Origin of the sequence: Pseudomonas sp. ICMP 3272 (assembly GCF_001466905.1) — a bacterium.
Taxonomy (GTDB): domain Bacteria; phylum Pseudomonadota; class Gammaproteobacteria; order Pseudomonadales; family Pseudomonadaceae; genus Aquipseudomonas; species Aquipseudomonas amygdali.
Genome location: NZ_LKEK01000086.1, coordinates 115,343 through 173,013, shown reverse-complemented (window position 1 = coordinate 173,013; position 57,671 = coordinate 115,343). Strand labels below are relative to the sequence as shown.

The window sequence follows — 57,671 nt, the reverse complement described above, 5'->3', positions numbered from 1 at the left end:
GACCGAGTGCGGTGCGTTTGACCGGTGTGGACTTGGGATCGAACGGATCGATCTCGACCACCCAGCCATGACGGTTGACCTCATTGGGGTTTTTCGCAACATCGAAGCGTGGGTCGTGCGGGTGCCAGTTGATCTCCTTGCTGGCGGCAACCACGCCATAGCGCTTCATGCCGGCGTCGAACTTCTGCTCGGCGTTGCTGCTGCCGAAGCAATCAGTGAAGTTCTCTTCGCAGGTCAGGTAAGTGCCCCACGGCGTCTGGCCGCTGGAGCAGTTCTGAAATGTGCCGAGCGCCTGGGTGCCGGTCTTGTCGGCGTCCGTTTTGAGCCAGTCGTGCCCGGCTGCCGGACCACTCAGGCTGATCGGCGTGTTGCCGTGAATGCGACGGTTGTAGCGCGAGTCCTGAACGAACTGCCATTTACCATTGTGCTGCTGCACTTCGATCACGGAAACGCCTTCTGCAGCCAGTGCCTTTTGCACTTCTTCAACTGATTGCGGCTCTTTACCGTGATCGAAAAGGTAACGGTAGTTGGTGTATTCGTTGTTGATCGCCATCAGTGCGCGATCCTTGTGGCCTGGCATCGGGAACAGGCACATGCCGTCGTTGTTGTCGCCGAACTGCACTTCCTGAGCCTGGGCTGTGCCCTTGCCGCTCGGGTCGAAAGCCGGGCCGCCTGCCTGCAAAGGGTGGCCCCAACTGATCAGAACCGATGAGGTGTAGCCTTGCGGCAGGCTGATGCTGTCGGCGGTGGCGGCAGGGATGCTCTGGAAGCCCAGCAATGTGCCGGACGCTGCACTGATGCTGTTCGCGAGAACCGTGCGGCTCAACAGGTTGCCACCCAGAAACATCGCTGCGCCGCACAGGGAACCTGCGCTGATGAAGCCGCGGCGGGTGAGGCCGACCTTGTCTGTGCCGACCAGGTTTTCCAGATCGGTGGTTTGATTTTCTTCTAATAGTTTCATCATCACGGCTCCCTCGAATATGGCAGCCACCTTAGTGCGCGCATATGACGGAATTGTGTCGCGGTAATGACTTGCCGACGCTTACATCGGTATACCCAGCAACACCAGTGAAGCGGCAAATCTTGCCTGCACCGTGGCACCGGTTTTCAGCTGCTGTGCATGCAGGTGCTCAGGTGTCGCCAGGGCGCACAGCGTCTGGCCGCCGGGGAGTAAGATGCGTACTTCGCTTGGGCCATCTTCGGCGTCGGTCACGCTGTCGATTCGGCCGATCAGGCAATTGTTTCCATTTGTTTCTTCGCTGTTGTCTGCATGCAGTTCCAGCCAACCGGCCTTGATCAGTGCAACCACCTCCGTGCCGTTTTCCAGCTCCAGACGCAGGGTGCTGTCATGGGTAACCTGTGCTTCGATGAACACCTCGCCAGCCAATTGCAGGCGAACCTGATCGTTGTGTCCCTGACGGGTGATGCTGACGATCCGCCCCAGCAACTGATTGCGTGCGCTGGTACGCAAGGTCAGGCGATTGAGCAGGTCAAGGTCGCTGCTGTCTTCGGCCGCTTCCAGCACCTGCGCCTGCAATGCCTGCACCCGCTGATAAAGACGCAGCACTCGCTCGCCCTCTACCGACAGCTTTGCGCCGCCACCGCCACGTCCGCCGACACTGCGTTCTACCAGCGGCTTTTGCGCCAGATTGTTCAGCTCATCAATGGCATCCCAGGCCGCCTTGTAGCTCAAGCCTGCGCTTTTCGCGGCACGGGTGATCGAGCCCTGTTCGGCAATGTGCTGCAACAGCGCGATACGTTGCGGGCGGTGAACCATGTGTTGCGTCAGCAGGGTGGGTAGCGACATGGCGATCTGCGATGGTCGAGTAGGAGAGGGCAGTATGATCGCTCTCGTGCATGGCGTCGAAACCGGACGCGGAGCGTCCCGAAAGGCATTACCACGCTGGAGCGTGGGAACGATATTAAACCAGACGCGCAGGGGCCATTAGTCACCCGGCTTGGGCGTGCGCGCCAGGCAATACACGTCCACCCGCCGCGCACCGGCCTTGTTCAGCAGTCGCGCAATGACCTCTGCCGTCGAACCGGTGGTCAGAACATCATCGACCAGTGCCAGGTGCTTGCCCTGCACCCAGTCGGGATCAAGCAGGGTGAAGGCGTCGCGCAGGTTGCGTTTGCGTGCCTTGGCGTCCAGCCCCTGTTGCGCTGCTGTCTCCCGGCTGCGCAACACATGGTGTTCGTCAACGGGCAGTTGCAACTGTTTACCCAGCCACCCGGCCAGCATCGCCGCCTGGTTATAGCCGCGCTGGCGTAGGCGTTTGTTGGCGAGAGGAACAGGAATCAGGTAATCGGGACGTGGCAGGTCTTCCTCGAAACGGTGTTGTAGAAACTGCCCGCACAGTTCGGCCAGCAGGCGCCCCATCGGCCATTTACCGTTATGTTTGAATCGGGTAATCAGGCTGTCCACCGGGAAGTCGTACAGCCACGGCGCGATGACCTGCGCAAATCCGGGAGGGCGCTTGCAACATTGCGCGCAGCTCATGCCGGAGAGGGGTAACGGCAGCGCACAGCAGTCGCACTGGCTGCCCAGCCATGGCAGCTCGGCTTCGCACGGCACGCAGACAGGCATGGGCACCTCGCTGCGCTCATCGCATAACAAACAGTTTTGTTTGTTTTTTAACCAGATGTAAACCTCGTATTGGCGGTTGGGTTGACAGCGCATGGCTCTTCCTTAAATATGCCCGACATCCGTGTAGCGCATGGTGCCTTTACGCCCTCGCGCATTGCCCAGAAACACCAAGGAGCCGCCCGATGAGCGCCAGCACCACCGCCACTTTGCGTCACGACTGGACTTTAGCCGAGGTCAGGGCGCTGTTCGTACAGCCATTCAATGACCTGCTGTTTCAGGCGCAAACGGTGCACCGCGCTCATTTCGACGCCAACCGTGTGCAGGTTTCCACGCTGCTGTCGATCAAGACAGGTGCTTGCCCGGAAGACTGCAAGTACTGTCCGCAGTCCGGTCACTACAACACCGGTCTTGAGAAAGAAAAACTGCTGGAAGTGCAGAAGGTGCTTGAGGAAGCAGCGCGTGCCAAAGCCATTGGTTCGACCCGTTTCTGCATGGGCGCGGCCTGGAAGCATCCCTCCGCCAAGGACATGCCTTACGTGCTGGAGATGGTCAAAGGCGTGAAAGCCATGGGCATGGAAACCTGCATGACCCTGGGCCGTCTCGATCAGGAGCAGACCGAAGCGCTGGCCACTGCGGGCCTGGATTACTACAACCATAACCTCGACACCTCGCCGGAGTTCTACGGCAGCATCATCACCACACGTACGTACAGCGAGCGCCTGCAAACCCTGGCCTACGTGCGAGATGCCGGGATGAAGATCTGCTCGGGCGGCATTCTGGGCATGGGCGAGTCCCTCGATGACCGCGCCGGGCTGCTGATCCAGCTGGCAAACCTGCCGGAGCACCCGGAGTCGGTGCCGATCAACATGCTGGTCAAGGTTGCCGGTACGCCGCTGGAAAACGCCGAAGACGTCGACCCGTTCGACTTCATCCGCATGCTCGCGGTGGCACGGATTCTCATGCCGCAGTCCCACGTGCGGTTGTCTGCCGGGCGCGAAGCGATGAACGAGCAAATGCAGGCGCTGGCCTTCTTCGCCGGTGCCAACTCGATTTTCTATGGCGACAAGCTGCTGACCACCGCCAACCCGCAAGCCGACAAGGACATGCTGTTGTTCTCCCGTCTGGGCATCAAGCCCGAAGCGGGCGAAGGCCATGCTGATGAAGTGCATCAGGCCGCCATCGAACAGGCGCTGGTCGAACAGCAAAGCAGTTCGATGTTCTACGACGCTGCTTCTGCCTGACCCCTTGAACGGGCCGGCCTGCTCCGGCCCGTTTTGAATTGCCATCTTTCGGACCGGGGCCTGCATGTCTTTCGATCTCCGCACGCGCCTCGACGCCCGTCGCGCCGAACATCTCTACCGTCAGCGCCCATTGCTGCAAAGCCCGCAAGGTCCGCAGGTGGTTGTCGATGGTCAGCCATTGCTGGCGTTCTGCAACAACGATTACATGGGCCTGGCCAACCATCCGGAAGTGATCGCCGCCTGGCAGGCAGGTGCCGAGCGTTGGGGCGTGGGCGGCGGGGCGTCGCATCTGGTGATCGGCCACAGTACGCCGCACCACGAACTGGAAGAAGCGCTGGCCGAGCTGACCGGTCGTCCTCGTGTGTTGTTGTTCTCCAATGGCTATATGGCCAACCTCGGCGCGGTGACAGCCTTGGTCGGGCAGGGCGATACGGTGCTGGAAGACCGCCTCAATCATGCCTCGCTGCTGGATGCCGGTCTGCTCAGCGGCGCACGGTTCTCGCGCTATCTGCACAACGATGTGACCAGCCTGACAAGCCGCCTGGAGAAATCCGTGGGCGATACGCTGGTGGTCACTGACGGTGTGTTCAGCATGGATGGTGACATCGCTGACTTGCCTGCGCTGGCGCAGGCTGCGAAGGCCAAGGGTGCCTGGCTGATGGTGGATGACGCCCACGGCTTCGGGCCGCTGGGTGCAAACGGTGCCGGAATCGTCGAGCACTTCGGCCTGAGCATGGAGGATGTGCCGGTACTGGTCGGCACCCTCGGTAAATCGTTCGGCACTTCTGGAGCATTCGTGGCCGGCAGTGAAGAGTTGATCGAAACCTTGATCCAGTTCGCCCGACCCTACATTTACACCACCAGCCAGCCACCTGCGCTGGCCTGCGCGACCTTGAAAAGCCTGCAATTGCTGCGTAACGAACATTGGCGTCGCGAGCATCTGGCGAGCCTGATCCAGCAGTTTCGTCAGGGTGCCGAGCAGATCGGCCTGCAATTGATGGACAGCTTTACGCCGATCCAGCCAATCATGATCGGCGATGCCGGACGGGCTCTGCGTCTGTCGCAGTTGCTACGTGAGCGTGGCTTGCTGGTGACGGCGATTCGTCCGCCGACCGTGCCTGCGGGCAGTGCCCGATTGCGCGTAACGTTGTCTGCCGCGCACAGCGAGGCCGACGTACAGCTATTATTAGAGGCTCTGGAGCAGTGCTACCCGCTGCTGGATGCAAGTGAATCCACGGAGCCCGTCCATGCGTGATCGTTTGATTCTACTGCCGGGCTGGGGGCTGGGCGTTTCGCCGCTGGAGCCGCTTGCCGCCGCGTTGCGCGGGCTTGACGAGCACTTGCGGGTCGAAATCGAGCCGTTGCCGGATATCGACAGCTGCGACCTGCCTGACTGGCTCGACGAACTGGATGCCAACCTGCCGGATAACGCCTGGCTGGGCGGCTGGTCGCTGGGCGGCATGCTTGCCGCCGAGCTTGCAGCACGGCGTGGCGAAGGTTGCTGCGGGCTGCTGACCCTGGCCAGTAATGCCTGTTTCGTCAACCAGGGCGCGTGGCCGAATGCGATGCCCGCGCAGGATTTCGATGCGTTTCTGGCTGGCTGTTCCGCTGACCCTGACGCGACCCTCAAGCGTTTCAGCCTGTTATGTACGCAAGGCGCAGAAGACTCACGCGGTCTCGCCCGGTTGCTCAAGGCTGGCGCGCCGCACAGCTCCAAAACCGCTTTGGTCGATGGCCTGAAGATACTCCAGCAACTCGATACACGTGGCGCGCTGCAAACCTATCGCGGCCCGCAACTGCACCTGTTTGCCGGACTCGATGCATTCGTGCCGGCTGAAGCAGCAAGTGATCTGCTGGCCTTGTTGCCGGATGTCGAGGTCGGTCTGATCGAACAGGCCAGCCATGCATTCCTTGTGGAAAATCCCCATGGAGTAGCCGCTGCGATCCACGCCTTTCTGCACGAGTTGGACGATGACTGATCTTTCTATGCCCAAGCCGCCCTCTGTCCTGCCTGACAAACGGCAGGTCGCCGCGTCCTTTTCCCGGGCCGCGGGCAGCTATGACAGCGTGGCCGAACTACAGCGCAGCGTCGGCAGCGAGCTGCTGTCGCGTCTGCCTGCGCAGTTCAGTCCGACTCGCTGGCTGGATCTGGGGAGCGGCACTGGCTATTTCAGCCGGTCACTGGATCAGGTTTTCAGTGGCAGCGAAGGTATAGCGCTGGATATCGCCGAAGGCATGTTGCGGCATGCGCAGCCATTGGGTGGTGCACAGCACTTTGTGGCAGGTGATGCCGAGCACCTGCCACTGCGTGATCAGAGTTGCGGGCTGATTTTCTCCAGCCTCGCCGTGCAGTGGTGTGCGGATTTCGCCGCGGTGCTCCGTGAAGCTCACCGTGTATTGCAACCTGGAGGTGTGTTTGCCTTCGCCAGCCTGTGTGTCGGCACGCTGTACGAGTTGCGCGACAGCTGGCAGGCAGTCGACGGCCAGGTGCATGTGAACCGCTTTCGTCACGAAGAAGATTATCGTCAGTTGTGCGCTGCCAGCGGTTTACAGGTGCGCAGCCTGGACGTGTGCCCGCATGTGGTGCATTACCCCGATGTGCGCAGCCTGACGCATGAGCTGAAGGCGCTCGGGGCGCACAACCTCAACCCTGGGCGGCCCAGTGGCCTGACCGGACGCGAGCGGATCAAGGGCATGGTTCAGGCCTACGAAGCTTTCCGTCAGGAAGCCGGTCTGCCCGCTACCTATCAAGTGGTGTACGCAGTGCTTGAAAAAGCCTGACGGCTCCACGTTATAAGGAAGATTACCGAGATGAGCGCTGCCTATTTCATCACCGGAACCGATACCGACGCTGGCAAGACCACGGTAGCTGCCGGTTTGCTGCATGCTGCCCGGTTGAAGGGCTTGAGCACAGCGGCGGGCAAGCCTGTGGCGTCCGGCTGCGTAGTGACTGCACAGGGACTGCGCAATTCCGACGCGCTGGCCTTGCAGGCCGAGTGCTCTATCGAGCTGGATTATGATGAAGTCAATCCATTGGCTTTCGAACCGGCCATTGCGCCGCATCTAGCCGCGCGCGAGGCAGGTGTCGTATTGACGGTCGACTCGTTGCTGCATTCGATGCGGCATATTCTGGATAAACAGGCTGACTTCACCTTGATCGAAGGTGCTGGCGGCTGGCGCGTGCCCTTGGCCGGGCAGAGCAACCTGTCCGATCTGGCCATTGCGCTGGATCTGCCGATCATTCTGGTGGTGGGCGTGCGTCTGGGCTGTATCAATCATGCGCTGCTGACTGCCGAAGCCATCGCCCGGGACGGTCTGCACCTGGCAGGCTGGGTGGCCAACGTCATAGACGCAAACACCTCGCGGCTTGAGGAAAACCTCGCCACGCTGGTCGAGCGTCTGCCTGCACCCTGTCTTGGACGCGTGCCACGATTGAACGAGGCGAGCGCCGGAAATGTGGCGCAATACCTTGAATTAGGGCAACTGCGCTGACAGCATCGCTATCTTGCTGACAGGCAACGTTGTTTTGGTTTTTTCAAGAGTCAGGCTATCATGCGGCCTAGTGCCATTAGTCTATTTGTCGAGTATTTCTGCGCAAATGCTGGTTCAATGGCACGTGTTCGTTTTTTGAACTGAGGATCGGCTTATGCAAATCACCATGAACAACACCCTTTATCCGGGCCTGAGCGCTATGCAGGTCGGGCAAGGTCGTGTGGATCAGGCGGCCACCCAGATCGCCAGCTCCAATATCGAAGTGTCGGGCAGAAGCCAGTCTTCCGACTTTCAGCTCGAAAACCTGCGTTCCGTCGACCGCAGCCAGCGTTCTGACCTGTCTGCCAATATTGTCGAGCTCAACGCCGGCAAGACTCAGGTCGAAGCCGGGGTTGCGGTTCAAAAGGCCAGCGACGAAGCGCTTGGCACTCTGATCGACACTTACGCTTAACATCCTGTGTTCTAAAGCTTCGTGTAACGCCCACGCCGTGCCACACCTGCACGGCGTCGTTTGCTGAATTGCCTGCCATCACCCTCCTGTATCGCCCCCGTAACACCTTCCGCCCTCTACTAAACTTGCGCTTACGTTTTTCCTGCGCCTGATGCCTTTGCCTGCGCGGTCTGTGGAGCAGCGTGGACGAATGGTGCGCGCTTCGCTATTGACAAGGTTTAGGCGTAAACGTATGTTTCAAACACCTGTTTGACCGCAAGGCATACGAGATTGTCTGGTGCTTGAGGCTATGCTTTCAGCGACCGCCCGGTCATTCGTTCCAGGATTCATCAGCAGAGGTTTATCGCTATGCCTGACTACAAGGCCCCCTTGCGTGATATTCGTTTCGTCCGTGATGAGCTGCTCGGTTATGAAGCGCACTATCAAAGTCTGCCAGCCTGTCATGACGCCACCCCGGACATGGTCGACGCCATTCTCGAAGAGGGTGCCAAGTTCTGCGAGCAGGTTCTGGCACCGCTGAACCGGGTGGGCGATACCGAGGGCTGCACCTGGAGCGAGTCGGGCGTGAAGACACCGACCGGTTTCAAGCAGGCTTACAAGCAATTTGTCGAGGGCGGTTGGCCGAGTCTGGCGCATGACGTTGCGCATGGCGGCCAGGGCTTGCCCGAGTCGCTGGGTCTGGCGGTGAGCGAGATGGTCGGCGAAGCGAACTGGTCATGGGGCATGTACCCTGGCCTGTCGCATGGTGCGATGAACACCATTTCCGAGCACGGCACCCCCGAGCAGCAGGACGCCTACCTGACCAAGCTGGTCTCCGGCGAATGGACCGGCACCATGTGCCTGACCGAATCTCACTGCGGCACTGACCTGGGCATGCTGCGCACCAGGGCTGAACCTCAGGCTGACGGCACCTACAAGGTTACCGGCACCAAGATTTTCATTTCCGCTGGCGAACACGACATGGCCGATAACATCGTCCACATCGTGCTGGCGCGCCTGCCGGACGCACCGGCTGGCACCAAAGGCATTTCGCTGTTCATCGTGCCCAAGTTCCTCTCGGCTACCGATGGCAGCATCGGTGAGCGCAACGCGGTTAACTGTGGCTCCATCGAACACAAGATGGGCATCCACGGCAACGCTACCTGTGTGATGAACTTCGACGGCGCTACCGGCTACCTGATCGGCCCGCCGAACAAGGGCCTGAACTGCATGTTCACGTTCATGAACACCGCGCGTCTGGGCACTGCACTGCAAGGTCTGGCGCATGCCGAAGTGGCTTTCCAGGGTGGCCTGCAATATGCCCGTGACCGTCTGCAGATGCGTTCGCTGACCGGCCCTAAAGCACCGGACAAGGCCGCTGACCCGATCATCGTCCATCCAGATGTGCGCCGCATGCTGTTGACCATGAAGGCCTTTGCCGAAGGCACGCGTGCCATGGTGTATTTCACGGCCAAACAGGTCGATATCGTCAAGTACAGCGAAGACCCGGAGCAAAAGAAAGCCGCCGACGCCTTGCTGGCGTTCATGACGCCGATTGCCAAGGCCTTCATGACCGAAGTGGGCTTTGAAGCCGCCAACCACGGTGTGCAGATCTACGGCGGTCACGGTTTCATTGCCGAGTGGGGCATGGAACAGAACGTTCGCGACAGCCGGATTTCGATGCTGTACGAAGGCACCACTGGCATTCAGGCTCTTGACCTGCTGGGCCGTAAAGTGCTGATGACCCAGGGCGAAGCGCTCAAGGGCTTCACCAAGATTGTCCACAAGTTCTGTCAGGGCAATGAGGGTAATGAAGCCGTTCAGGAATTCGTGACGCCGTTGTCCGCGCTGAACAAGGAGTGGGGCGATCTGACCCTGAAAGTCGGCATGGCGGCCATGAAGGATCGCGAAGAAGTCGGCGCCGCTTCGGTGGACTACATCATGTTCTCCGGTTATGCCTGCCTGGCGTACTTCTGGGCCGACATGGCGCGTCTTGCGGCCGAGAAGCTGGCTGCCGGTACGTCGGACGAGGCGTTTTACCGCGCCAAGATCCAGACCGCGCGCTTCTACTTCCAGCGCATCCTGCCGCGCACTCGCACGCACGTTGCCGCCATCCTGTCGGGCGCTGCCAACCTGATGGACATGAAAGAAGAAGACTTCGGCCTGGCTTACTAAGCTTCGCTTCGGTCATAAAAACCGCCTGATCGCTGATCAGGCGGTTTTTTTATGGGTGCGTTTTGGCTCATTGTTAACACCAATCCCAACAAGACTTGGGGGAGCGCTGACCCCCGATAAGGCTCTTTCCCACGCTCCGTGTGGTCATGCATTTCGTGACGCTCTGCGTCACATCACAGCCATGGCGCATCACTCAATCCAGCCCGGGATACAGGCAGCACCAACGCCCGCGACTTCCGCAATAAACATTTTCCAACTCCTGCCGTTACAGAAAGTAGCTCGTTTAGTGATCCTGCCGATGCATTGTTCGCTGGCGGAGGGCACAATGCCATCAGGCCAGCCATTCATTCAGATGCCGGGTAGGAGATAACCCCTTTTGTTGCGTCCATCAGCTGCGCGATTGAGTCATTTTTTGCCATCACTGGGTCTGCTGGTGGCGGGGCTTGCGGCTGCGTACGTAAAGGACCTGAACGTCTTCTTCACATCGCTTTTCAATGTGCTGCCCACGCTGGTCCTGCTGTTGGGCGGTGCGTATTGCTGTGTTTACCGGCGTCAGCGCGAGCTGTTTCTGATGCTCACGGTGTATATCGCCTACTACCTGCTGGATACCCAGACCGACTTTTACCGTGATAACGGCAAGGTCCGTGAGGATGCAGCGGTGATTTTCCACCTGGTCTGCCTGCTGCTGCCGGTGCTGTTCGGGCTGTATGCCGCGTGGGAAGAGCGTACGCATCTGTTTCAGGACATGGTCGCGCGGCTAGCGGTATTGGTGGCAGTAGGCAGTGTGGCGCTGGGTCTTGAACAGAGTTATCCGGTCGAACTGCAAGTCTGGCTGGCCGATATCCGCTGGCCTGCTTTGCATGGCGCATGGATGAGTCTGATTCAGCTGTCCTATGCCATGTTCCTGGTGTCATTCGGGGTGTTGATCTGGCAATACCTGGAAAAACCGCGACCGCTGCACGCCGCGCAGATTGTCGGCCTGCTGGGATTATTCTGGGCACTGCCGAAAACCTTCATCCTGCCGTTCACGCTGAATATCCTCTGCAGTCAGGTGATGCTGATGATTGCCGCCGCCGTGGCTCACGAGGCGTATCAGATGGCCTTCCGGGATGAACTGACCGGACTGCCTGGTCGCCGGGCGCTCAATGAGCGCATGCAGCGTCTGGGACGCAACTACGTGCTGGCGATGAGCGACGTCGATCACTTCAAGAAATTCAACGACACCCACGGCCACGATGTGGGCGATCAGGTGCTGCGTCTGGTGGCCAGCAAACTGTCGAAAATCACCAACGGTGGTGGCAAGGCGTATCGCTATGGTGGCGAAGAGTTCGCCATCGTGTTTGCCGCCAAGAGCATTGATGAATGCATGCCGCATCTGGAAGCCATCCGCGAGACCATCGCCAATTACGAGATTCAGCTGCGCAACAAGGACAGTCGTCCTCAGGATGATCAGCAAGGCCGACAACGCCGCGGTGGAGCGCAGGCAGGCAGCGTGTCGGTAACGGTCAGTATCGGCGTTGCCGAACGCCAGCCGGAGCATCGCACGCCGGAAGAGGTGCTCAAGAGTGCTGACCAGGCGCTGTATGCGGCCAAGGGGGCCGGGCGCAACTGCGTGGTCGCTTATGGGCAGTTGAACCGGCGCGGTGCTGTTCGTACGACCGAAGCGGCCACCTGAGGCAATCCTGCTATTTCTCGTGACCTGCCGTGACTATTCAGTCATGACACGACCCTATGTCTCTGAAATGTTGTTCGGGTAGACTCGTGAAACTCGACTGCTGATCTGCGTCTGTGCATGCATCGATCAGCCTCCAACAGAATTTCGCTCCGTGTTCACGAGGTTTGCCATGGCTGACTACAAAGCGCCACTGCGCGATATGCGCTTCGTCCTCAATGAAGTCTTCGAGGTTTCAAAGCTCTGGGCTCAACTGCCCGAGCTGGCCGAAACAGTCGACGCTGAAACGGTCGAAGCCATTCTCGAAGAAGCCGGTAAAGTGACCAGCAAGACCATTGCGCCGCTGAGCCGTAACGGTGACGAGGAGGGCTGTCACTGGAAGGACACCGTCGTCACCACACCTGCAGGTTTCCCCGAGGCCTATAAGACCTACGCTGAGGGCGGCTGGGTCGGTGTAGGCGGCAATCCCGAGTTTGGCGGCATGGGCATGCCCAAGGTGGTGTCGGCCCAGGTCGAAGAGATGCTCAACTCTGCCAGCCTGGCGTTCGGTCTGTACGCGATGCTCACGTCCGGCGCCTGCGTATCGATAGACACCCACGCCAGCGAAGCGCTCAAGACCAAATTTCTGCCCAATATGTATTCAGGCGTCTGGGCCGGTTCGATGTGCCTGACCGAGGCCCACGCAGGTACTGACCTGGGCATCATTCGCACCCGGGCCGAACCGCAGGCTGACGGTGCCTACAAGATCACCGGCAGCAAGATTTTCATCACCGGCGGCGAACACGACCTGACCGAAAACATCATTCATCTGGTCTTGGCCAAGCTGCCGGATGCACCGCCTGGGCCGAAAGGCATTTCGCTGTTTCTGGTGCCCAAGTTCATGGTCGGCGACGACGGCAGCCTTGGCGAGCGCAACACCGTCAGCTGTGGCTCGATCGAGCACAAGATGGGCATCCAGGCGTCTGCAACGTGTGTGATGAACTTCGACGCCGCCACTGGTTACCTGATCGGCGAACCGAACAAAGGGCTGGCGGCGATGTTCACGATGATGAACTACGAGCGCCTCGGCGTCGGTATCCAGGGCCTGGCCTCTGGCGTGCGCTCTTATCAGGCCGCCGTCGAGTATGCGCAGGACCGTCTGCAGAGCCGTGCCCCGACCGGTGCGCAGAACAAGGACAAGGCTGCTGACCCGATCATCGTCCATCCTGACGTGCGTCGCATGCTCCTGACCATGAAGGCGTTCAACGAAGGCGGTCGGGCGTTTTCCAGCTACGTAGCCCTGCAACTGGATATCGCCAAGTTCAGCGAAGACGATATCGCGCGCAAGCGTGCCGATGATCTGGTGGCGCTGTTGACCCCGGTCGCCAAGGCGTTCCTGAGTGATATCGGTCTGGAAACCACCGTGCATGGCCAGCAGGTTTTCGGCGGCCACGGTTACATCCGCGAGTGGGGCCAGGAGCAACTAGTGCGTGACGTGCGCATCACGCAGATCTACGAGGGCACCAACGGCATTCAGGCGCTGGACCTGGTGGGACGCAAGATCGTCGGTTCGAACGGCGCGTTCTATCAGTTGTTTTCGGATGAAGTGCGCCAGTTCATCAATGGCGCAAATAGCGCACTCAACGAGTTCACCCAGCCGCTGGCAAAAGCCTTGAACATGCTGGATGAGCTGACTGGCTGGGTGCTGGACCGCTCGCGCGGCAACCCCAATGAAATCGGCGCTGCATCCGTGGAGTATCTGCATCTGTTTGGTTACACCGCCTACGCCTACATGTGGGCGATGATGGCCAAGGCAGCGCTCGGTAAAGAGCAGCAGGAGGAGTTCTATGCGAGCAAGCTGGGCACCGCACGCTTCTACTTCGCGCGCCTGCTGCCACGTATCCACTCGCTGGATGCTTCGGTGCGTGCTGGCAGCGAATCGCTGTTCCTGCTGGAGGCGTCACAATTCTGACTTGAAAAAGTCGTGTAAGCATTAACTTACACGACGTAGTGCACATTGGCCTCTTCCCAAAAAAGGGATCCAAAGTTAATCTTCACCCATGGACGTAGCGCAGGACGCGCAACAAGACATAACAGGGACACGTAGGGAAGCCTGCCAGGACGGTGGGGTGAAAGGGAAATCAGGGAAACAGTCTGGAAAGCCCCGCTTAGGCGGGGTTTTCTTTGTCTGCGTTTTAACGATTCGGTTTTCCCTGCCCGCAGAATTCTGTCTTGCGCATGCACTACCCATGCGTGTGGCAGTCATCTCCCGAGAAAGAATAATGGCGTCGTGCCAGAGCCGGTTGAACCCTCACCGACGGCAAGGGTCGATTAGCTGTATGGCCAATCAGAGCCAATTCAATCAGGAGCTTTCCATGGACATCATTCGTATCATTTTCGCCATTCTGCTGCCCCCGGTAGGCGTGTTCATGCAAGTAGGCTTTGCCGGCGCTTTTTGGCTGAATATCCTGCTGACCCTGCTGGGTTACATCCCGGGAATCATCCACGCGATCTACATCATCGTCTCGCGTAAGTAAGACCTTGTCGCACTCGTTGATCGTTCCCTGCTGCGGGAACGATCACACGGCTTGATCAGGCATCAAGCACCTCCCGATAAAAACGCCATTCCTTCTCCAGAGCATCTGCCAGGTTACTTGCCTTGCGGAATCCATGATGCTCATCTGCGTAGAAGTGCGCTTCAGTCTTGATACCGTTGTCTTGCAGGGCTTTGAGCATGGCCCGGGTCTGTTCGGGCACTACCACGGCATCCAGCTCGCCTTGAAAGAAAATCACCGGCACCTTGATTCTGTCTGCGTGCAGCAGCGGCGTTCGGTCCTGGTAGCGCTCGATGTCCTTGTCCGGGTCGCCGATCAGCCAGTCCAGGTAATCGCCCTCGAATTTATGCGTGACCCTGGCCAGCGCCACCGGGTCGCTGACGCCATACAGACTGGCCCCTGCACGAAACACATCCTTGAAGGCCAATGCACAAAGCGTGGTGTAACCGCCTGCGCTGCCGCCGCGAATGAAGGCCTGTCCTTGGTCAATCAGGCCACGCCCCGCCAGATGCGTGACAACCGCACAGGCGTCTTCCACGTCCGCCACGCCCCATGTCAGGTGCAGGCCTTGCCGGTAGACGCGACCGTAGCCGCTGCTGCCGCGATAATTGAGGTCTGCCACGGCGAAGCCGCGGTGTGTCCAGTATTGAATACGCGGGTCCAGCACCGGGTAGCAGGCGGAAGTCGGGCCGCCGTGGATGAACACCACCAGTGGCGGCTTTTGCGCGCCGGTCATGGCCGGGTAGAAATAGCCGTAGGCCTCGGCTCCACCGCTGGGATAACGCAGCGGCTGAGGGCGGCTGATCAGTTCGGGCGGCAGCGGCGAGCCTCCCCCGGCAAGCACCTGCACACCGGCGTCATGGCGAGAAATAGCCAGTACGGCAGATGTGCTCACCGCGGATGCCGCGATGCAATAGACGAACTCTTCGTCAATGGCGAGGCTGCGAAAGCGGCTGTAACCAACGCTGAAATCCTCGACGCTGCCGTCAGCCTGACAAAGCCCCAGAACACTGGAGCCGTCTTCGATCCAGCTCGCCAGATAGCCATCGTTGATCGGCAGCCAGGTGCAGCTGCCCAGTTGCCAAGGCGCGGAAGCGTGATCGGCCGGGCTGGCGGGCAGCGGCGCAAACCCTGAAGGCGATTCACCCCACGGCTGCCAGAAGCCCGCGCGGTCAGTCAGGCAATACAGCCGCCCGTGGGCATCGAAGCGCGGTTGTTGCAGTGACTCTTGCGCGCCGTCGCCTGCAACACACTGCGCAGTGCCCCAGTGGCCGTCGTCTTGTCTCGCTGCACACATCAACCTGGTGCTGGTCCACGGCTGATGCGGGCGTTGCCATTCGATCCAGGCCAAGCGTTTGCCGTCGGCGCTGATTATCGGCGCTGCGTAGAAGTCAGCACCTTCTGCCAGCAATCGGCGCTGCCCGTCAGCCAGATCGATAGCGACCAGCCGATGGGTATTGTGGTCTTCTTCAACGGCGAGAATCTGACCACCGCTGAAGAACAGGCCGCCATAACGCTTGTCGCCCTCCGTCAGCGCAACCGGCGCGCTGGGGTCCAGCGCCTGGCGGTACAATTGCTGGTCGCGCTCATTGACGAACACTAGCGCGTCGTCGGCCAGACAGAACGAACCACCACCGTATTCATACACCCGGCTGCGCACGCTGAAGCCTTGTGGCGTCAGGCAGCGCTTGCTGTTCGCGTACCAGTGCCAGATACGACAGGCGCCGTCTTCGGGGCGGTATTCGTTCCAGAAAAGGCCCGCCGAGCTGACATCCAGTTCGGCGAAGTCGACGCCTGCGGCAACCGCTTGTGCGGCGCTCAGGCGTTCAGGAGGATTTTGCGATGAGTCGTGAGTTTCGGTCATTACGAAAGGCCAGCTCTTCAATGGTTTGAGTAGCGGTTTCGGACTCGTCACGAGCCTGAGTGATGATCCCGTGGTGATAGGATTTGCTGCACACCGGGTCGGCATTGGCGGCGTCGCCGGTCAGCATGAAGGCCTGGCAGCGACAACCGCCGAAGTCCTTTTCCTTCTCGTCACACGAACGGCACGGCTCGGGCATCCAGTCGTAACCGCGAAAGCGATTGAAGCCGAACGAGTCGTACCAGATGTGCTGCATGCTGTGGTCGCGCACGTTGGGGAACTGGATCGGCATCTGCCGTGCGCCGTGGCAGGGCAGTGCGGTGCCATCTGGTGTCACGGTCAGGAAGATATTGCCCCAGCCGTTCATGCACGCCTTGGGACGCTCTTCGTAATAATCAGGCGTGACGAAAATCAGCTTGCACGGATGATTCTCTGCCTCCAGCCGGGCGCGGTACTCGTTGGTAACGGCTTCGGCACGGACCAGTTGATCCTTGGTCGGCAGTAGGCCGAGGCGATTCAGGTGTGCCCAGCCATAGAACTGACAGGTTGCCAGTTCGACGAAGTCCGCTTCAAGCGCCAGACAAAGCTCGATGATCTTGTCGATGCGGTCGATGTTGTGCCGATGGGTGACGAAATTCAGCACCATCGGGTAGCCGTGCTTTTTGACGGCCTTGGCCATCTCCAGTTTTTGCGCGAAGGCTTTTTTCGAGCCGGCGAGCATGTTGTTGACCTGCTCGTCGCTGGCCTGAAAGCTGATCTGGATGTGGTCCAGGCCTGCTTCCTTGAAGGCGATGATCTTTTCTTCTGTCAGGCCGATGCCCGAGGTGATCAGGTTGGTGTAGAAACCCAGACGCCGGGCTTCGGCGATCAACTCGGCAAGGTCCTGGCGCACCAGCGGCTCGCCGCCGGAAAAACCGATCTGCGCCGCCCCCATTTCCCGCGCTTCCTGCATGACCTTGAACCACTGCTCGGTGGTCAGCTCCTGGCCCTGTTTGGCAAAATCCAGCGGGTTGGAGCAATACGGGCATTGCAATGGGCAGCGATAGGTCAGCTCGGCGAGCAGCCACAATGGCAGCCCGACCTCGGGAGTGGGCGGTATGTACGGGGTGTTGGTGACGGGGGCAATGTCAGACAAGATCGATCCAGTTTTTCTTCTTGGCGCCTTCCATGAACTCGTCGACGTCCATGCCCAGTTCGGGAACATTGGGGAACTGCTGCTGAAGCTCATGAATGATGGCGGTGATGGTGCGCTTGCCATCGATCAGCCCGCCAATCAGTGCCGCGCTCTCGTTAAGTTTGATCATGCCTTCAGGGTAGAGCACCACATGCGCCTTTTGCGCAGGCTCGTACTGAAAGCGATAGCCTTGATGCCATTTGGGTGTCAACGCTCGGAACTGCGGATCGTGCTTCATAGCGTAATCCCCTTATGCCAGACCTTTTGGTCTGTAACGCTGTGATACGGCGGGCGGTTCAGCTCGTAGGCCATGGACATCGCATCGAGCATGCTCCACAGGATATCGAGCTTGAACTGCAGGATTTCCAGCATGCGCTGCTGGCCTTCATATGTAGTGTAGTGCTGTAACGTGATGGCGAGGCCGTGTTCCACGTCGCGTCGGGCCTGGCCCAGGCGTGTGCGGAAATACTCGTAGCCGGCCGGGTCGATCCACGGGTAATGCTGCGGCCAGCTGTCTAGGCGCGATTGGTGGATCTGCGGCGCGAACAGTTCGGTCAGCGAGCTGCTGGCCGCTTCCTGCCAGTTGGCGCGGCGGGCGAAGTTCACGTAGGCGTCGACGGCAAAACGCACGCCTGGCAGCACCAGTTCCTGCGAGCGCAGTTGGTCCGGGTCCAGCCCCACGGCCTGGCCTAGGCGCAGCCAGGCCTCGATGCCGCCGTCTTCGCCGGGAGCACCGTCATGGTCAAGCAAGCGCTGAATCCACTCGCGACGGATCTCGCGATCCGGACAGTTGGCCAGAATCGCCGCGTCCTTGAGCGGAATGTTCACCTGATAGTAGAAGCGGTTGGCGACCCAGCCCTGAATCTGCTCGCGGGTCGCGCGGCCCTCGTACATCGCCACATGGAACGGGTGGTAGATGTGGTAATAGGCGCCCTTGGCGCGCAAGGCCTGTTCGAATTCGGCGGGGGACAGCGCAGTCGATTCGCTCATGTCAGCTCCTAAAGCTCGATGCTCATGCCGTCGAAGGCCACTTCGACGTTGCGACGAACCAGCTCCGCGCGTTCCGGGGAGTCTTCGTCGAGAATCGGGTTGGTGTTGTTGATATGGATAAGCACCTTGCGCTGCTCGGGGAAGCCTTCGAGCACTTCCAGCATGCCGCCGGGGCCGTTCTGCGCCAGATGGCCCATTTCCCTGCCGGTTCGCGTGCCGACGCCACGGCGCTGCATTTCGTCGTCATCCCACATTGTGCCGTCGACCAGCAGGCAGTCGGCATCACGCATTTTCTCGGCCAGCGCCTCATCGACCTTGCCCAGGCCCGGCGCGTAGAACAGCTTGCCGCCGGTGCGGGTGTCTTCGACCAGCAGGCCGATGTTGTCGCCCGGATGCGGGTCGAAACGGTGCGGCGAATACGGTGGCGCGGCGCTGCGCAGCGGGAAGGGCGTGAAGCGCAGGTTCGGGCAGGCAGGGATCACGAAGCTGCCTTGCAGCTCAATACGGTTCCAGTTCAGGCCGCCGTTCCAGTGCTTGAGCATTTCGAACAGCGGGAAGCCGGTGCTCAGGTCTTCATGGACCATGTCGGTACACCAGACCTGATGCGGGCAGCCTTCACGCAGGCTGAGCAGGCCGGTGGTGTGGTCGATCTGGCTGTCCATCAGCACAATGGCGCTAATGCCGGTGTCGCGCAAGGCGCGCCCGGGCTGCATCGGCGCAAAGCCCTGCAATTGCGCGCGAATGTCCGGTGAGGCGTTGCACAGCACCCAGTTGATACCGTCGTCGGACAGCGCAATCGACGACTGGGTCCGCGCATGGGCACGCAGGCTGCCGTCGCGAAAACCTGCGCAATTGACGCAGTTGCAGTTCCACTGGGGGAATCCACCGCCAGCAGCAGAACCTAGAATCTGGATGTACATGACAGCTCCTGGCACACGTTCTGAAATAAAAAACAGCCACAACCATAAAAAAAGCCCCGGCGAACCGAGGCTTCACAGCGTACTGAAATCAACGGCTTGCGAAGTACATGGTGACTTCAAAACCGATACGCAGATCAGTGTAAGCAGGTTTAGTCCACGACATAAAAATCTCCTCGGATAAGTGCTGCGGTTGGTGACTACATCTTAGTGCATCGCTGAAGGCATACGTTCAGATAGTTAGGGAGCTATGTTACTCAATTTAACAATTGCGCAGGACTGGAATCTGCAGGAAAGACCATTACCGTTCAGGTAAGGATAGCGGGATGGCCGCGCTGGCAGGGCGATTGGCCACGATCAGCCAGCCGCCAGTGGCATTGGTCAGTTGCTCCGCAGCAGCGAGTAACGAGTGTGTATCCAGATTTGACAGAGCACATTGTAACGCCTGCGAGTGGCTACCCTGATGCCCGGCAAGATGCGCTTGCCACTGCATGTCTGCCTGCTGCTGGTCCGGCATGCTCGACGGCTCGAATTGGGCTGAAAGGGCTTTTATCTGCTCAGGCACATCTGCATCGTGAATCTGCTCGGGCAAGCTGCCGATGAACGCCTCAATGTGCTGAAAAAGCTGCGCTGCTTCGCAGGAGGGCGATTGAACGCCAAACAGTAGCCCGGTCCGTCCGCTGATCTGCCTGATGCCACTGAACACGGCGTAACCCAATTGCAGCTCGACCCGCAGCAGCTGGTAGAAGGGCGCTTGTGATACGTGTGCGAGCAGCCGCCAGTCAGCTTCATCTGCAATGGAGGCCGTAGGGGCCGGGCAAAACACCAGCACCGCGTCTTCCGACGAGGACGACGCTTCAGTCGCCCAGCGCTTGCCAGGGCGAGTGGCGGGCAGCGTTGGTGAGTCTGGTTGCCGAACGCCCGGTGCTGCTTTCAATGTGGCGTCTATCAGGGGCTGGCTGGCAGCACACAAGCCACTCGCGAAGCTGATCCAGCGCGAAGCCGCCCATACGCTCGGCAGATCGCCAACCGTCAGTTGCGGTTCGCTGCTCAGGTAATGATCGGCAAGCTGTTTGAGCAACTGACGAATCGGAATCAACTCAGGCTCGTCGCCTGCCAGCGATGCGGGCTCAGGGTGCTGCAAGCGATGCAGGGCGTGTTCGATAACCGCAACCATCGGCTCGCGCAGGCCGTTCAGTTGAAGCTGCCAATAAGGCCCGTAAGCACTGAACGTCAGGGCCACACCAGCCTGACGTGCGTCTTCGATCAATGGCTTTAGCCCTGCATCGAGCATCCGCCAGAGGGCTGGCTGCGGGGAGGGCAGTTCCCAACGCAGATAAAACGCGGCTTCATCGCTGTTATTGATTACCGTACCGAGAAACGGATTCGGCGCTGGCAAACGCCAATTGACCTGCTCAATGCTGTGATGGTCGGAAATGGCGAAGCTGACCAGCGCGTCGGGCGTGAAGTGTTCAAGCAGCACGCGCAATGCCTCTTTGCCTTGCTCGCTTAACTGTGCAGGCGTCTTGCGACAGTAATGATGTGCCAGCGCCAACGCACCGAGCATGTGCAGGCGGCGCTGTTCGAGGCGTTGATATTGCTCGACCAGCACCGGCCAGTGAGCCTTGAAAAAATCGAGCCAGCTGAAAAACAGGCTGTTGAGGGTGAGAGTGTTCGTGAGGGCATCTTTCAATTCGATATCCAGCAAGAGCTGCCCGCCGAACTGGTACAGCGGTGCGGCTTTCAGGGAGCTGGCACAGCCCCTGTCGGCCAGCTCGGCAATCAGTCCGCCCGGCTGAGCTGCATTAAGCCAGTGACAGAAGAACGCCACCGCTTCGTCAGACTTTTCCGGCAAGTCCTCAAAGGCAAACAGCAGGTGGTTTTGCTCGTCAGCCTTTGGACGACTGGCAATCAGCGGTGGGGGCGGTTGCTGTATGACCTTCACACCACTGGCGAACATTGCGCCATGGTTGATTGCCAGCGTTTCCAGCTCGGCGATTGGTAGCGGCCCACTCAGGCACAGGGTCATCTGTCCGGCCTGATAGAAGCATCGATAAAAGTCCTGCAACGCTTGCTGAAAAGCCGGGTTGGGCACTGACAGGCTGTAACGATTGCCCGCATGAAAGCCGCGCAGTGGATGCTGTGGATTGATCGGTGCCAGCCGGCGCGCCTGATCGCGTGCTGCGCTATCGCCGACCCAGGCGATGAACTCGGCGTGCAGCACTTCGCGCTCGCGCAGTTGATCGGCCATGGTCATGCGCGGACGGGCGAGCATGTCGCACAGTCGCTCCAGCCCTTGGGCAAAGACCGCCTGCGGCAGCTCAAAGAAGAAGTCAGTGGTGCGTTCGCGTGTGCTGGCATTGATCTGACCGCCATGACGCTGCACGAACGTCATCAGGTTTTCGCTGGCAGGGAAGCGCTCGGTGCCGAGGAACAACAGATGCTCCAGAAAATGCGCCAGCCCGGGCCAGGCCTGCGGCGCATCATGGCTGCCCGCCGCTACGCGCAATGAAGCTGCGCAGCGCTTGAGGCGCGGTTCGTGACACAGCACCACATTCAGGCCGTTGGCCAGCGTTAGGCGTTTGATGTCAGAGGAAGGCGGGGCAGGCATGAGGGTGTCCACGGCGGCAGGGAATGCAAAGCATCATGCTAGCGGATAACCGGCGAAGTTCGCGAGCATGGCTGAACCAAGGCAGGACGCGGAGCATCCAGAACTGCATGCCGACGCGGAGCGTCGCACGATAATCGAGATTGTCACTCCAGTGTAGGAGCGCCGAGCGTGACGCCTCGGGATCAAGTCAGCGACGTATACAGCCCCGGTCGACGATCGACGAAATAGTCGTTCACCGTCCTGGCCTGGGCCAGCAATGCCTTGTCCAGCGTCCCCACCAGCAAGCCTTCGTCCTGACCTGCCAGCAGCGGGCGGCTGCCGTCCGGTGCGCAGAGGCTACTGAGCCCGCAGTAACGAATCGCGCCTTCGCTGCCGCAATAGTTGGCGTACACCACGTAGCAGTGGTTCTCGAACGCTCGCGCCCGTACGGTCACTTCACAGACAAAGTCGTAAGGCAGCATGTTCGCGGTCGGCACCAGAATCAGTTCGGCCCCTGCCAGCGCAAGCCGACGGGTATTTTCAGGGAACTCCACGTCGTAGCAAATCAGCATGCCCAGCCGCCAGCCGTTCAATTCGACCACCGGGTAATGATCCTCGCCTGCTGCGAACATCGACCTGTCCAGCTCACTGAACAGATGGGTCTTGCGGTAGTTGCACAGACGTGTGCGCTGGCTGTCGATCAACTGCACGGCGTTGTAGATCTGCTGATCAGGCCCGCGCTCCGGGTAGCCGTACAGAATCGCAATGCCGCTGGCTTGCGCGATGGCGGCAATGCGCGCCGCTGCCGGACCGTCCTGCGATTGCGCCAGTTCACTGACTGCCAGGGCTCCGATGTTGTAGCCAGTCAGGAACATTTCCGGGCAGATGAGCAGCTGTGCCCCTTGCTCTGCGGCAGTCTGGGCCTGGTGTTCCAGACGCGTCAGGTTGCCGCTTATATCCAGCGGCAACGGCGAGCATTGATACAGCGCAATGCGCATGGGGGTTTCCTTCTGTCAGTCGCCTAGTGCAATCGGGCCGATTTCATGAAACACGTCCCCGGGGCCGGGGTTCTCGGCGTGAGTCTTGCCGCCGAAGTGGTTCATGATGCCCCACACGGCGTTGAGCGATGTCTGCACTGCGCCTTCAACCCAGGCCGGTGTCCAGGATACATCGTCACCGGCGATGAACATGCCGCGCTGTTCGCTGGGCATGTCCTGCTGCATGAAGTGCGCGTACATGCGCTGGTTATAGCGGTAATGGCCCGGCAGCGCACCTTTGAAGGCACCCAGGAAGTGCGGGTCGGCCTCCCAGGAAACGGTGATCGGGTCGCCGATGATGCGCGCCGCGATGTCCACTTTCGGATAGATCTTCTTCAGCGCATCAAGCGCCAGCTTCACACGCTTCTCGATAGGCTGCGGCAGCATCTTCAGCGCATCGCTCATCCACGAGTAAGACAGGCAGATCACGCCCGGCTTATCGTCGCCGTTATCGAACAGGTACGTGCCACGGGTCAGGCGGTCGGTGAGGGTCATGCTCATCAGGTCGCGACCGGTTTCCGGGTCCTTGTCTTTCCAGAACGGACGGTCGACCATCACGAACGTCTTCGAGGATTGCATGTAGCGTGTGCGATCCAGGGCCATCCACATCTTCTGCGAAAACAACGATTCTTCGCACTCGATCTGCGTGGTCAGCAGCCAGCTCTGGCAGGTGGTCAGCACGGCGGCGTATTGCCGGGTGTCGCCCCAGTTGTCAGTCACGGAAAAGCTTCCGTCCTCGGCCCGAGCAATACGTTTTACGCCAGGACGCGGTGCGCCACGGTGCAGCGAAGACAGGCTGGTGCCCTTGGGCCAGTGTGCGCAACGCTCGGGCACGTGGCTCCACAAACCGACCGGCACCTGCTGCACGCCGCCGACGATCAGGTGCTGGTGCTCATCGCAATTGGTCATCACCACGCGGAAGATTTCCAGCATCGAGTTGGGGAAATCCGAGTCCCAGCCGCCGGTGCCGAAGCCTACCTGACCGAACACCTCGCGATGATAGAAAGACAGTTTGGCGAAGGCCTTGGACGTCGCGACGAAATCGTAGAAGGTGCGGTCGTCCCACAGCGGCACCAGCTTGTTCCACAGCTCTTTGAGGCGCGGCACATCACGGTCACGGATAGCCTGCTGGATGTCACCGAACTGCGAGCCGCTTTCCAGTGCGTCGGCCCAGGCGTCGGCCACTTCCTGAAACAGCGCCGGCAGATCCGAGAGCATTTGTGCGTAATAGGTGGTGCCTTCCAGGTCGATGACGGTGCTGCCGGAAGCGGCGGTCAGCGGGTTAGGAAAGGGCCTGGACTCAAGGCCCAGTTTGTCGACGTAATGAAAGAATGCGGTCGATGACACCGGAAAACGCATGCCGCCCAGTTCGGCAACGATGCCTTTGGCACCTTCAAACTCTTGCGAACGCAACCGCCCACCCATCTTGGAGGCTTCGTACACCACTGGTTTGAGGCCCATCTTCATCAGCTCGTAGGCCGCCACCAGCCCGGCGATACCAGCACCGATAATCGCCACTTCCGCGCCATGATTTTCAGCCGGGATACTGCCCAGGCCTTTCGGGTGTTCGATCCAGTCATCGAAGGCGAAGGGGAAGTCGGGGCCGAACATGGTGATCGGCTTTTTGCCGTTGGCAGGGTGACGGTTGTTCTTCATGACGGACCTTGATGGGCAACGGCGAAAAACAACAGTCTAGAGAAGGGTGAGCACGTACATAAGACGCAAAGTGTCGTCGTTATGCTGTTTATTTATGCGAAGTGACGAAAATTTTGGTCATATTGTATGGTTCTGTCCAGCCACGGCTTGCTTATACCGGTTGCCCGCGGTCGATCTTGCTGCTGAGGATGATCGATGTCGTGGTCTTCTCGACACCATCCACGCTGCCGATCAGGTCCAGTAGCTGGTCCAATTGCTCGGGAGAGTCCGTGCGCAGCCAGGCGACATAATCGAACTCGCCACTCACCGCACAGAGTTGCTGAACCTGCGCCATGGCGCTGAGTCGGCGCAGCACTTCCTTGCCCGAACGGGGTTGCACGGTGATGCCGACATACGCCTGCAATCCGCCACTGACCACTCGCTGGCCAAGGCGCACGCCATAGCCGGTAATCACCTTGCTGCTTTCCAGGCGTGCCAGCCGGGAGGTAACGGTGGTGCGGGCGATGCCCAGTTGACGGGCGAGCATGGCGACGCTTTCGCGGGCATTGATTTGCAGCGCTGCGATCAACTGTCGATCAATTTCGTCCAGCACGGGCGGGCGGGTATCGGGCACGGGTATTTCCTTAAAACTTCCAGCGTTTAGCGGTCTTGGCCAGGCGTGCCTGGAGCCCGTCCAGGTTCTGTGCCAGTTGCTGAGTCATCAAGTGATAGCCCATCAACTCGGCTGGAATGACCGGCTGCGCGGGAGCGCTTTCTGATGTGCGTACCAGACGCTCGGTTGCGCCGGTTTGCAGCGCGCGAGCCATGCCGATCAACTGACGACGGATCTGCCGGTAATCGTTATCCAGCGAAGTCTTCAACGACTCGCCCGCCACTTTATCCAGATCGGCGGGGCGAATATTGGCAAGAATTTCCAGGGTGCTCAGGCACATGCGGAAATGGCCTTGAATGGCGTCCAGTTCGACCATGGACATCTTCACTTCCTTGGAAACCGACGGCAGCAGTGAGCGCAATTGCAGCATCGTGGCGTTGAGCCTGGCGGTCAGCTTGAGATGCTCGTCTGCGGTCACCGGCTGGCCTTGCACGATGCGTCCATAGACCTTGGCGCAATCACGCAAGCCACTGGCCAGGTTGTAGCGCCAGGAAAACACGGCATACAGCGGCAGGGCGAAGGAGAAGGCCAGCGCCAGCGCGATACCGATCAAAATATCTACGGTGCGCCACAACCCGTCACTGATCGGGTTGTAGCCATGACCGGCCACGATAAACAGCGTTATCGCCGACAGCAGCGCCGTGTAACCGCCTTTGCCGATAGCGTGATAGGCAAAAAAACCGCACAGCACCGACATCATCGCGTAGGTCAGCAACGGCATTTCCAGATAGCCCTGCTGGACCACCACGATCAGGCCAAGACCAGCTCCGATCAACGTTCCGTAGGCGCGCTCGACTGACTTTTTGCCGATATTGCCGTGGTGCTGCAAACCGCCGATGACGATCAGCATCGTCACCGACGCCCACTCGCCATGAGGCAGATTGAGGCCCGTGGTCAACAGAATCGTTACCAGCAAGCCCACCGCAATCCGCGCCGCGTGGATCAGCCGCGCATGCCGATAACGGCGATACGGGTCCAGCAGCGGACGCAGAACAGGGCGAAGCCAGGAAGGTATGAAAGCAGAGCGCGAATTCGTCATGCGTTAAGAGACCGCGAGGGTAGGGAAGAGATTCCCTGATTGGATGATGGCAGGTCTCAGTAAGCCACATTTTGAGAGGAGATGGGTGGTGTATGTTGGTGATCAGTGAACATGACATCGTGGATTCAAGCGGTAGGAATCACGATCTGAATTCAGTAAGGATGAAATCCAGCACTTTTTAAGATGCCTTTATATGAGGCTTTATGGTCATTAATGTGTACTTTCATGATCTATTATCTACAGGTTCAAGCCTGCAAACGTGCTACTTTGTGATTCCTTGAACACCCGCGCCTGCTCGCTGGTAACTGCTCATGAAAGCTTTTTTCCCCGTTCAATGCAGCGACACGCTGTTGCGGATTGCCCTGCTGGTAAAGCAGGCCCGGCTACAACAGGGCGTTCGGCAAGTGGATCTTGCCGAGCGGCTGGGCATTTCGCTGCGTACATTTCGACGCATCGAAGCAGGCAGCGCAGACGGCGTATCGCTGCGCGACTTCATGCTGGTGGTCTGGGGGCTGGGTGTGTCAGAGCGCTTGTTTCAGGGGCTGCGAGACGACGAGTCGTTTAGCGTCGAACAGCTTGAAGCGGCCGACCGCAAGCGCGTTCGCCTGCCCAGAAGCAAGCCGTAGGACTTCTGATGGCTCAGGCCTACATTTATATGGAGTGTCCTGTGTGCAGAGTTGGACGCTACGGTCGATGCTACCAGTGCCGCGCGCTTGAAGGGCCAGTAGCCCCCTCAGATTCTGCAGCCCTTATGGCAAGGGCCGATTGATCTGGTAGCGAGTGCTGCGGCCGCCGCCGGGCAGACGAGTCAGGCAGTTTCTGCCAAGCAGATCACTTAAATGCCGGGTCGCCGTGGCCTTGGAGACTTTCGCTACCGCTTGATACTGCGCGGCGCTCAGACCTTCTTCAAAGCCCCGCTCGCCGCCATCAAGCAGTCGATTCAACACCTTGACCTGCTCGGCGGACAAGCCGTCACCATTGTGCAACTGCCAGAATCGCGTCTTGGCCAACACCCGTTCGATACGAACCAGGGCATGCTCAATGCTGTTCAGCAATGTGCGCAAAAACCATTCCAGCCACTCGGTGATATCGGTTGTACGTTTCTGGCTGGTTTCCAGAACATGGTAATACCCGGCGCGGTCATCGAGGATGCTGGCAGACATGGAAAACAGCCGAATAGCTTGTTGATCGCCCTGAGTCAGCGTCAGGTCAGTCAGCGCCCGCGTCAGGCGACCATTACCGTCGTCAAATGGATGCAGCGTCACAAACCAGAAATGTGCGATGCCGGCACGCACGAATGGATCTAGCCCCGGATCATTTTGACTGGCGGCAAACCAGTCGAGGAAGTCGTCCAGTTGTTGCGCAAGCACCGCGCGCGGTGGTGCTTCGAAATGCACGACCGGTCTATCAAGTCTCCCGGAGACCACCTGCATGGGCTCGTCGCTACGCAACTGGCCTGCCATGATGCGAGCGGATACAAAGCTGTCTTCTGCCGGGAACAGCCAGCGATGCCAGGTGTACAGGCGTTGCAGGTCAAGCGGTTGATCGTGCCTGCGTGTGGCGTCCAGCATCAGCTCTGCCAACCCCTCGCTGCGGGGGTTTTGTTTACCGTTATTGGCAATACCCAGACGACGCGCCAACGAAGACCTGACAGAGCCCACATTCAGTCGCTCGCCTTCGATGGCAGACGAGGTAACAATATTCTGCAACAGGGTGTCCACGCCCTCGCGCATTTCGGCATCGCCACTCACTACGCCGCTCATTCCCAGCAGGCGACCTTGAGCTTTAGCGCACGCTCGTATCAAGGGCGCGATGCGTTCATCGCTCCAGTTGAAGTGGGGCCAGTCCGGCTGCTGCCAGATCCAGAGATGTTCGGACATTGGATATGCCTTTGAGGTGAGCCGAATACGGGTTTAATCGGCTCATAAGGTGAGCCGATTGTGCTGGCTATTCGGCTCACCGTCCAGACGTTGTTTCGGGCCAAAAAAATTCAACTACCGTTCGTCCGCCTTCATAGTGGTTCACTTGCTGGCGCAATGGAACCGTATCAGCCTTCCCGACACTTAGGACGGCACAGCATCGCTCCTTGTGGGCAATCTGATGAGATCCCGGGCGCAATGCCCCGGTCATCACTAATGGCCAAGCGGAGTTTATCTTCAATGAAAAAAAGTATTTCCCTGCTCACGACGTTGTTTTTCTGCCATGGCGCATTGGCAGGAACGATGCTCGATGAACAGAGCATTACTTCGTACGTCGACAGTCACAGTGCCGAGCAGGTCGCGTTGCTTGAAAAACTGGTGAACATCAACAGCGGCACGGACAACGTGGACGGTGTGGTCAAGGTCGGTGATCTGATGAAGGCAGAGTTGGAAGCACTGGGCTTCGATACCCGTTGGCACGAGCTGCCCGCAGGGATGAACCATGCGGGTAGCCTTGTCGCGGTGCATGACGGTAACAAGTCTGCGAAACGAATCCTGCTGATAGGCCATCTGGACACGGTGTTTCCGGCCACCAGCAAGTTTCAGGAGTATTCGTTGATAGATGGCGGCAAAAAAGCCAAAGGCCCCGGAGTGATCGACGATAAGGGCGGCCTGGTCACCATTCTTTACGCCTTGCAGGCGCTGAAGCATAGCGGCGCATTGCAGGACATGAATATCTCTGTGGTCCTGGTTGGTGACGAAGAGCTGGCGGCCAAGCCGACTGAAATTTCCAGAGAATGGCTGATTGCCGAAGCCAAAAGAAGCGACATAGCACTGGGCTTTGAATTCGCCTTGTCGCCCAATCAGTTGATCACCGAGCGCAGAGGGTTGAGCGAATGGTTTCTGACCAGTACCGGCATAGACAAACACTCAGCGACTATTTTTCAGCCTGAAACCGGTTTCGGTGCGGTGTACGAGTCGGCCCGGGTACTTGACGAAATTCGCTCCAAACTCTCCGGAGAGCAAGGCTTGACCATTAACCCAGGGCTCATTCTGGGCGGCGCCACAGCCCAGGAAGATGTGCCCAGCGGACAAGGCACTGCCTCGGGGAGAAAAACCACAATTGCCAGAATAGCGTCCGTGCACGGCGACTTGCGGTTCAGCAGTGAAGAACAGCGAAGCTCTGCCGAAGCCCGTTTGCAGGAAATAGCCAGTCACTCGCTGGCACAGACCCATAGCGATTTGAAGATCAAGGCAATCATGCCGGTCATGGTTGATCGCGAAAGTAATCGCAAACTTCTGCAAGCCTACAGCAAGGTCAGCCAGGACCTTGATGGACCTGCACTGGAATCGGCTCCGTCAGCGGAAAGAGGCGGTGCCGATATTTCCTATGTGAACAAATATGTAACGGCGAGCCTGGACGGTCTTGGCGCGTGGGGGCAGGGTGCCCACAGCGAGAATGAAACCATCGATCTGAGTTCGCTGCCCGTGGTGACCAAACGCGCCGCGCTGTTCATCAGCCGCTATGGCAAATAGCTGCTCTTCAGTCGGGCGCTGAGCCCTGTCTGGCTTGAAGGGCACAAGGACGGCGGCAGCACTTGATGCGTGTTGCCGTCCTCAAGGTTTTTACCACTGAAAGATCCACTCCTTCCCTAGCTCACGTCACCGAAGTTCTCTTTCGAATGGAGCACTTTAAACGGTGCGCGCCATCCGTTTAAACGATTCTTGCGTGCAGTCATAGAACTGAAAAAGCGCGCAGATCATTGTCTCGACAGGCACCTCTTGCCTTCGCTGCATCGTTCAAGATTCGTACAGCCAGTCTTTGCCATATTCGCTTTGCCAGCCTGTTCTTTCACTGCGGTGAGAGCTGCAGCGCTCCAGCCAAAATGTATCAAAACAGAAATATCGTGGACACCTTGTCACCACAAAATGCACGCCACTCGCTGATGGACCGGCTCTGACCCCATAACCAGAAATCTCAGGCATCTCCTTCAGACGAGCGAATATTTGCTGCCATGAATAACCTGAACCTGCTGCAGACCTGCCAGAACGAACAATCGGCGGACGTGATTTACGGTCCGATTCAACCTGAACTGCTACGCGAGGAAGTGCTGGCCGATTTGCTGGAAGCCAGCGCCCGGCGCAATCCGCAGCAAGTGGCGCTGATCTTCGGCGAGCACCGGATCAGTTATGGGGAGCTGGACCGGCAGGCTGATCAGGTGGCTTCTGCGCTGATCAAGGCTGGCGTAAGGCCTGGGCACATCGTTGGTCTGTGGCTGCCGCGAGGCATCGAGCTTCTGGTGATGCAGGCCGGTATCGCCAAGGCGGGTGCCGCCTGGTTGCCTCTGGATCAGGACACGCCCGTTGAGCGTCTGCAGATATGCCTGGACGATGCCAGCGCAGTGGGGCTGGTGTCCTGTAATGCGCTGAGCCCGTTGCTGGCTGGTAGCGGTCTGAACGTGTGGACGGCCGAAGCGCTGCTGACACCGACCGACGCAGCGTTGGTGCGCCGCAGTGGTGTGCTTCCCGATCATCCCGCGTACGTGATCTACACCTCCGGTTCCACCGGCAAGCCCAAGGGCATCCTGATTTCCCAGCGCAGCATCTGCCATTTCCTGCGCAGCGAAAACGCGGTACTCGGTATCCGCTCCAGCGACCGGGTTTATCAGGGCTTTTCCGTGGCATTCGACATGTCATTCGAGGAAATCTGGATTGCCTATCTGGTGGGCGCAACGTTGTGGATAGGCCCGAAGGAAACCAGCGGAGACCCTGAAACCCTGCCACGTCTGCTGAACGAGCAGCGCATCAGCGTTTTGCACGCGGTGCCTACTTTGCTGGCGCTGTTCAGCGAAGACGTTCCCGGCCTGCGCGTGATCAATCTGGGCGGCGAGATGTGCCCTGAGTCGCTGGTCGACCGCTGGGCAACGCCGAACCGGCAAATGTTCAACACCTATGGGCCCACCGAAGCCACTGTATCGGCGAGTCTGGCGCGGTTGTCGCGTGGTCGCCCGGTCTCGATTGGTACGCCGCTCCCCAATTATGGTCTGTTGGTAATCGCCAATGACCCAGCGGTCGGCAGCAGCCTGGCACCCAGCCTGCTGCCCCGTGGCGAAGTCGGCGAACTGTGCATCATCGGCCCCGGTCTGGCTGAAGGTTATCTGGGCAGACCGGATCTGACCCAGGAGAAATTCCTGCCTAACCCGTGGTCCACCGGCTATCACGATGCGCGCCTGTACCGGACCGGCGACCTCGCACGGATCGACGATGAAGGGCAAGTACAATGCCTGGGACGTGCCGATGATCAGGTGAAAATTCGTGGCTTTCGCGTCGAACTGGGCGAGATTGAAGCGCTGTTGGCGCAACAACCCGGTGTAGGTACTGTCGCAGTCCTGTTGCGCAACGAGGGTGGCGTTGATCAGTTGGTTGCTTATCTGGTTTGCGACACATCGACGGATTCCACATTCACCAGCCAGCTGCGCAAGGCCTTGCAGGCCCGGTTACCGTCGTACATGGTGCCGGGGCATTTCGAGCTGCTCGACAGCATGCCGCGCCTCACGTCCGGAAAAATCGACCGCAAAACACTCAAGGCCCGCCCGTTGACGGTTGATGCCGCGGGTGCTGACGCAGAGTCCGACGTGGCTGAAACTGAAGGCGAAATCGCACTGTTTGCTGCGTTGGCCACACTCTTTCCAGGCATGCCGATCCGCCGCAATGCGGACTTTTTCACCGATCTGGGCGGGCATTCCTTCTTTGCCGCTCGTTTGGCCTCGGCCTTGCGTGCGAATCCTCGCTTTGCACAAATCACTGTGCGCGACATTTACCAGCAACGCCGTATCGGCGCGATTGCCGAAGTGCTGGATCAAGCTCCACAAGAGATGGCTGCCCCGGTTGACTGGACGCCTCCGTCCGCGTGGCGTCGCTGGCGCTGCGGCGTGGCTCAGGCCCTGGCATTGCCGGTAATGGTCAGCCTGCGAATGACCCAGTGGCTCGCGCCGTTCTTTACCTACCACTTGCTTACCGGTTCGCCTGACGACTCTGTGGCTTTGGCGACTCTGGCTTCTATCTCGGTGTTTCTGATTGCCACCGTTCTGCAGTTTTTCATCGCGTGGGCGGCCAAATGGCTGATCGTTGGTCGCCTGAAGCCTGGAATATACCCATTGTGGGGCGTCACTTACTTTCGCTGGTGGGCCGCCGACCGTATGGTCGAGTCGGCACCGACTTACCTGTTGAGTGGTTCTTCGCTTTATCCCCTGTGGCTGCGCGCCCTGGGAGCAAAGATCGGTGAGGAAGTGATTATCGGCGGGGCCACAATGCGGGCCCACGACCTGCTGGAAATCGGTGACGGGGTCAGCGTCGGCAACGGCGTGAGCTTCGAGAACGCACGCGTCGAGCGGGGTCAGCTGCATCTGGGACGTATCGCCTTGCAGGACAATGCCTGTGTGGGTTCTTACGTGATCATGGAAGGCAATACCGCTATCGGTCCGTGGGGGCATCTTGAGGCGCAATCGGCCATGGCCGACGGCCGGCAGGTTCCGGCTGGGCGTATCTGGCAGGGCTCACCTGCGCGTGATGTCGGCGCGTTCGATACGCTCAGTCAGCCTGCGCGGCCCATGGCAAGTCGTGCGCGCTTGCGTGCAGAAAAACTGTTCTTTGCCCTCGGTATTCTGTCGGTTGCCACGCTGTTCTTCATTCCGGTCTTCCCTACTTTTTTCCTGATCGACTGGTTCGATACCCGGCACGTGTTGCCGTGGTTTGAGGGCAGCGGGGCAGCGGGGCAATTGGCTCGCTATTTCATACTCGCGTTTCCGGCCAGTGCGGTGCTGATCGTCGCGACTGTTCTGGCGTCTGCGGCATTGCGCTGGATCGTCTTTCCACGTCTCAAGCCGGGTCGCTATGCGGTACACAGCAATACCTACTGCGCCAAGTGGCTGATCAGCCAGATTCAGGAAGCGAGCCTCAACGTGCTGTCCGGCATCTACGCCACGGTGTATTCGCCCTTCTGGTATCGACTGTTGGGTGCGAAAGTAGGGCGCGACGCCGAGATTTCCAGCGCCCAGGGCGTCATTCCGGACATGCTGACCCTGGGTGATGAAACCTTTATCGCCGATGCGGTGATGCTGGGCGATGAGCGTATCGATGGCGGCTGGATGACCATGCAACCCACAGTCGTATCCAATCGCAGCTTTGTCGGCAACGGCGGTTACATTTCAGATGGCACGGTGCTGCCAGAAAACGTCCTGATCGGCGTCCACTCCTGTGCACCGGATAACAGCAAGATGGCCGATGGCGACACCTGGCTGGGCTCGCCGCCAATTCACCTGCCAGCCCGCGAGCAGGTAAGCGGTGCTCCGGAATCGCTGACCTTCAAGCCCTCGCCATTGCGTCGTCTGGCCCGAGGTCTGGTCGAAGGTGTACGCATCGTCACTCCGCACGCAGTGGTGATTGCGGTTGGCTATACGGTGATGCTTGACCTGATGCCACTCGCCGACCAAGAGCGCTGGGGTGCCGTGCTGGCTTACCTTGCCGTAATCGGCCTGGCTTACAGCGTGGGTAACTTTCTGTTGATTGCAGCCTTGAAGTGGCTGGTCATGGGGCGCTATCGCAAACGCGCGGACCCTATGTGGACGCCATTCGTATGGCTCTCGGAAGGCATCACCAGTCTCTATGAAGGCATGGCCGCACCAAACTTCATGCGCTACCTGCGCGGTACTCCGTGGCTGCCGCTGGCCTTCAACCTGCTCGGCTGCAAGATTGGCCGAGGGGTGTACATGGACACCACCGACATCACCGAATTCGACTGCGTCAGCATCGGCGCAGACAGCGAACTGAATGCCGGTGCCTGCCCGCAAACACACCTGTTTGAAGACCGGGTGATGAAAATCGACCACGTCATCATCGGCGAACGGGTGTACATGGGGCCACGCAGCGCCGTGCTCTACAGCGCCGTAGTCGGCAACGATGCGCACCTTGGCCCACTGACCCTGGTGATGAAAGGCGAACACATCCCCGCGTGCAGCCGCTGGGCCGGCTGCCCTGCGGCACCTGACAAAGCATGAGGCCCGGAGCGAGCTGGACATTTGATGAAAATGGCCAGCTTGCCCCTCCCAAGTCTTTCCCGAACCACGGTGTATTGCTGGTCAGTTGCGTCACCAGGCCTGGCTCTGCAAGAGATGACGCGAGAAACCGCATTCGGACCTGCGCGCGTATAGCCGTGGGGCAGTGGCTCGAATTGCCCCCGGACGCGATCACGTTCATCAGCGCTCCAGGTGTTGCACCGCGATTGATGATCGACGGCCTGCCGGAGCCCGGTTTTTCCATCAGCCACGAAGCTGGATTCTCTCTGGCTGCGGTCAATCTCAACGGAGCGGTGGGTGTGGACTTGATGCAGGTCCAGCCTGTACCGGACTGGCAGGTTGTTGCGCGGGATTATCTCGGGCCAGATGTAGGTGCGCGACTGCGGGATGTTTCCGAGACGATGCGCCCGGTCGCGTTTGCCAGGGCCTGGTGTGAGCGAGAAGCGTTTTTGAAACTGCATGGGCGTGAGTTGGGGGAGTGGGCAGAGGTGGGGCAGTTGGAGGGCGTGGGCATCGAGGTTGAATTGGGGACGAATGTGGTTGGGATGGTGGCTTTGAAATGGCCTCGATGTGTAGCTCAGAGCCGTCAGGTCGGGACTGTCAGCCGGTGCCGCGACTCAAAGCCCCGTTCACACATCAGTTTGATTTATTCAAAGGTTAGGTATACGTTACATTTCATCTGATTTGTTATGTATACAGAACATGGACTATTCCCTCATCACAACGCGTCTCGGCGAGCAGATTCGGCAGCGCCGCCTCAATCGAGGGCTTACGCAAGCCAGGCTCGCTGCGTTGGCAGCCGTCACACGGCAAAAGATAATCGCCGTAGAAAAAGGTGACCTCTCAGTAGGCATGACAGCCTATGCGCGCGTGCTCGGGGCGCTGGATTGTGAGCTCTCGGTCATACCCGCTGTCATGCCTACACTGGATGAAATTGAGGGAGTATTCGACTGATGATGACCACGCTGCAAGAGCTACTCCGCTATCGCCGAAGCAATCCGTCTGTTCTGTGCCCCCGACCAGGTACAGGACTCATTGGCCCAGCTATTCGCCATCGTGACCCTGAGCTGTATTGTCGGCAACGGCGACGCCCACCTGAAAAACTTCGGTTTGCTGTATTCCAACCCCACCCAACGAGATGCACGGCTCGCTCCAGCTTACGACATCGTCAACACCACGGCTTACATCCCCGAGGACGTGTTGGCACTGGATCTGCTCGGCAACAAGTCGCTATTCGCCTCGCGGCAGGGCCTACTGGATTTCGCCCAGATCTGTGATGTGACACGTCCAGAGGAGGTGATTTCCGGGCAACTTCAGGCACTGGAGCAAGTACTGGCGCGTTCGGTTGAGCTGAACGAGCGGGCGCCGGAGGTCATCGCTGCGGTCAGGCGATGTGCTGAGCCGTTTATGAAAACTTTTGGATAGCGAGCCGTTGGGCTTCGTGTCGCGACCTTTGGCAACTGCAATTCCAACAGACAGATGAATGCACGAATGTTCTAGACTCACCTCCTGACGTCAGCGATAACCAATCGCTTTCATCGATTCAGGTGTTTTATGCCTTCCACACACTGGATAGACCTCGCTCGCGACTTTGATACAGGCATCGAGACGCTGCACGCGCACTTTCAGGGGCATGCCTATGATCCCCATTGGCATGACAGCTATCTGGTGGGTGTTACCCGGCAAGGTGTGCAGCAATTCAATTGCCGCCGTCAGCGCCATGCCAGCACGCCCGGGCAGGTGTTCACACTGGAACCGGGGGAAATTCATGATGGCAATGCCCCGTGCGCCGAAGGGTTCACCTATCAGATGCTGTACCTGGACCCGCATTGGCTGAGCCGGGAGCTCAGTGGGTTGTTCGATCAGGCTCCCGACCAGCATCTGCCTTCTTTCGCCAACACCCTGCAAACCGAATCACGGCTGGCTCACGCGGTCACGTTCGCTTTCACGGCGCTGCATCAAAAAGAACTACGTATCGTTCGTCAAAGCGCGTTGGATGAATTACTGGCGCAGCTCATTGATCGGGTGCAATGGCGACGCATGACCGATCCCGATCCGCGCTTGCCGCAAGTGGCCTTGCGGGCGAGGGATTATCTGCACGCGCATCTGCATCAGGACGTGGGCATGAACGAGTTGGCAACTGTTTGTGGCGTTGACCGCTTTCGCCTGACTCGGGCGTTCAAGGCCGCCTTCGGCCTGCCGCCTCATGCATATCTGGTACAGCTGCGCCTGGCCAAGGCCCGTCGAATGCTGGCAGCCGGAATCTGGCCCGCTCAGGTGGCCAGCGATCTGGGCTTTGCTGACCAAAGCCATCTGGGCCGCTGGTTCATGCGCGCCTACGGACTGAGCCCGGCGGCCTATCGCTTGCGCTGCTCAAACCTTCCAGACTGATCCTGTGGTATGTCGCAGCATGGGCTTTTTCAGCCCTGGATTGCCGATCATGCTGCCTTTCATTCTGTTCGCCTTCGTCGCCTCGATTACCCCCGGCCCCACCAACATCCTTGTATTAAGCAACAGTGCCCGCTTCGGCTGGCGCGCCGTCGTACCGTTGATTCTGGGAGCCTGCACCGGCGCTGCACTGTTGGTGTTGCTCGTCGGCATGGGTGTCGGCCACTCACTGCTCGCGATCCCCAATGCTCAGCGCGTCATGGCATGGGTCGGCGTGCTGTGGCTGACCTGGCTGGCCTGGAAGACAGGTGCCAGCCCGACCGACTCAATCGAGCGGCAAAACAGCCTACCGATGGGCTTTATCGGTGGCGCAGCACTGCAATTAGTAAATCCCAAGACCTGGGTCATGGCGCTGGCGGTGGTCAGTGTATTCAGCCAGAGCAACCCGGTGTCTTACCTGGCGCTGGTGTTCTTTCTGATTTCCTTGCCCTGCCTCGGCAGCTGGGCGTTGATGGGCGCAGGCTCGACCCGCTGGCTCACATCGCCTTGGCGAGTGAAGTGCATGAATAGAGTGCTGGCGGTTTTGTTGCTGCTGGCGGCGTGGATCGGTTTTATGGACAGTGTCTGAACGTGTGCGGCATGGGTTGGCAGCAGGCACGCGAGGAGTCGGCTTCATTTCAAATCAAAGGCTGCTCTTGTCGAGCAACTCGACTATTTGCTTGTGACGTGAGTTTTGCTCTTTAACTTGCTGGTTTGCTCTGCGGTCGTCATCTCTTTTCACCACAGAGCGTGTATGGCGTCAGATTATTCCGGTGCTTGCGCGCCGCTGGTCCTGGACAGCTCAACAGGTCGGGCTGCCGCATTGAAGAAGGCCAGGTGATAGGCCAGGCCTACGAACACCGCACCGCCCACCGCGTTACCCAAAAATACCGGAACGAAGTTGTCGCCGAACTGCGCCCAGCTCAAGGCACCGGCAAAGATCGCTGCAGGAATGACGAACATATTGGCGACGATGTGCTGAAAGCCGATCGCGACGAATGCCATCACCGGAAACCACATGCCGACCACTTTACCGATCACGTCCTTGCTTGCGTAGCTGAGCCACACCGCCAGGCACACCAGCCAATTGCAGCCAATACCCGAGATGAATGCCTGTTCGAAGCTGGCCCCCACCTTGGCATTGGCGATGGCCACAGTCTTGGCCATGAATTGGCCTTCAGTCAGCCCCACCACATGGCCGAAACAATAGGCGACGAACAGCGCGCCGATAAGGTTGGCCAGCGTCACCAGTACCCAGTTGCGCACCAACTGACCCAGACCGATACGCCCGGCGAACAGCGCCATGGGCAGGCTCATCATGTTGCCGGTCAGCAACTCGCCACCGGCCAGCACCACCAGAATCAGCCCGACCGGAAACACCACAGCGCCAAGCAGATTGCCCAGCGACGCCCACTCGTGAGGGATCATGGTGCTGACATGAATATCGAGAAGAAACCCGAGGGCAATGAAAGCCCCTGCCAGAAAGCCCAGGATCATCAACGACGACAGGCCCAAGTGGGCTTTCTTGACGCCACTTTCGACGGCAATTTCAGCGATTTGCTGCGGGGTATTCAGAGACATGGTGGGCTCGTGCGTGGTCGTGGGCTGAGCGTGGGGAGTAGAAGCTCAAGCGGTGCGCGCATCTGTCGCACGGGGAAACAACGTTACGGAATGTTTCGAAGGATGGCTAATCGGATGTTTTGATCGGGTGATTGAGAGGGTCGATGACTGGGGAGGATGCTGTGGGGGGAGTGGGCTTATAGTTGTTTGGTTGGCAGGTTTGTAGTGGGTCAACTAAACCGGGAGTATCAGTTTTTTTGTGTTCGGGCTGGTTAGGGCCTGCCGTCAGGCAGGCCCTTGTTTTACCAGCTCGGTCTGGTAAATCGGTCTCCGTACAGGATCGCAAATTGATTCATTGCCACTTTCCAGTCGTGTGCCGCATGACCCCAGTTAGCGGTGATGTTGCGCAACCACGCAAATTGATTCATTGCCACTTTCCAGTCGTGTGCCGCATGACCCCAGTTAGCGGTGATGTTGCGCAACCCAAGCCATATCAGTTTCGTCGCGGCCTCATCGGTCGGGAAGTGCCCTCGAGTCTTGATGATCTTGCGTAACTGGGCATTGATGCTCTCGATGGCATTGGTCGTGTAAACCACTTTGCGGATGCCCGCCGGGAAAACAAAAAACGGTATAACCCGATCCCAAGCGCGACGCCATGCAGCAACCACAGTCGGATACTGCTTGCCCCAGGGGCCCGCTTCAAAGGCGTTAAGCTCTTGCTCAGCCACATCGGCATTGATCGCCTGGTAGATCGGCTTGAGTGCTTTGGCCAGTGCTCGACGTTTATCCCAAGCGGCATAGTCCAAGCTGTTGCGGATCAGATGCACGATGCAGGTTTGCAGCGTCGTGGCAGGAAAAACCGCCCCCAACGCCTCCGGTATTCCTTTGAGGCCATCCGTGACGGCGATCAGAACATCTTCAACGCCACGAGTCTTGAGGTCGTTGAACACCTTCATCCAAAACTTGGCACCCTCGGTGCTCTCGATCCATATACCCAGAATGTCGCGCGTGCCATCAGGTAATACCCCCAGCGCCAGATAAATAGCCTTGTTGCACACTAACCCCTCGTCCCGGATTTTGACCCGTAACGCATCGAAGAAGATCACCGGATACATCGGTTCCAAGGGTCGTTGCTGCCAAGCGCCCACCTCTTCCATGACCGCATCGGTGACTGAGCTGATGAAGTCATGGGACACGTCAGTTCCATACTGCTCAGACAGAAAAGCGCGGATCTCACGCACCGTCATGCCCCGGGCGTACATGGCAATTATCTTGTCGTCGAAGCCTGTAAAACGTCGTTCGTGCTTGGGAATCAGGATCGGGGCGAAGCTACCATCGCGGTCTCTGGGGATATCCAGGCGGAGCGGCCCGTCGTCGGTCAGAACCGTCTTGCTGCTTTTGCCATTGCGCTGATTGGTCGACTCCTCAGGGCGCTCCGCGCCCTGAGGGTAACCAAGGTGGTGACCCAGCTCGGCGCCTAGCGCACGCTCGATCAGAGCCTTCTTGAACAGTCTTGAATGGCTTCGGCGCTCATCGGGCCTTTAACAAACTGCTCGATCAGCTCTTGGGGAATCGAGGGCAACTCCCTCGCTGTTGCATTGGCGGACTTCTTTTTGGTCGGCATACATGCACCTCTAGCTACATGTTATGCCCGAACACAAAATTTCTGACAGTCTCTTTCACAGGGTCCCTCACTTCTGCGCACATCTGCCCTCGTATCAAACAGCCTCGCTCATCCTCTTCCAAAGGCTCCGAGCAAGCACGCAAAGCGTGCTTTTCTCGGAGACGGATTGGCATAGCGTTCAACTATTGTAAGGACTTCGCGACATCACTTCGCCGCGAGTTGTTGAGCCTGCTGCAACTGGTCGGGTGATATCTTATTCTCGCGTGCCTGTTTTACCAGGGCGTTGTTGGCAGTCGCCAGGCCAGCGCTGAGGGTTGAGATCTCCGTGACCAATGCGCCGATTTTGGATTTTTTGATTTCGGGATCCATATTCTGATCAGCCATGAGCGCCTGTAACTCCTGCTGTTTCTCCTCAATTTGTCGCTTAAGCTCGCGGATCATCTTGAGGGTTTTTTGCGTCTGGTCTGGTAAGCCGCTTGATTCGATATCGGCATTCGACTTTGCCTGTGGCTTCTTGTCGTCGGCAGATTTCTGAATACTCGCCTCAGACAATGAAACCTTTACCCCTTCGGCAGGAATTGCAGTTGTAGCTGCAGAAGACGACTCAAGCGATTCATCTGTGACGTCGGCACTGTCAGGCCTGGGCGCAGGGACGACCGTTGGCGTGTAGCTAAAATTGGAGAGCTGAGTGGTGATGTTCAACGTATATGCCTCATGAGATGTCCGCAGTACGCCATTGGTACGGAAATGTAGCAAAACGTATCATTTCTGAATTATCGGCCGATCCAACCAAATCTTTAGGTTTTTGGGGGGTGCCAATCGCTATTCAAGCGGAAACGCCAACGAAGTTCGCGACGGCTCGACATTGACGCCTGTGCTGCCCAATCGGCTGCGGCACAACGGCACTATTCCGGTAAATCGATTTGAATGGCGCGGGTGCCGATCTCTGCGCCGGTCTCGGCATCAATCACGACAGGCTTTACGTCAGTTCCGGTCTCGGCGTCTTTGAACCAGACCAGCTTGCCTTCTCCGCGGTGCTTCCGTCCCCAGGCAGCTATCGCAAAAAGCACCGGCCAATAGTCGCGCCCAGCCTCGGTTAGCACGTACTCATCACGCGGTGGGCGCTCTGAATAACGACGCTTTTCGAGTAGCTTTTCCTCTGTGAGGGTTTCGAGACGTTTAGTCAGCATGGTCGGGGCGATACCGAGGCTCTTCTTGAACTGATCAAAGCGCGTCAATCCTGAATTAGCATCTCGCAAAATCAACATCGACCAGGTGTCGCCCAGAACGGCCAGGCTACGCGCAATAGGGCAAGTGCCTTGAGTTGGGTCTTTAGTGTTCATATCATTTCCGTATTAACTCAATACTGAAACGATACTATCAGGTGTGCAGCCACGAGTCCAACAGGGTTTGGACTCGTGAAAAGTCATCCATTCGAGGCGTGGGGAGGGCAGAAATTCAATGGCTCCCGATCCCCAGGCTGAAGCGCGTCAGGATCGCAACACCGCGCCCCCAACGAACAGAGGTTTGAGCTGACAGGTAGGTGGGAAAAGATTTTTCACTGTCAGTATCATTTCGGTATTGACTAGGTACTGAATCGATACTATCGTTCATCCATCAGCCTCACCTCAGAAAACAGACGCGATCAGTGACGCTCAAATCGCTAAAAAACTGGGGCAGGGGGTCGGCATCAAAGTATGACGCAATCCCAAAAACCACCGACCGTGATCTTGCGGTCTGTTAAAACACGCCCACGAGAGTACTAAGATGAAAAAAACAGTTTTGGTTACCGGAGCATCGTCTGGCTTTGGATTGATTCTTGCCAATAGCCTTCACAAACAGGGCTATGAGGTGATCGGCACCAGCCGAGAGCCCCAAAAGCACGCAAGCAAAGTACCTTTCAAACTCTTGCAACTGAACATTGATGATGATGTTTCAATTGCGTCATTTGTCACAGACCTGTTCAAGCATATCAAGCGGCTCGACGTTCTCGTGAATAATGCTGGCTATATGGTCACGGGCATAGCGGAAGAGACCTCTATTGAACTGGGCCGCAAACAGTTGGAGACAAATTTCTGGGGCACCGTGAAGGTAACCAACGCTTTGCTTCCTTATTTTCGAGCACAGAAAGGAGGGAAGATCATCACGGTCAGTTCTATTGTAGGCCTGATCGGTCCTCCCAACCTTTCTTACTACACAGCTTCAAAGCACGCTGTCCAAGGCTATTTCAAGTCTCTGCGATTCGAGCTGGATCAATTTAACATCAAGGTCAGCATGGTTGAGCCGGTCTGGTTCAAAACGAATCTGGGCGCACATGCTGTATCGGCAGAAGGAACCCGAATTGCCGATTACAACAATTACAGAAGGAAGGTTGAAGCAACAACCCAAAAAGGTATTGATGCAGCAGAAAAGCCCGATGCTGTTATCAAAAAAATCAATAGCTTGATCGAAGCAAAGAATCCTAAATTCAGCAATCCTGTCGGCAAAATGACTGGAATGATTTTGTTCTTACAGAGTTACCTGCCCAGCATGTTTGAAGGCTCAATTCTTAAGAGCGTGAAAACAGCTTAAACTCTGACGTTTAAAAGCAAAACAAGTCTTTAGCCAGAAAATAAATTCACGTACGTGCTGATGGTGGTTAATGTTTGGCAACGGCCAGGTGATCAGTCACGTCTCCAGTATGGGTTTTAAAATGAAATACTACTTTTGCAAGTTCGTACCGCCGCGCGCTGATTTTCTGAGCACCTTGTCTCCCGAAGAAAAAAGCTTGATGCAGTTGCACGGTGACTATTTGAACGCTCTTCTCGAAAAAGGAGTGATCGTCGCCCACGGGCCTGTACTTGAACCCCCGATAGGATACGGAATGTCTCTTTTTCAAATCGGAGAAGACGTTGAAATTGCTTCCTTTACCTCTGAGGACCCGATTGTGAAAAATGGTGTCGGCCATTATGAACATTATGCAATGCCACATTTGAAATACCGTGACCAAGAAAAAACGTCCGACTGAACTGCGTCACCGAGCAGGTGCAGGGGTTTCTCCCATAGGGCTTCAGCCAGTCTGAACGTTCTTCGTATCTAAAGGAATGCTGGAGCTTGACCCAAGATTTCCTTATACAACATTTAAGAAGGCGTCTAAAAAGGGACTGGCAGATAGCTATGGAACCAGATACGAGTTGAACAGCGGCCTGTAGGGGGGTGTTCCATCCCTACAGGCCACGAAATCGTCAACCGTTACGTTGCGTGATGGCGGACTCAATCCAGTTCGCGAGATTCGCCGAGATGTCATTGTAAGCATCAGAAGATTTAGGGTTGAAAACCAGAGGTTTCACTACCTTGTCACCTGTCTTGAAAGTGTATAGGTCGAAAGGGTTCGCACCTTGGCTGGACGTTCCTTTATTGGGGCACGAGAGGTTGTGAATATAGACGCCAAGCAAAGCTTTACCTTCTTCCCAAGCTTTTTTGATCTCGTACTGAACCCAAGGACGCTTGGACGTATCGCTACCTATGAGCACTACGACACAGGACTTCCCGCTCATGTTTTCTTCGATCCAAGCCTTGATCGCGGCGTCACCCTTCTTCTTAACTTCCTCCCAAGTGTTGGCGGTAACCGCTGCGTTGCCTTCAATGACCCCCATGTTGCGGATCTGCTGGACACGCATGACATCGTTGTCGAAATGGAAGCTGTAGAACACCTTACGTTTTGCCATGTTTATTTCCCTAGGCGGTTAAGAATTGCGACGATTTTGATAATAATTTCTTTGCGTTTGATCTGTGGGTCGCAGATCTCTTCGATCAGTGGGCGCATCCACTCAACACCTTGGAAGAGCTCATCTCTTGCGGAAATCATTTGCCAGACTGATTGAGCCGCGAATCCTGTGGCGCCAACCGGAATGATGACGCACCCCTTGTCTATGGCGATCTGCGCCTCCCTGATTACGCCGCCTGCTTCAATGATCTTGCCTTCTGCGCTTCGCTTGTTGCCAAACACAAAAATGGCAATGCCGGTCAGCCCGATCATGCGTTGGCGGTATTGCTCCCAGAGCTGTTGCAAGTCTGCAGCCTTCGTCGCCACCTGCGGAAAAGGCCGCATGATCAACTGGTCTTCAGAGAATTTCTCAGGATTGGCGTAGATCGCTTCCAGCGCACCGTTGATTACTGCGCTACCCACGCCCCAGCCGAAACCATTTACAACGCGTAGGTTATTCTTGACCAGAGAGGCGGAGAGGGTATGGATGAATTCCTGAGCTTCCTGCTGACCCCATTCGCCGAAATCTTCGGCACTGCCAGATATGAACACCGTCTTCTTCAGGAAGCGGCTTTCGATTTCCTGCAAAATGACAGGCACGTCCTCATAATTGTCGATAAGCAATGACTGAATACCGTAACGCTTCAGGTCGTCGATACGCAGATCCTGTTTGCGGCGCTTGTAGGCCTTGACTTCATCATCGTCTTTGGGGGCGATCGGTTCCCGGCGGACAAAGCAGTAGTGGTTGCGTTTGGTAGTGGTGTGGAGGCGGCTAAGCACGTAGTCCAGATTCGGATCAGTAAAGCTGAAGCCGATAAACAGGAAAGTCTTGGAGACAAGGTCACCACTCAACGCCGTAACAAAGGCCTCATGCGTGCGGTAGTAACGCTCGTACTGTTCTTTGTAGAGAACGGCGTCGTTCGGGTGATGGGCGTCACCGTGCATCTTGTACACCACCGCATCTCGCTTCGGCCGGGTCGTGTTGAGTTGCGCAACGCTGTGCTTGACGTCCGGAACCTTAAAGGTGCGTTTCAACGCATCTTCGACAAGAGTGTCGTAATTCGTTGTCCAGTACGTGCGAATTGGCAAGCGGGCCAGGATCTCATGGGTCGTCGATGGTTCAGCCTGTTCGGAAAACTCTTCCAGGATTTTTCGAGAAAGCTTCGCTGGGCCTTTGAGTTTGTTCACGTGAAATTGCGCTAGAGAAATCAGGTCGTCCTCTTGCTCGATCTTCAGATCCAGCTCGTCCGCGATGTCTCTCAGTAACTCTTTCCAATCAACAAAACCGGCACCCTTTGACATGCCCGCGCCAGCAAAGACCGCAGCATTATCCTCACTTAAATCTTTGACAAATTCTTTGATAAACGAATTGATTTCGCCAGAGAAGGCCATTTCACGTCCTTAACGTCGATCACCTTGAAAGCCCTGCTCGCGGCCAGCTTCGCCTCAGACTGTCAGTCTGCGAGCACAACATGCTGTCTAAAACTTTGTCAGGAATTGTTCACCGTGACTGCCCGCGCTCACGTGGCGTGTCTACGAGCAAGGCTTTGGTCAATGTTTAGCCTTGATGGGATCCAATTCATGATTGCGGAATGTACTCGCAATAATGTCGAAAGGCTACTGTTGGAATGTCGAGCTTCATCGTCTGGCGCTGTAATTGAATATCGATCGAAGCCTATTCCCATCATCCGGGCAGGGGGGGAGTAGCCTAAATCACGCCTTAGCAGACGCAGCCTTCAATCGTGCGCACGCTTACAATAATCCACGAAGTGGTGCTGGCCGATCACTCCAAAAATAGAACACGCCATTCGTTTCAGGGCTTCGATGCGCAGAAGCATGGTGCCATAGGGCTCGACAATATCTACCACTACGCTGAAGTAGAAAGGCCCGACACACCTTAAGCGTTCGCGGGGAGGTCCGCAGGCCTCCTCACATTGCTCGGAATGTACGTCCCCATTCCAGCATGCTCAAATTTCCAAAGGAGTAGGAGTGCAGTGGTCAACTTTTTCCGGACACCTCAATCGGTGATCGTCAGGCCGCATCGACTCTACGATCGGGCAAAGCACCTTTTAGTGGCGGTCTTGGAATCCAAGCCGTCGGGATTGCTTCATCAGTTTGCCAGGCTTTGAGCGCATTCAGATGCCCGGGAACTGACTCCAAGCGGCGCCGAACTTCCAGGTTTATGAGTTGTTCAACTTGGGCATGGTCGTTGAGTAAACCCAAGGGTGGGAACAGAGAAGGAACTGTGGCCTCAGCAATGGATTACAAGTCTATGCGAGCGCGCTGACAAAGATCGCATCGTTTTCAAATCTGAGGAATCGCTGACTAGAGCCTAGGAAAACCTCGAAGACGCAGGAAGTAGGGCGAGGAACTCGATGATTTGGTTGGATTCTGGTAATTCGAGGCAAACCACGGTTTTTACTCACTGGTGACACCGGGCGTGGCAGTTACAAATAGATACAATTTAACATAATATACATTATGCGTACCTATACATACGTCCTTTGTGAGCCCTGGCCACCAGATTTGAAGCCCGAGAACTGCCTCCTGGCTATTCAACAACGTGAACATCGAAGCCCCTCACACTTCAGTATCCGACTCAATCGCAGCGTGAGCTTCAACACATCGTGATCGCCAGCTTGAGACGATCAATGACGGACCGAGCCATTGCGCGCGGATGACATCGAATCAGCAACCCAAGTCACCACTCGAACTCAAAGCGTTTTACGGTAAAGTGTCCGCGATGGTACCAGCGCCCGCTAGACCTGAAATCAAGGACTGATGATGAAACGGACAATAGCGATTTTAATTGCCTGTATAAGCTCACCAGCATGGGCTGTAGATCCCACGACCCTGCCAATGGTCGTGCAGATGCAAAAAGCTGCCAATGCAGCGACATGCGAGTCATACAAAGGCGACACATCGCCGCTGGGCAAGGCTGTAAACAAACAGTGCCGAAACCGAGCCAAAGCTGAGTTTGAAGGCATGCAAGATGAAAAGCCGCTAAGGGACTGCATCAAGCCAGGCAACGTTATAGACGATGATGTACGCAAGTGTATGAAAGGCATTTAACAGCTCTGCCAATACCCGCCCTGTAGCCTGATGAGCTAATAGGTGATAAATATGACAGTGCCGAGGCTTGGAACGGCAACCCTCGCCTGTTTATACTTATACAATGGGCACACTCTCATATAACTCAACTAAACAGACATTTAGTTGAGTTATATGAACAACCCGATCACGCCTGATCCTCCACGCCTCCGTTCGCTTTGCCAACTGATCTGAGCGAACTGTCAGACAGCCGCAAGGCAGCCTACCGCCACACAGGCACAATCACCCCGGCCCAAGCATACGGGCACTCAAGCTGTTGCCTGCACCCAGCCATATAAATTCGCACTCTGGTCATGAAAGCTTCATTAAATTCCAATGGCGTTGTCATACGTAACGTCACTTACAAACTCCCACAATTAGCATGACCAAGCTGAACTCCAGCTGTCTGTCTGCGATTACCTAAATGAAAGCTGAACACCACATTAATAATTCTACATATTGTCATGACGACATTGTTATCCCCATATAACCCGCCCTACCCTATGGCTCACAAGCGCTGCAATGCGCCACAAAAAACCAACGGCGTCTGGACAATATTTTGATGTTTGAGCCCCTATCTTCGCGACACTTGCTTTCGTCAGCAGGCCGTTTCTGGTGTCCAGCGAATGTGCCCATACACATTGCGCCACTTGCAGCCGCTACCGGTATTCCCGTCTTGGCAGCTCGCCGTTGATGCACGTCTATGTTTATGCCCCCGTGTCATGCGTTTTTTTCTGTGTTGGCTATATTGGCTATGAAACGTAAATTGGAAAAATATCTATGAGCCAGGCTTTTCTTGCTTTTTCACGGCCTTCCATAGGCGATGAAGAAGTTGCTGCGGTGACTCGTGTGCTGCGTTCCGGGTGGGTCACAACCGGGCCGGAATGTCAGAAGCTTGAGGAGCAATTTGCGGTGCGGGTTGGCGCGCAACATGCGGTTGCGTTGTCGTCTGCTACCGGGGCGATGCATGTTGCGCTACTGGCACTGGGTGTGGGGCCTGGCGATGAAGTGATTACGCCTTCGCAGACCTGGGTGTCGACGGCCAACATGATTTGCCTGCTGGGGGCCACTCCGGTTTTTGTAGACGTCGACCGTGGCACTCTGATGAGCAGCGCAGCGCTGATAGAGCAAGCCATCACGCCACGAACCAAAGCGATCGTGCCGGTGCATTACGCTGGCGCCGCATTCGATCTTGATCCGCTTTATGCGCTGGCAAATCGGCACGGCATTACTGTGATAGAAGACGCTGCCCATGCGACCGGAACCGCTTACAAGGGTCGTCCGGTCGGCAATCAGGGCACCGCGATATTTTCATTTCACGCGATCAAGAACATGACCTGTGCCGAAGGTGCAATGTTCGTCACCGACAACGCGCAACTGGCTGATCGGGTGCGCCAACTTAAATTCCATGGTCTGGGTGTCGACGCCTACGACCGACTGACGCTGGGTCGCAAACCACAGGCAGAAGTCATGGAGCCAGGCTTCAAATACAACCTGGCCGACCTGAATGCGAGTATTGCCCTGGTGCAGTTGCAACGCCTTGACGCAATCAATGCAAAGCGTCAGGCGCTCGCCAGCCACTATCTCGAACGGCTGGCCGCGAGCCCGGTCCTTCCCCTCGCCCTGCCCCGCTACGCCCAGCACCACGCCTGGCATCTGTTCATTCTGCGCATTGACCCCGAGCGCTGCGGGCTGGATCGCGACGCGTTCATGAAGGCCTTGCAGGCTCAAAACATCGGCACCGGCATCCACTTCATTGCGACTCACCTGCACAGCTATTACCGCAAGCGTTTCCCTGACGTCTGCCTGCCAGACACCGAATGGAACTCATCAAGGCTTTGCTCTATCCCCCTGTTCCCTGACATGACGCTGGATGATGTCGAGCGGGTTGTCAGTGCCATTGAATCGACCGTGGAATCCAGCCATTGAGACCCTACCCAATCAAGTTTGTGTCGATTGTCATCCCTGTCTACAACGAGCGCCAGAGCTTGCCCGAGTTGCTACGGCGTACTGACGCGGCCTGTAAACAATTGAATCACCGCTTCGAAATCGTGCTGGTGGATGACGGTAGTCGTGATGAATCGGCAGAGATTCTTCAACAGGCCGCACATCAGCCTGGCAGCCCCTTCGTTGCGGTGATTCTGAATCGTAACTACGGTCAGCACGCAGCGATCATGGCCGGTTTCGAGCAGTGCAAAGGTGATGTGGTGATCACCCTCGACGCTGATCTGCAGAATCCTCCCGAGGAAATTCCCCGGCTGGTGGCGCTTGCAGAGCAGGGATATGACGTTGTCGGCACAGTGCGCAGCAATCGTCAGGACTCTGCCTGGCGACGTTGGCCATCCAAGCTCATCAACCTGGCAGTACAGCGCTCCACAGGCGTGGCCATGAACGATTACGGCTGCATGCTGCGCGCGTACCGGCGCACGATTGTCGATGCAATGCTGGCCTGCCGCGAGCGCAGCACTTTCATTCCGATTCTGGCCAACAGTTTCGCGCGGCACACGACCGAGGTATTGGTCGATCACGCCGAACGTGAACATGGCGACTCGAAATACAGCCCCATGCGCCTGGTCAACCTCATGTTTGACCTGATCACCTGCATGACCACTACGCCCTTGCGCCTGCTCAGCATTATCGGCTTCAGCATGGCACTGCTCGGCGTGCTGTTCGCTGCGGTACTGATCGTTCTGCGCCTGATCTTCGGTGCGTCATGGGCCGGTGATGGCACGTTCGTGCTGTTTGCGGTGCTGTTCGTATTCACCGGGGGGCAGTTCATCGGCATGGGATTGCTGGGTGAATACCTGGGCCGAATGTACAGCGATGTCCGTGCGCGTCCGCGCTTCTTCATCGAAAAAGTCGTGCGCAGCTCGTCCGAAGTTGCCAGCGAAAGCGTTGATTCCTCTGTAACTCCCTATATGAACAAGGTTGCGCCATGAGCCCTAAAGCTGTCGTTTTCGCTTATCACGATATTGGCTGTGTCGGCCTGCAAGCGCTGTTGGGCGCAGGTTATGAAATTGCTGCAGTTTTCACTCACGCCGACGACCCCAAGGAAAAAACCTTCTTCGGTTCCGTGGCGCAGCTGTGTGCGCGACACGGCATTCCCGTGCATGCTCCTGAGGACCCTAACCACCCTTTGTGGGTGGAGCGCATCGGCAAATTGGCCCCTGACTTCATCTTTTCCTTCTATTACCGCCAGTTGCTCGGTGAGCCTCTACTGGCGTGTGCCAGCAAGGGCGCATTGAATCTGCATGGCTCGCTGTTACCACGCTACCGCGGACGAGCGCCGGCAAACTGGGTGCTGGTCAACGGTGAGAGCGAAACCGGCGTGACCTTGCATCAGATGGTCAAGCGCGCCGATGCAGGGCCGATAGTTGCTCAGCAACGCGTCTCGATCAGTTCCACCGATACAGCCTTGACGCTCCACGGCAAACTGCGTGAAGCCGCCGCTGACCTGCTTAGTGAAACGCTACCCCTGCTTGCCCTCGGGCAACTTTCAGGCACGCCGCAGGACGAATCCCTTGCAACCTGTTTCGGTCGCCGCACCCCGGCCGACGGTTTGATCGACTGGTCGCTTCCGGCCACGCAACTGTACAACCTGATACGGGCAGTCACGCAGCCCTACCCCGGCGCATTCTGCCCGGTAGGCGAGAACAAGTTGATTGTCTGGGCCGCCAGTGCCGAGGCAGGCAATAACGGCGAAGCACCTGGCACGGTCATCAGCCACGACCCGTTGCGTATCGCCTGCGGTGAGGGTTCGTTGGTGATCAACGCAGGACAGCGCGGCGACACCGGCTTGTACCTCAGTGGCGCACAGCTGGCCCGCGAGTTCGGTCTGGTGGAAGGCTCGCAACTGCTCGATACAGAAAAGCGCCGCCCGGCCCGCCGTACACGCGTGCTGATCCTCGGCGTCAACGGTTTCATCGGCAATCATCTGTCGGAGCGTCTGCTGCAGGACGATCGTTACGAAATCTACGGCATGGACATCGGTTCAGACGCTATCGAGCGCCTGCGAACCAAGCCGAACTTTCACTTCATCGAAGGCGACATCAGCATCCACACCGAGTGGATCGAGTATCACATCAAGAAATGCGATGTAGTGCTGCCATTGGTGGCCATCGCTACACCGATTGAATACACCCGCAACCCACTGCGGGTGTTCGAGCTGGATTTCGAAGAAAACCTGAAGATCGTCCGTTACTGCGTGAAGTACAACAAGCGGGTGATTTTCCCGTCAACGTCAGAAGTCTATGGCATGTGCCAGGACGCGAGCTTCAACGAAGACACATCGAACCTTATCGTTGGCCCGATCAACAAGCAGCGCTGGATCTACTCGGTGTCCAAGCAACTGCTGGACCGCGTGATCTGGGCTTATGGTCAGAAAGGCCTGCAATTCACCCTGTTTCGCCCGTTCAACTGGATGGGCCCACGCCTGGACCGACTGGACTCGGCGCGTATCGGCAGTTCGCGGGCCATCACCCAACTGATTTTGCACCTGGTGGAAGGTACGCCGATTCGGCTGGTGGATGGCGGAGCCCAGAAGCGCTGTTTCACCGATGTCGTCGACGGCATCGAGGCGCTGGCGCGGATTATCGAAAATCGCGATGGGCGCTGTAATGGTCAGATCATCAACATCGGCAACCCCGACAATGAGGCCAGCATTCGCCAATTGGGTGAAGAGCTGCTGCGCCAGTTCGAAGCGCACCCGTTGCGCGACAACTTCCCGCCATTCGCAGGCTTTCGCGAAGTAGAAAGCCAGTCCTTTTATGGCAAGGGTTATCAGGATGTCAGCCATCGCAAACCGAGCATCGACAACGCCCGACAGTTGATTGGCTGGACACCAGGTATCGAGCTGAGCGAAACGATTGGCAAAACCCTGGACTTCTTCCTTCGCGAAGCCATGGCTGAAAAGGCGGATATGCGCTGATGCAGGCAGGCTTAAGAATCGATGTCGACACGTATAGGGGCACCCGTGAAGGCGTGCCCAGATTGCTGGACATACTCGATGAAGCTGAGGTCAAGGCGACGTTCTTTTTCAGTGTCGGCCCCGACAACATGGGACGTCACCTGTGGCGTCTCGCACGGCCGACGTTTTTCTGGAAGATGCTTCGCTCCAGAGCCGCGAGCCTGTATGGCTGGGATATTTTGCTGGCGGGTACGGCGTGGCCGGGCAAGCCGATCGGGCGTGACCTCGGTCCGTTGATGCGTCGTGCTCTGGATGCAGGCCATGAGGTCGGCCTGCATGCGTGGGATCACCATGGCTGGCAAGCCAATGCCGGACGCTGGAACGATCGCCAGTTGACCGCACAGATACACCGTGGGGTCGACTGCCTGAGCGACATTTTAGGCAACCCGGTGATCTGCTCCGCAGCAGCAGGCTGGCGTGCCGACCAGCACGTCGTGCAGGCCAAGCAGGCGTTTGGTTTCCGCTACAACAGCGACTGTCGCGGTGCCACCCTGTTTCGCCCGTTACTGGCTGATGGCAGCCCCGGCACGCCACAGATTCCAGTGGACTTGCCGACCTTCGATGAGATCGTCGGCCCGCAACTCCAGCCGGGGGCCTTCAACGACTACATTCTCAACCGCTTCGCTGCGCGGCGGCTCAACGTTTATACCATTCATGCTGAAGTGGAGGGCATTGTCATGGCAGACGGTTTCAGGCAGCTGTTACAGCAGGCCAACGCCCGGGAAATCGAGTTCAAACCGCTGGGCCGGCTGCTGCCGGAAGCCATCGAGCAACTGCCTTGCGGGCAAGTTGTTCGCGGTCACCTGCCCGGTCGCGAAGGCTGGCTGGGGGTGCAACAGTGATGCACTCCAGATACCGTGATGGCGCACTCCTGTTAGCGGCATTCTTACTGGCCTACCTGCTGCCGCTGGGTTTCCATGGTTTGTGGATTCCCGATGAAACCCGCTATGCCCAGATCAGCCAGGAAATGCTTCACAGCGGCAACTGGATCGCGCCGCACTTCATGGGCTTGCGTTACTTTGAAAAACCGGCTGCCGGTTACTGGCTGATTGCCTTGGGCCAGGCGGTGTTTGGCGAGAACCTGTTCGGCGTGCGCATTGCTTCGGCGATAAGCACCGGTTTAAGTGTCTTGCTGGCCTACCTGCTGGCGGGAAAGATCTGGCGCGACCCGCGCAAAAGCTTCGCCAGCGCACTGCTGTTCATGAGTTTCGGTTTCGTCGCCGGCCAGGCCGGTTACAGCAATCTCGACCCGCAATTCACCCTCTGGACAAACTTGACGCTGGTAGCGTTCTGGTACGCAGTGCACAGCATCGGCCGAGCCCGCCTGCTAGCCTGGGCGGTGGTCGGCGTAGCCTGCGGCATGGGGTTCATGACCAAGGGCTTTCTCGCCTGGGCGTTGCCGGTCATCATCACCCTGCCCTACATGCTATGGCAAAGACGCCTGACCGAACTGCTCAGGTTCGGCCCGCTTGCGGTGGTGATTGCCATTGCGGTCTGTCTGCCGTGGGCGCTGGCGGTACACCAGCAAGAGCCCGACTACTGGCGTTACTTTTTCTGGCACGAGCACATTCGCCGGTTTGCCGGGGACAATGCGCAGCATGCCCAACCCTGGTGGTTCTACCTGCCTCTGCTGATCGCGGCCTGCCTGCCTTGGGCGCTGCTGCTGCCCGTGACATTGAAGCAAGCCTGGCAACAGAAAAGCAGGCCCGATACCGCCTTTCTGCTGCTATGGCTGGTCCTGCCGCTGGCATTTCTGAGCCTGAGCAAAGGCAAGTTGCCGACCTACATACTGCCTTGCCTGCTGCCGCTGGCATTGCTCATGGCTGACGCTCTGGTCGAACGTCTCAATCAAGGCCGTGGCACGGCGTTGCGTGTTAACGGAATAGTTAACGCAGCATTGACCTTGCTCGGGCTTTCAGCGCTGATCTACGTGCAGTTGAAACAGCCCGTGTACGAAAACGAACCGATGCACTTGTTGCTGGCGGTCATCGTACTTACCGGATGGACGCTCACCAACGCCCTGCAAGGCATCCGCCCTTTGACCTTCTGGGCTCTGCCAGCGGTGGGAAGCTGGCTACTGATCGTATTGCTGCCTGCGGCACTACCAAACGACGTGGTGTACAACAAGACTCCCGACCAGTTTGTCGCCAGGCATCAAACGGAGCTGGCAGCCTGTACACATTTGCTGAGCAATGATCTGGGCGCTGCTTCTGCCATGTCGTGGCGCCTGAAACGACCGGACATCGCGCTTTTCAATACTTGGGGCGAGCTTGAATACGGCCTGGGTTATCCGGATGTACAGGGCCGCCAAGTCCGTCTGCAGGACATCGACGCCTGGATTACAAAAGCCCGAAGCGAAGGCAGGGTCGGCGTGATCATGCGTGGCAAGAGTGATGATGAGCTGGAGGAGCTTGAAATGCTTCCCAAGGACGGCCAGCGTTACGACGAAGGCAACCTGGCCATCCTCATTTATGAGAAGTCAGCGCTATGACCTGGCTGATGCTCCTGAGCGCATGCCTGCTGACGTGCCTGGGCCAAATCGCACAAAAGTACGCAGTGGAAGGCTGGCGCGGGAGATTTCCCGGCGTATGGGCTGCCCTGCGTTCGATATGGCTGTGGCTGGCGATTGCCTGCCTCGGGCTGGGTCTGCTGCTCTGGCTGTTGGTGCTGCAACGCATCGATGTAGGCATCGCGTACCCCATGCTGGGCTTCAACTTCGTGCTGATCACCCTGGCGGGGCGCTATGTTTTCAAAGAGCCGGTTGACCCACAGCACTGGCTTGGTATCGCGCTGATCCTTGTCGGCGTGTTTCAGCTGGGACGCCAGGCATGACCCGCCGTAGCGCAACGATGTACGCCATGACCAGTGTTGTGCTGGTCAGTTCGGCGCAATTGGGCATGCGCTGGGGCATGAGCCGCATGCCCTCGCCTGAGCAATGGCTCGACCTGCAGGATATCGGGCAGGTTCAGTCCAGTGCCGTCGCCGTCATCTGCGCCTCGATCACAGCCTATGCACTCTCCATGCTTTTCTGGCTGCTGGCGCTACGTGATTTGCCCCTCAGCCGTGCCTATTCGCTCCTCAGTATCAGCTATGCACTGGTTTATACGCTGGCTGCAACCCTGCCATTTTTCCATGAGACGTTCACGGTATCGAAAACTGTGGGTGTCACGCTGATCGTGGCAGGTGTCTTGACCATCAACCTGCGGCGCATCTCCAGCCCGTCACTTCAGGATCTTCCCCATGAGAATCAGCGTTTTCGGTAGCGGATATGTAGGTCTGGTACAAGCGACCGTACTTGCCGAAGTCGGCCATGATGTTGTCTGTATGGACATTGACCAGGCCAAAATCGATCAACTGCGTCAGGGTCAGGTACACATTTACGAGCCTGGACTGGCCAATCTCGTACGTGACAACCTGGACCATGAACGCCTGCACTTCACCACCGACGAGCGACTGGCGGTGGAGCATGCCGAGGTGCTTTTCATCGCGGTCGGCACGCCTTCCCGAGCAGATGGCTCGGCCGATCTCGGCGGGTTTTTCGCGGTGGGCGAAGCCATTGCCCGGCATCGCTGCGAGCCGCTGATCATCGTCGAGAAGTCCACCGTGCCGGTCGGCAGTGGCGACGCCTTGCGCAGCCATATCGACAAGGCATTGCGTCAGGCCGGTCGGCTGTTGCAGTTCGATATAGTGTCCAACCCCGAGTTTCTCAAGGAGGGCTCGGCGGTCAACGATTGCCGGCGCCCGGACCGGATTGTCATCGGCTGCGAAAATGAGGCGGTACGCAAAGTCATGCGCGAGCTGTATGCGCCGTTCAACCGCAATCATGACCGGATCATGTTCATGGACCTGCGCAGCGCCGAACTGACCAAGTATGCCGCCAACTGCATGCTGGCGACCAAAATCAGCTTTATCAACCAGATCGCCGAGCTGGCAGAACATCTGGGCGCAGACGTCGAGTCCGTAAGGTTGGGCATCGGTGCCGACTCACGCATTGGTTACGACTTCATCTACCCTGGTTGCGGCTATGGCGGCTCATGCTTCGGCAAGGACATTCGCGCCCTGATTCACAGCGCCAGAGAGGCGCATTGCTCCAACGACCTGCTGTCTGTGGTCGAGGCAATTAACGAGCGGCAGAAGGGTAAGCTGTTCGAACGGGTCAATGCGTTCTACCAGGGCGACTTGCGCGGCAAGACGTTTGCTTTATGGGGGCTGGCGTTCAAACCCAATACCGACGATATGCGCGACGCTCCCAGCCGCGTGCTCATGGAAGCTCTGTGGGAAGCCGGTGCCAGTGTGCGGGCATTCGACCCCGAGGCCATGCAGGAAACCCAGCGTATCTATGGTCATCGCAAGGACCTGATTCTCATGGGAACACCTGAGTCCGCGCTCAACGATGCCGATGCGCTGATCATCTGCACCGAATGGCAGCAGTTCAAAGCCCCGGATTTCGATCTGATACAGCAGCGGCTGAATGCGCCGATCATCTTCGACGGCCGGAATCTGTATGACACTGAACGGCTTGCAAAACGCGGCTTTCACTACTTCCCCATCGGTCGTGGTGAATCGTGCGATCTGCCGATCCCGCAGAAGCAGTGGATACCGCATGATCAAGTGGCGAGCAGTCAGGCCGTATAACAAACCTGCGACGCTCGCCGTGCAGAGTGGCTGTCAGTGACTGACAGCCACTCCCAGCGGTGCCTGACTGACGAAATAGTAGATACGATCCCCGACCTTTACGCTGTCAACAATCCGCAGGGGTGGTTCGGGTGGCTGCATGCTTTCCATCACAGCGACATTGCCGTCAGCGCTGGCAAGAAAACCAGTCAATTCAGCGTTGTCAGTGAGTGTTTTCAGCAGGCTCTGACTATAGAACACGCTGGCCCCCGCCAGCCGTTCGCTGGGCTGGAACAAGGCAACCTGCCGTCCCTGCACCTGCAGGGTATGGACTTTGTCGGTCAGCGGCAGAAATGACAACTGCCTGTCGGCTTGTGGCGCGAGCCATAGGGCTGCACTTAGATAGCTCGCTACAACCAGCACAACGCCTGCGGCCATGAGCGCCTTTCCATTTCTCATGATGGACGCCGCAAAAAATGAGCGCCCCGACCGAGCCTGCAATCGCTCACCCAGAACAAAAGCATATTCCGCAGCAATCACTGCCGCCGCAGGTGCCAGCGACATCAGATAAACCATGCGTTTACTGGAGGCCAGCGACAACAACAGGAACTGCGCGCCCAGCCACAGGGCGAAGAACAGCAGATAACGATTGGCCATTAACTGCTTTCGAAAATGCCACAGCCCCAGATAAACCAGGATATTCCACGGCAAGAATGCCTCAGGCAGTTTTGTCAGGTAGTAATAGGCAGGTTCGTAATGACCCGCCTCTTCGAAAGAACCACTGAAGCGTCCAACGCTGTTGGTCCACAGCACGTCCTTCACTGACTGCATGCCACCCTGTCCGTACAGGAAACACAGCCACACGAGCAGCGGAATCAGGGCCACAAGGGTGAGCATTGCCGGGCGCAACCAGTGAGCAATAACAATGCGTTTGTTCTGCACTGACTCGCAAACAAGCCAGGCGAAAATCACCACGCCCGGCATTGCCAGCCCCAGCACGCCCTTGCTCAGGGTCGCCAGTGTGATACCCAGCATGAACAGCAACCAGGGCCCTGTAGAGAGCCCATCACTACGCAGGCGATTACTGGCATGGAAGAATGCCAGCAAGGCGGTGGTTACCCCCAACGCCAGCAAGGCATCCTCGCCCACTTGCCGCGAATTGCTCCAGAAGCTGGCCTGGGTCGCCAGCATGAAAGCAGCCACCCAGGCCACGGATGCCGGCCGCCCGAAACGTCGCAGCATGCTGTAAAGCAGCAACACGCTAAGCAGACCCGCGCAGGCAGAAGCCAGTCTTACCGCCCATGGGGCAGGACCGAACACCCGAATAGCCGCCGCATCCAGCCACACACTCATCGGCGGCTTTTCCAGAAAAGGCTGGTCGTTCAGTTTCGGCGTAATCCAGTTGCCACTCAGGTGCATTTCCATGGCAATGCCAGCCACGCGTGGCTCCGTCGAATTTTGCAACTGGTGATTTCCCAGTGCGAGAAAAAACAGCAAGACACCCAGCAGTAACAGCAACGGCGAACGCACACGAGAAGTCATCAAGGGAGATACCGGTTTGACGAGAAAGAGGATACCGACAGGCAACAGGACGACAAATTATAA

General features: G+C 57.8%; 49 protein-coding genes and 2 pseudogenes (1 of these 51 cut by a window edge). 29 read left to right on the top strand and 22 right to left on the bottom strand.

All coding sequences use genetic code 11. The features are described 5' to 3' along the window. From AO068_RS23000 to AO068_RS22990, 3 genes are all read right to left on the bottom strand, one after another. A protein-coding gene (locus AO068_RS23000) for a PhoX family protein (RefSeq protein ID WP_058409565.1) crosses the window boundary here: on the bottom strand, positions 1 to 961 show its 5' portion. It extends 956 nt beyond the left edge of the window; only the first 961 of its 1,917 coding nucleotides appear in the window; its start codon is at positions 959 to 961; its stop codon lies beyond the left edge, outside the window. 81 nt (positions 962 to 1,042) lie between these two features. After that, the gene (locus tag AO068_RS22995) at positions 1,043 to 1,807 is read right to left on the bottom strand and encodes a TOBE domain-containing protein (protein WP_058409548.1); all 765 of its coding nucleotides are present in this window, start codon (positions 1,805 to 1,807) and stop codon (positions 1,043 to 1,045) included. 138 nt (positions 1,808 to 1,945) lie between these two features. After that, a complete protein-coding gene (locus AO068_RS22990) occupies positions 1,946 to 2,680 on the bottom strand; it encodes a ComF family protein (RefSeq protein ID WP_058409547.1) in 735 nt (244 codons plus the stop codon). Between the two features lie 89 nt (positions 2,681 to 2,769). Here AO068_RS22990 and bioB point away from each other — a divergent pair, with 89 nt between their 5' ends. The 10 genes from bioB (at position 2,770) to AO068_RS26220 (ending at position 14,113) form a co-directional block, all read left to right on the top strand. Further along, positions 2,770 to 3,828: a biotin synthase BioB gene (gene bioB, locus AO068_RS22985; RefSeq protein ID WP_002555574.1), complete on the top strand. Its 1,059-nt coding sequence runs from the start codon at positions 2,770 to 2,772 to the stop codon at positions 3,826 to 3,828. 64 nt (positions 3,829 to 3,892) lie between these two features. After that, a complete protein-coding gene (gene bioF / locus AO068_RS22980) occupies positions 3,893 to 5,083 on the top strand; it encodes an 8-amino-7-oxononanoate synthase (RefSeq protein WP_058409546.1) in 1,191 nt (396 codons plus the stop codon). Then, positions 5,076 to 5,807 carry an alpha/beta fold hydrolase gene (locus tag AO068_RS22975; RefSeq protein ID WP_058409545.1) on the top strand — a complete coding sequence of 244 codons (732 nt, stop codon included), beginning with the start codon at positions 5,076 to 5,078 and terminating at the stop codon, positions 5,805 to 5,807. The genes bioF and AO068_RS22975 overlap by 8 nt, the downstream gene beginning before the upstream one ends. Beyond that, a complete protein-coding gene (gene bioC, locus AO068_RS22970; RefSeq protein WP_058409544.1) occupies positions 5,800 to 6,609 on the top strand; it encodes a malonyl-ACP O-methyltransferase BioC in 810 nt (269 codons plus the stop codon). The genes AO068_RS22975 and bioC overlap by 8 nt, the downstream gene beginning before the upstream one ends. A gap of 30 nt (positions 6,610 to 6,639) precedes the next feature. Further along, positions 6,640 to 7,320, top strand: coding sequence for a dethiobiotin synthase (gene bioD / locus AO068_RS22965; protein ID WP_058409543.1), 681 nt, complete (start codon positions 6,640 to 6,642; stop codon positions 7,318 to 7,320). Between the two features lie 154 nt (positions 7,321 to 7,474). Next, entirely contained in the window at positions 7,475 to 7,771 is a 297-nt protein-coding gene (locus AO068_RS22960) for a hypothetical protein (RefSeq protein WP_054985662.1), read from the top strand. A 348-nt stretch (positions 7,772 to 8,119) separates the two neighbouring features. Further along, positions 8,120 to 9,925 (top strand): phenylacyl-CoA dehydrogenase, encoded by a 1,806-nt coding sequence (locus AO068_RS22955; RefSeq protein WP_058409542.1) that lies wholly within the window; start codon positions 8,120 to 8,122, stop codon positions 9,923 to 9,925. 376 nt (positions 9,926 to 10,301) lie between these two features. Further along, positions 10,302 to 11,600, top strand: a complete 1,299-nt coding sequence (locus AO068_RS22950) for a GGDEF domain-containing protein (RefSeq protein WP_058409541.1) — start codon at positions 10,302 to 10,304, stop codon at positions 11,598 to 11,600. Between the two features lie 169 nt (positions 11,601 to 11,769). Continuing rightward, positions 11,770 to 13,548 (top strand): acyl-CoA dehydrogenase C-terminal domain-containing protein, encoded by a 1,779-nt coding sequence (locus tag AO068_RS22945; protein WP_058409540.1) that lies wholly within the window; start codon positions 11,770 to 11,772, stop codon positions 13,546 to 13,548. A gap of 403 nt (positions 13,549 to 13,951) precedes the next feature. Continuing rightward, entirely contained in the window at positions 13,952 to 14,113 is a 162-nt protein-coding gene (locus AO068_RS26220; RefSeq protein WP_002555565.1) for a YqaE/Pmp3 family membrane protein, read from the top strand. Positions 14,114 to 14,168: 55 nt separating this feature from the next. Here the strand turns inward: AO068_RS26220 and AO068_RS22940 are convergent, their stop codons facing one another. The 11 genes from AO068_RS22940 to AO068_RS22895 form a co-directional block, all read right to left on the bottom strand. Next, positions 14,169 to 15,995 carry a S9 family peptidase gene (locus tag AO068_RS22940; protein ID WP_058409539.1) on the bottom strand — a complete coding sequence of 609 codons (1,827 nt, stop codon included), beginning with the start codon at positions 15,993 to 15,995 and terminating at the stop codon, positions 14,169 to 14,171. Next, entirely contained in the window at positions 15,958 to 17,127 is a 1,170-nt protein-coding gene (pqqE, locus tag AO068_RS22935; protein WP_058409538.1) for a pyrroloquinoline quinone biosynthesis protein PqqE, read from the bottom strand. The genes AO068_RS22940 and pqqE overlap by 38 nt, the downstream gene beginning before the upstream one ends. Beyond that, positions 17,120 to 17,404 carry a pyrroloquinoline quinone biosynthesis peptide chaperone PqqD gene (gene pqqD, locus AO068_RS22930; protein WP_005744034.1) on the bottom strand — a complete coding sequence of 95 codons (285 nt, stop codon included), beginning with the start codon at positions 17,402 to 17,404 and terminating at the stop codon, positions 17,120 to 17,122. Before pqqD ends, pqqE begins: the two co-directional genes overlap by 8 nt. Further along, positions 17,401 to 18,156: a pyrroloquinoline-quinone synthase PqqC gene (pqqC, locus tag AO068_RS22925; protein ID WP_054076639.1), complete on the bottom strand. Its 756-nt coding sequence runs from the start codon at positions 18,154 to 18,156 to the stop codon at positions 17,401 to 17,403. Before pqqC ends, pqqD begins: the two co-directional genes overlap by 4 nt. Before the next feature lie 8 nt (positions 18,157 to 18,164). After that, positions 18,165 to 19,076, bottom strand: a complete 912-nt coding sequence (pqqB, locus tag AO068_RS22920) for a pyrroloquinoline quinone biosynthesis protein PqqB (RefSeq protein WP_058401010.1) — start codon at positions 19,074 to 19,076, stop codon at positions 18,165 to 18,167. Positions 19,077 to 19,164: 88 nt separating this feature from the next. Then, positions 19,165 to 19,239 carry a pyrroloquinoline quinone precursor peptide PqqA gene (gene pqqA, locus AO068_RS27505; RefSeq protein WP_003422658.1) on the bottom strand — a complete coding sequence of 25 codons (75 nt, stop codon included), beginning with the start codon at positions 19,237 to 19,239 and terminating at the stop codon, positions 19,165 to 19,167. A gap of 135 nt (positions 19,240 to 19,374) precedes the next feature. Beyond that, positions 19,375 to 21,684 carry a pyrroloquinoline quinone biosynthesis protein PqqF gene (gene pqqF / locus AO068_RS22915; protein WP_058409537.1) on the bottom strand — a complete coding sequence of 770 codons (2,310 nt, stop codon included), beginning with the start codon at positions 21,682 to 21,684 and terminating at the stop codon, positions 19,375 to 19,377. Positions 21,685 to 21,866: 182 nt separating this feature from the next. Next, positions 21,867 to 22,661 carry a carbon-nitrogen hydrolase family protein gene (locus AO068_RS22910; protein WP_058409536.1) on the bottom strand — a complete coding sequence of 265 codons (795 nt, stop codon included), beginning with the start codon at positions 22,659 to 22,661 and terminating at the stop codon, positions 21,867 to 21,869. A gap of 15 nt (positions 22,662 to 22,676) precedes the next feature. Beyond that, positions 22,677 to 24,356 carry a flavin monoamine oxidase family protein gene (locus AO068_RS22905; RefSeq protein ID WP_005735082.1) on the bottom strand — a complete coding sequence of 560 codons (1,680 nt, stop codon included), beginning with the start codon at positions 24,354 to 24,356 and terminating at the stop codon, positions 22,677 to 22,679. A gap of 151 nt (positions 24,357 to 24,507) precedes the next feature. Continuing rightward, positions 24,508 to 24,969, bottom strand: a complete 462-nt coding sequence (locus AO068_RS22900) for an Lrp/AsnC family transcriptional regulator (RefSeq protein WP_002555556.1) — start codon at positions 24,967 to 24,969, stop codon at positions 24,508 to 24,510. Between the two features lie 10 nt (positions 24,970 to 24,979). After that, a complete protein-coding gene (locus tag AO068_RS22895) occupies positions 24,980 to 26,047 on the bottom strand; it encodes an FUSC family protein (RefSeq protein ID WP_058401007.1) in 1,068 nt (355 codons plus the stop codon). A gap of 311 nt (positions 26,048 to 26,358) precedes the next feature. On the opposite strand from AO068_RS22895, the gene AO068_RS22890 reads away from it, so the two are divergent. Then, entirely contained in the window at positions 26,359 to 26,673 is a 315-nt protein-coding gene (locus AO068_RS22890) for a helix-turn-helix domain-containing protein (RefSeq protein WP_057403187.1), read from the top strand. Between the two features lie 123 nt (positions 26,674 to 26,796). Here AO068_RS22890 and AO068_RS22885 read toward each other — a convergent pair whose 3' ends face one another. Next, a complete protein-coding gene (locus tag AO068_RS22885; protein WP_058409535.1) occupies positions 26,797 to 27,927 on the bottom strand; it encodes a Fic family protein in 1,131 nt (376 codons plus the stop codon). 279 nt (positions 27,928 to 28,206) lie between these two features. On the opposite strand from AO068_RS22885, the gene AO068_RS22880 reads away from it, so the two are divergent. The 7 genes and pseudogenes from AO068_RS22880 (at position 28,207) to AO068_RS22850 (ending at position 37,056) form a co-directional block, all read left to right on the top strand. Next, positions 28,207 to 29,502 (top strand): M20 family metallopeptidase, encoded by a 1,296-nt coding sequence (locus AO068_RS22880; RefSeq protein WP_058401005.1) that lies wholly within the window; start codon positions 28,207 to 28,209, stop codon positions 29,500 to 29,502. A gap of 479 nt (positions 29,503 to 29,981) precedes the next feature. Next, complete coding sequence (locus AO068_RS22875) at positions 29,982 to 34,022, top strand: Pls/PosA family non-ribosomal peptide synthetase (protein ID WP_058409534.1); 4,041 nt, start codon at positions 29,982 to 29,984, stop codon at positions 34,020 to 34,022. Then, positions 34,019 to 34,723, top strand: coding sequence for a 4'-phosphopantetheinyl transferase family protein (locus tag AO068_RS22870; RefSeq protein WP_058409533.1), 705 nt, complete (start codon positions 34,019 to 34,021; stop codon positions 34,721 to 34,723). Before AO068_RS22875 ends, AO068_RS22870 begins: the two co-directional genes overlap by 4 nt. 19 nt (positions 34,724 to 34,742) lie before the next feature. Next, positions 34,743 to 34,994: a helix-turn-helix transcriptional regulator gene (locus tag AO068_RS22865; RefSeq protein WP_058401002.1), complete on the top strand. Its 252-nt coding sequence runs from the start codon at positions 34,743 to 34,745 to the stop codon at positions 34,992 to 34,994. Positions 34,995 to 35,009: 15 nt separating this feature from the next. Next, a pseudogene (locus AO068_RS22860) lies at positions 35,010 to 35,465 on the top strand (HipA domain-containing protein); the annotation flags it as partial. Positions 35,466 to 35,594: 129 nt separating this feature from the next. Then, the gene (locus tag AO068_RS22855) at positions 35,595 to 36,431 is read left to right on the top strand and encodes an AraC family transcriptional regulator (protein WP_058401001.1); all 837 of its coding nucleotides are present in this window, start codon (positions 35,595 to 35,597) and stop codon (positions 36,429 to 36,431) included. A gap of 49 nt (positions 36,432 to 36,480) precedes the next feature. Next, positions 36,481 to 37,056, top strand: coding sequence for a LysE family translocator (locus tag AO068_RS22850; RefSeq protein WP_058401000.1), 576 nt, complete (start codon positions 36,481 to 36,483; stop codon positions 37,054 to 37,056). 176 nt (positions 37,057 to 37,232) lie between these two features. Here AO068_RS22850 and AO068_RS22845 read toward each other — a convergent pair whose 3' ends face one another. From AO068_RS22845 to AO068_RS22830, 4 genes and pseudogenes are all read right to left on the bottom strand, one after another. Next, entirely contained in the window at positions 37,233 to 38,048 is an 816-nt protein-coding gene (locus AO068_RS22845) for a formate/nitrite transporter family protein (protein WP_058409532.1), read from the bottom strand. 281 nt (positions 38,049 to 38,329) lie between these two features. Next, positions 38,330 to 39,651 (bottom strand): annotated as a pseudogene (locus tag AO068_RS22840) (IS256 family transposase). A gap of 204 nt (positions 39,652 to 39,855) precedes the next feature. After that, on the bottom strand, positions 39,856 to 40,353 hold the full coding sequence (locus AO068_RS22835; protein WP_227449417.1) for a hypothetical protein: 498 nt from the start codon (positions 40,351 to 40,353) through the stop codon (positions 39,856 to 39,858). 203 nt (positions 40,354 to 40,556) lie between these two features. Beyond that, the gene (locus AO068_RS22830; protein ID WP_058402940.1) at positions 40,557 to 40,994 is read right to left on the bottom strand and encodes a winged helix-turn-helix transcriptional regulator; all 438 of its coding nucleotides are present in this window, start codon (positions 40,992 to 40,994) and stop codon (positions 40,557 to 40,559) included. 424 nt (positions 40,995 to 41,418) lie between these two features. Between AO068_RS22830 and AO068_RS22825 the strand changes: the two genes are divergently transcribed. Both AO068_RS22825 and AO068_RS22820 read left to right on the top strand, forming a co-directional pair. Then, entirely contained in the window at positions 41,419 to 42,222 is an 804-nt protein-coding gene (locus AO068_RS22825) for an SDR family NAD(P)-dependent oxidoreductase (RefSeq protein WP_058409531.1), read from the top strand. Positions 42,223 to 42,292: 70 nt separating this feature from the next. Continuing rightward, the gene (locus tag AO068_RS22820) at positions 42,293 to 42,658 is read left to right on the top strand and encodes a YciI family protein (protein WP_230016220.1); all 366 of its coding nucleotides are present in this window, start codon (positions 42,293 to 42,295) and stop codon (positions 42,656 to 42,658) included. 217 nt (positions 42,659 to 42,875) lie between these two features. Here the strand turns inward: AO068_RS22820 and AO068_RS22815 are convergent, their stop codons facing one another. Together AO068_RS22815 and AO068_RS22810 are read right to left on the bottom strand one after the other, a co-directional pair. Then, positions 42,876 to 43,358, bottom strand: coding sequence for a TIR domain-containing protein (locus AO068_RS22815; RefSeq protein ID WP_058409530.1), 483 nt, complete (start codon positions 43,356 to 43,358; stop codon positions 42,876 to 42,878). A 2-nt stretch (positions 43,359 to 43,360) separates the two neighbouring features. Next, complete coding sequence (locus tag AO068_RS22810) at positions 43,361 to 44,788, bottom strand: SIR2 family protein (RefSeq protein WP_058409529.1); 1,428 nt, start codon at positions 44,786 to 44,788, stop codon at positions 43,361 to 43,363. Positions 44,789 to 46,177: 1,389 nt separating this feature from the next. On the opposite strand from AO068_RS22810, the gene AO068_RS29530 reads away from it, so the two are divergent. From AO068_RS29530 to AO068_RS22765, 9 genes are all read left to right on the top strand, one after another. Beyond that, positions 46,178 to 46,468: a hypothetical protein gene (locus AO068_RS29530; RefSeq protein WP_058409528.1), complete on the top strand. Its 291-nt coding sequence runs from the start codon at positions 46,178 to 46,180 to the stop codon at positions 46,466 to 46,468. A gap of 798 nt (positions 46,469 to 47,266) precedes the next feature. Next, on the top strand, positions 47,267 to 48,415 hold the full coding sequence (gene arnB / locus AO068_RS22800) for a UDP-4-amino-4-deoxy-L-arabinose aminotransferase (RefSeq protein ID WP_058409527.1): 1,149 nt from the start codon (positions 47,267 to 47,269) through the stop codon (positions 48,413 to 48,415). Next, positions 48,412 to 49,425 carry an undecaprenyl-phosphate 4-deoxy-4-formamido-L-arabinose transferase gene (gene arnC, locus AO068_RS22795; protein ID WP_058402916.1) on the top strand — a complete coding sequence of 338 codons (1,014 nt, stop codon included), beginning with the start codon at positions 48,412 to 48,414 and terminating at the stop codon, positions 49,423 to 49,425. Before arnB ends, arnC begins: the two co-directional genes overlap by 4 nt. Beyond that, positions 49,422 to 51,413, top strand: a complete 1,992-nt coding sequence (gene arnA / locus AO068_RS22790; RefSeq protein ID WP_058409526.1) for a bifunctional UDP-4-amino-4-deoxy-L-arabinose formyltransferase/UDP-glucuronic acid oxidase ArnA — start codon at positions 49,422 to 49,424, stop codon at positions 51,411 to 51,413. The genes arnC and arnA overlap by 4 nt, the downstream gene beginning before the upstream one ends. After that, a complete protein-coding gene (gene arnD, locus AO068_RS22785; RefSeq protein WP_404944464.1) occupies positions 51,410 to 52,294 on the top strand; it encodes a 4-deoxy-4-formamido-L-arabinose-phosphoundecaprenol deformylase in 885 nt (294 codons plus the stop codon). The genes arnA and arnD overlap by 4 nt, the downstream gene beginning before the upstream one ends. Continuing rightward, positions 52,294 to 53,943, top strand: coding sequence for a lipid IV(A) 4-amino-4-deoxy-L-arabinosyltransferase (arnT, locus tag AO068_RS22780; RefSeq protein WP_058402913.1), 1,650 nt, complete (start codon positions 52,294 to 52,296; stop codon positions 53,941 to 53,943). The genes arnD and arnT overlap by 1 nt, the downstream gene beginning before the upstream one ends. Next, on the top strand, positions 53,940 to 54,284 hold the full coding sequence (gene arnE, locus AO068_RS22775; RefSeq protein ID WP_058402912.1) for a 4-amino-4-deoxy-L-arabinose-phosphoundecaprenol flippase subunit ArnE: 345 nt from the start codon (positions 53,940 to 53,942) through the stop codon (positions 54,282 to 54,284). The genes arnT and arnE overlap by 4 nt, the downstream gene beginning before the upstream one ends. A 26-nt stretch (positions 54,285 to 54,310) precedes the next feature. Next, the gene (gene arnF, locus AO068_RS22770) at positions 54,311 to 54,715 is read left to right on the top strand and encodes a 4-amino-4-deoxy-L-arabinose-phosphoundecaprenol flippase subunit ArnF (RefSeq protein WP_058409562.1); all 405 of its coding nucleotides are present in this window, start codon (positions 54,311 to 54,313) and stop codon (positions 54,713 to 54,715) included. After that, positions 54,693 to 56,087 carry a UDP-glucose dehydrogenase family protein gene (locus tag AO068_RS22765; protein WP_058402911.1) on the top strand — a complete coding sequence of 465 codons (1,395 nt, stop codon included), beginning with the start codon at positions 54,693 to 54,695 and terminating at the stop codon, positions 56,085 to 56,087. Before arnF ends, AO068_RS22765 begins: the two co-directional genes overlap by 23 nt. 33 nt (positions 56,088 to 56,120) lie before the next feature. Here AO068_RS22765 and AO068_RS22760 read toward each other — a convergent pair whose 3' ends face one another. Beyond that, on the bottom strand, positions 56,121 to 57,608 hold the full coding sequence (locus AO068_RS22760) for an ArnT family glycosyltransferase (protein ID WP_058409524.1): 1,488 nt from the start codon (positions 57,606 to 57,608) through the stop codon (positions 56,121 to 56,123). Between the last annotated feature and the right edge of the window lie 63 nt (positions 57,609 to 57,671).

Bases quoted from the DNA above. Each gene is read 5' to 3' on its own strand.
- pqqB (WP_058401010.1), bottom strand. From the start codon at position 19,076: ATGTACATCCAGATTCTAGGTTCTGCTGCTGGCGGTGGATTCCCCCAG.
- AO068_RS22820 (WP_230016220.1), top strand. From the start codon at position 42,293: ATGTTTGGCAACGGCCAGGTGATCAGTCACGTCTCCAGTATGGGTTTT.
- AO068_RS22995 (WP_058409548.1), bottom strand. From the start codon at position 1,807: ATGTCGCTACCCACCCTGCTGACGCAACACATGGTTCACCGCCCGCAA.
- AO068_RS22885 (WP_058409535.1), bottom strand. From the start codon at position 27,927: ATGTCCGAACATCTCTGGATCTGGCAGCAGCCGGACTGGCCCCACTTC.
- AO068_RS26220 (WP_002555565.1), top strand. From the start codon at position 13,952: ATGGACATCATTCGTATCATTTTCGCCATTCTGCTGCCCCCGGTAGGC.
- AO068_RS22990 (WP_058409547.1), bottom strand. From the start codon at position 2,680: ATGCGCTGTCAACCCAACCGCCAATACGAGGTTTACATCTGGTTAAAA.
- AO068_RS22810 (WP_058409529.1), bottom strand. From the start codon at position 44,788: ATGGCCTTCTCTGGCGAAATCAATTCGTTTATCAAAGAATTTGTCAAA.
- pqqF (WP_058409537.1), bottom strand. From the start codon at position 21,684: ATGCCTGCCCCGCCTTCCTCTGACATCAAACGCCTAACGCTGGCCAAC.
- AO068_RS22975 (WP_058409545.1), top strand. From the start codon at position 5,076: ATGCGTGATCGTTTGATTCTACTGCCGGGCTGGGGGCTGGGCGTTTCG.
- arnT (WP_058402913.1), top strand. From the start codon at position 52,294: ATGCACTCCAGATACCGTGATGGCGCACTCCTGTTAGCGGCATTCTTA.
- AO068_RS22815 (WP_058409530.1), bottom strand. From the start codon at position 43,358: ATGGCAAAACGTAAGGTGTTCTACAGCTTCCATTTCGACAACGATGTC.
- AO068_RS22875 (WP_058409534.1), top strand. From the start codon at position 29,982: ATGAATAACCTGAACCTGCTGCAGACCTGCCAGAACGAACAATCGGCG.
- AO068_RS22895 (WP_058401007.1), bottom strand. From the start codon at position 26,047: ATGACGAATTCGCGCTCTGCTTTCATACCTTCCTGGCTTCGCCCTGTT.
- pqqC (WP_054076639.1), bottom strand. From the start codon at position 18,156: ATGAGCGAATCGACTGCGCTGTCCCCCGCCGAATTCGAACAGGCCTTG.
- AO068_RS22850 (WP_058401000.1), top strand. From the start codon at position 36,481: ATGCTGCCTTTCATTCTGTTCGCCTTCGTCGCCTCGATTACCCCCGGC.
- AO068_RS22955 (WP_058409542.1), top strand. From the start codon at position 8,120: ATGCCTGACTACAAGGCCCCCTTGCGTGATATTCGTTTCGTCCGTGAT.
- AO068_RS22905 (WP_005735082.1), bottom strand. From the start codon at position 24,356: ATGAAGAACAACCGTCACCCTGCCAACGGCAAAAAGCCGATCACCATG.
- bioC (WP_058409544.1), top strand. From the start codon at position 5,800: ATGACTGATCTTTCTATGCCCAAGCCGCCCTCTGTCCTGCCTGACAAA.
- AO068_RS22880 (WP_058401005.1), top strand. From the start codon at position 28,207: ATGAAAAAAAGTATTTCCCTGCTCACGACGTTGTTTTTCTGCCATGGC.
- AO068_RS22945 (WP_058409540.1), top strand. From the start codon at position 11,770: ATGGCTGACTACAAAGCGCCACTGCGCGATATGCGCTTCGTCCTCAAT.
- AO068_RS22870 (WP_058409533.1), top strand. From the start codon at position 34,019: ATGAGGCCCGGAGCGAGCTGGACATTTGATGAAAATGGCCAGCTTGCC.
- arnA (WP_058409526.1), top strand. From the start codon at position 49,422: ATGAGCCCTAAAGCTGTCGTTTTCGCTTATCACGATATTGGCTGTGTC.
- AO068_RS22760 (WP_058409524.1), bottom strand. From the start codon at position 57,608: ATGACTTCTCGTGTGCGTTCGCCGTTGCTGTTACTGCTGGGTGTCTTG.
- AO068_RS22765 (WP_058402911.1), top strand. From the start codon at position 54,693: ATGAGAATCAGCGTTTTCGGTAGCGGATATGTAGGTCTGGTACAAGCG.
- AO068_RS22830 (WP_058402940.1), bottom strand. From the start codon at position 40,994: ATGAACACTAAAGACCCAACTCAAGGCACTTGCCCTATTGCGCGTAGC.
- AO068_RS22855 (WP_058401001.1), top strand. From the start codon at position 35,595: ATGCCTTCCACACACTGGATAGACCTCGCTCGCGACTTTGATACAGGC.
- bioD (WP_058409543.1), top strand. From the start codon at position 6,640: ATGAGCGCTGCCTATTTCATCACCGGAACCGATACCGACGCTGGCAAG.
- AO068_RS22845 (WP_058409532.1), bottom strand. From the start codon at position 38,048: ATGTCTCTGAATACCCCGCAGCAAATCGCTGAAATTGCCGTCGAAAGT.
- AO068_RS22910 (WP_058409536.1), bottom strand. From the start codon at position 22,661: ATGCGCATTGCGCTGTATCAATGCTCGCCGTTGCCGCTGGATATAAGC.
- bioB (WP_002555574.1), top strand. From the start codon at position 2,770: ATGAGCGCCAGCACCACCGCCACTTTGCGTCACGACTGGACTTTAGCC.
- arnB (WP_058409527.1), top strand. From the start codon at position 47,267: ATGAGCCAGGCTTTTCTTGCTTTTTCACGGCCTTCCATAGGCGATGAA.
- bioF (WP_058409546.1), top strand. From the start codon at position 3,893: ATGTCTTTCGATCTCCGCACGCGCCTCGACGCCCGTCGCGCCGAACAT.
- AO068_RS22825 (WP_058409531.1), top strand. From the start codon at position 41,419: ATGAAAAAAACAGTTTTGGTTACCGGAGCATCGTCTGGCTTTGGATTG.
- arnE (WP_058402912.1), top strand. From the start codon at position 53,940: ATGACCTGGCTGATGCTCCTGAGCGCATGCCTGCTGACGTGCCTGGGC.
- AO068_RS29530 (WP_058409528.1), top strand. From the start codon at position 46,178: ATGATGAAACGGACAATAGCGATTTTAATTGCCTGTATAAGCTCACCA.
- AO068_RS22940 (WP_058409539.1), bottom strand. From the start codon at position 15,995: ATGACCGAAACTCACGACTCATCGCAAAATCCTCCTGAACGCCTGAGC.
- AO068_RS22960 (WP_054985662.1), top strand. From the start codon at position 7,475: ATGCAAATCACCATGAACAACACCCTTTATCCGGGCCTGAGCGCTATG.
- arnF (WP_058409562.1), top strand. From the start codon at position 54,311: ATGACCAGTGTTGTGCTGGTCAGTTCGGCGCAATTGGGCATGCGCTGG.
- AO068_RS22890 (WP_057403187.1), top strand. From the start codon at position 26,359: ATGAAAGCTTTTTTCCCCGTTCAATGCAGCGACACGCTGTTGCGGATT.
- AO068_RS22865 (WP_058401002.1), top strand. From the start codon at position 34,743: ATGGACTATTCCCTCATCACAACGCGTCTCGGCGAGCAGATTCGGCAG.
- pqqD (WP_005744034.1), bottom strand. From the start codon at position 17,404: ATGAAGCACGATCCGCAGTTCCGAGCGTTGACACCCAAATGGCATCAA.